At 75.8% G+C, this 57,175-nt stretch carries 49 protein-coding genes and 1 riboswitch (1 of these 50 cut by a window edge); of the genes, 20 read left to right on the top strand and 29 right to left on the bottom strand.

The genetic code is table 11. From position 1 onward, the window contains the following. Positions 1-63: 63 nt before the first annotated feature. Positions 64-1,380 carry an aminotransferase class V-fold PLP-dependent enzyme gene (locus SK069_RS11150; protein WP_406628287.1) on the bottom strand — a complete coding sequence of 439 codons (1,317 nt, stop codon included), beginning with the start codon at positions 1,378-1,380 and terminating at the stop codon, positions 64-66. Between the two features lie 264 nt (positions 1,381-1,644). Then, a riboswitch (SAM riboswitch) is annotated at positions 1,645-1,715 on the bottom strand. A gap of 222 nt (positions 1,716-1,937) precedes the next feature. Here SK069_RS11150 and SK069_RS11155 point away from each other — a divergent pair. From SK069_RS11155 to map, 3 genes are all read left to right on the top strand, one after another. After that, positions 1,938-2,453: a hypothetical protein gene (locus tag SK069_RS11155; protein ID WP_319954308.1), complete on the top strand. Its 516-nt coding sequence runs from the start codon at positions 1,938-1,940 to the stop codon at positions 2,451-2,453. A gap of 104 nt (positions 2,454-2,557) precedes the next feature. Further along, complete coding sequence (locus tag SK069_RS11160) at positions 2,558-3,349, top strand: hypothetical protein (protein WP_319954309.1); 792 nt, start codon at positions 2,558-2,560, stop codon at positions 3,347-3,349. Positions 3,350-3,442: 93 nt separating this feature from the next. Beyond that, a complete protein-coding gene (gene map / locus SK069_RS11165; protein WP_319954310.1) occupies positions 3,443-4,324 on the top strand; it encodes a type I methionyl aminopeptidase in 882 nt (293 codons plus the stop codon). A gap of 104 nt (positions 4,325-4,428) precedes the next feature. Here the strand turns inward: map and SK069_RS11170 are convergent, their stop codons facing one another. From SK069_RS11170 to SK069_RS11180, 3 genes are read right to left on the bottom strand one after another with little or no spacing between them, the layout of a single operon-like run. After that, complete coding sequence (locus SK069_RS11170; protein WP_319954311.1) at positions 4,429-5,637, bottom strand: MFS transporter; 1,209 nt, start codon at positions 5,635-5,637, stop codon at positions 4,429-4,431. Positions 5,638-5,682: 45 nt separating this feature from the next. After that, on the bottom strand, positions 5,683-7,230 hold the full coding sequence (locus SK069_RS11175; RefSeq protein ID WP_319954312.1) for a 4Fe-4S binding protein: 1,548 nt from the start codon (positions 7,228-7,230) through the stop codon (positions 5,683-5,685). Between the two features lie 42 nt (positions 7,231-7,272). Beyond that, a complete protein-coding gene (locus SK069_RS11180; RefSeq protein WP_319954313.1) occupies positions 7,273-8,289 on the bottom strand; it encodes an AurF N-oxygenase family protein in 1,017 nt (338 codons plus the stop codon). A 268-nt stretch (positions 8,290-8,557) separates the two neighbouring features. Here SK069_RS11180 and SK069_RS11185 point away from each other — a divergent pair, with 268 nt between their 5' ends. After that, positions 8,558-10,411: a hypothetical protein gene (locus SK069_RS11185; protein WP_319954314.1), complete on the top strand. Its 1,854-nt coding sequence runs from the start codon at positions 8,558-8,560 to the stop codon at positions 10,409-10,411. 236 nt (positions 10,412-10,647) lie between these two features. On the opposite strand, the gene SK069_RS11190 is transcribed toward SK069_RS11185, so the two are convergent. The 5 genes from SK069_RS11190 to urtA form a co-directional block, all read right to left on the bottom strand. Further along, positions 10,648-11,346: an ATP-binding cassette domain-containing protein gene (locus SK069_RS11190; RefSeq protein ID WP_319954315.1), complete on the bottom strand. Its 699-nt coding sequence runs from the start codon at positions 11,344-11,346 to the stop codon at positions 10,648-10,650. Continuing rightward, on the bottom strand, positions 11,343-12,191 hold the full coding sequence (gene urtD / locus SK069_RS11195; protein ID WP_319954316.1) for an urea ABC transporter ATP-binding protein UrtD: 849 nt from the start codon (positions 12,189-12,191) through the stop codon (positions 11,343-11,345). The genes SK069_RS11190 and urtD overlap by 4 nt, the downstream gene beginning before the upstream one ends. A 28-nt stretch (positions 12,192-12,219) precedes the next feature. Then, the gene (urtC, locus tag SK069_RS11200; RefSeq protein WP_319954317.1) at positions 12,220-13,389 is read right to left on the bottom strand and encodes an urea ABC transporter permease subunit UrtC; all 1,170 of its coding nucleotides are present in this window, start codon (positions 13,387-13,389) and stop codon (positions 12,220-12,222) included. After that, the gene (gene urtB / locus SK069_RS11205; RefSeq protein WP_319954318.1) at positions 13,386-14,276 is read right to left on the bottom strand and encodes an urea ABC transporter permease subunit UrtB; all 891 of its coding nucleotides are present in this window, start codon (positions 14,274-14,276) and stop codon (positions 13,386-13,388) included. The genes urtC and urtB overlap by 4 nt, the downstream gene beginning before the upstream one ends. A gap of 84 nt (positions 14,277-14,360) precedes the next feature. Continuing rightward, complete coding sequence (gene urtA / locus SK069_RS11210; protein ID WP_319954319.1) at positions 14,361-15,605, bottom strand: urea ABC transporter substrate-binding protein; 1,245 nt, start codon at positions 15,603-15,605, stop codon at positions 14,361-14,363. 469 nt (positions 15,606-16,074) lie between these two features. On the opposite strand from urtA, the gene SK069_RS11215 reads away from it, so the two are divergent. Further along, positions 16,075-17,547, top strand: a complete 1,473-nt coding sequence (locus SK069_RS11215; RefSeq protein WP_319954320.1) for an aminotransferase-like domain-containing protein — start codon at positions 16,075-16,077, stop codon at positions 17,545-17,547. 68 nt (positions 17,548-17,615) lie between these two features. Then, positions 17,616-18,764: a GAF domain-containing sensor histidine kinase gene (locus SK069_RS11220; RefSeq protein WP_319954321.1), complete on the top strand. Its 1,149-nt coding sequence runs from the start codon at positions 17,616-17,618 to the stop codon at positions 18,762-18,764. Between the two features lie 119 nt (positions 18,765-18,883). Here SK069_RS11220 and SK069_RS11225 read toward each other — a convergent pair whose 3' ends face one another. After that, the gene (locus SK069_RS11225) at positions 18,884-19,876 is read right to left on the bottom strand and encodes a lysyl oxidase family protein (protein ID WP_319954322.1); all 993 of its coding nucleotides are present in this window, start codon (positions 19,874-19,876) and stop codon (positions 18,884-18,886) included. Positions 19,877-20,016: 140 nt separating this feature from the next. Here SK069_RS11225 and SK069_RS11230 point away from each other — a divergent pair, with 140 nt between their 5' ends. Next, positions 20,017-20,439 carry a cupin domain-containing protein gene (locus SK069_RS11230; protein ID WP_319954323.1) on the top strand — a complete coding sequence of 141 codons (423 nt, stop codon included), beginning with the start codon at positions 20,017-20,019 and terminating at the stop codon, positions 20,437-20,439. A 17-nt stretch (positions 20,440-20,456) separates the two neighbouring features. On the opposite strand, the gene SK069_RS11235 is transcribed toward SK069_RS11230, so the two are convergent. Genes SK069_RS11235 through SK069_RS11245 form a run of 3 tightly spaced genes read right to left on the bottom strand, consistent with a single transcriptional unit; the run spans position 20,457 to position 26,148 of the window. After that, positions 20,457-23,402, bottom strand: a complete 2,946-nt coding sequence (locus SK069_RS11235) for an ATP-binding protein (protein ID WP_319954324.1) — start codon at positions 23,400-23,402, stop codon at positions 20,457-20,459. Beyond that, positions 23,399-23,782, bottom strand: coding sequence for a response regulator (locus tag SK069_RS11240; protein ID WP_319954325.1), 384 nt, complete (start codon positions 23,780-23,782; stop codon positions 23,399-23,401). The genes SK069_RS11235 and SK069_RS11240 overlap by 4 nt, the downstream gene beginning before the upstream one ends. Next, the gene (locus SK069_RS11245) at positions 23,779-26,148 is read right to left on the bottom strand and encodes a LuxR C-terminal-related transcriptional regulator (protein ID WP_319954326.1); all 2,370 of its coding nucleotides are present in this window, start codon (positions 26,146-26,148) and stop codon (positions 23,779-23,781) included. The genes SK069_RS11240 and SK069_RS11245 overlap by 4 nt, the downstream gene beginning before the upstream one ends. Positions 26,149-26,270: 122 nt before the next feature. On the opposite strand from SK069_RS11245, the gene SK069_RS11250 reads away from it, so the two are divergent. The 4 genes from SK069_RS11250 (at position 26,271) to SK069_RS11265 (ending at position 30,207) form a co-directional block, all read left to right on the top strand. Next, positions 26,271-26,573 carry an urease subunit gamma gene (locus SK069_RS11250; protein ID WP_319954327.1) on the top strand — a complete coding sequence of 101 codons (303 nt, stop codon included), beginning with the start codon at positions 26,271-26,273 and terminating at the stop codon, positions 26,571-26,573. A 179-nt stretch (positions 26,574-26,752) separates the two neighbouring features. Then, on the top strand, positions 26,753-27,880 hold the full coding sequence (locus SK069_RS11255) for a S1 family peptidase (RefSeq protein ID WP_319954328.1): 1,128 nt from the start codon (positions 26,753-26,755) through the stop codon (positions 27,878-27,880). A 210-nt stretch (positions 27,881-28,090) separates the two neighbouring features. Then, positions 28,091-28,477 (top strand): urease subunit beta, encoded by a 387-nt coding sequence (locus SK069_RS11260; RefSeq protein WP_319954329.1) that lies wholly within the window; start codon positions 28,091-28,093, stop codon positions 28,475-28,477. Positions 28,478-28,482: 5 nt separating this feature from the next. After that, entirely contained in the window at positions 28,483-30,207 is a 1,725-nt protein-coding gene (locus SK069_RS11265; protein ID WP_319954330.1) for an urease subunit alpha, read from the top strand. A 228-nt stretch (positions 30,208-30,435) separates the two neighbouring features. On the opposite strand, the gene SK069_RS11270 is transcribed toward SK069_RS11265, so the two are convergent. Next, positions 30,436-30,789 (bottom strand): type II toxin-antitoxin system PemK/MazF family toxin, encoded by a 354-nt coding sequence (locus tag SK069_RS11270; RefSeq protein ID WP_319954331.1) that lies wholly within the window; start codon positions 30,787-30,789, stop codon positions 30,436-30,438. Continuing rightward, positions 30,783-31,025, bottom strand: a complete 243-nt coding sequence (locus SK069_RS11275; RefSeq protein WP_319954332.1) for a ribbon-helix-helix protein, CopG family — start codon at positions 31,023-31,025, stop codon at positions 30,783-30,785. Before SK069_RS11275 ends, SK069_RS11270 begins: the two co-directional genes overlap by 7 nt. Positions 31,026-31,239: 214 nt before the next feature. Here SK069_RS11275 and SK069_RS11280 point away from each other — a divergent pair, with 214 nt between their 5' ends. Further along, positions 31,240-31,536: a putative quinol monooxygenase gene (locus SK069_RS11280; protein WP_319954333.1), complete on the top strand. Its 297-nt coding sequence runs from the start codon at positions 31,240-31,242 to the stop codon at positions 31,534-31,536. A 154-nt stretch (positions 31,537-31,690) separates the two neighbouring features. On the opposite strand, the gene SK069_RS11285 is transcribed toward SK069_RS11280, so the two are convergent. Together SK069_RS11285 and SK069_RS11290 are read right to left on the bottom strand one after the other, a co-directional pair. Continuing rightward, a complete protein-coding gene (locus SK069_RS11285; protein ID WP_319954334.1) occupies positions 31,691-31,831 on the bottom strand; it encodes a hypothetical protein in 141 nt (46 codons plus the stop codon). Between the two features lie 4 nt (positions 31,832-31,835). Further along, on the bottom strand, positions 31,836-32,534 hold the full coding sequence (locus SK069_RS11290) for a hypothetical protein (protein WP_319954335.1): 699 nt from the start codon (positions 32,532-32,534) through the stop codon (positions 31,836-31,838). A gap of 156 nt (positions 32,535-32,690) precedes the next feature. Between SK069_RS11290 and SK069_RS11295 the strand changes: the two genes are divergently transcribed. Genes SK069_RS11295 through SK069_RS11305 form a run of 3 tightly spaced genes read left to right on the top strand, consistent with a single transcriptional unit; the run spans position 32,691 to position 35,068 of the window. Further along, positions 32,691-33,395: an urease accessory protein UreF gene (locus SK069_RS11295; protein WP_319954336.1), complete on the top strand. Its 705-nt coding sequence runs from the start codon at positions 32,691-32,693 to the stop codon at positions 33,393-33,395. Between the two features lie 27 nt (positions 33,396-33,422). After that, positions 33,423-34,166 carry an urease accessory protein UreG gene (gene ureG, locus SK069_RS11300; RefSeq protein ID WP_319954337.1) on the top strand — a complete coding sequence of 248 codons (744 nt, stop codon included), beginning with the start codon at positions 33,423-33,425 and terminating at the stop codon, positions 34,164-34,166. Further along, positions 34,163-35,068, top strand: a complete 906-nt coding sequence (locus tag SK069_RS11305; RefSeq protein ID WP_319954338.1) for an urease accessory protein UreD — start codon at positions 34,163-34,165, stop codon at positions 35,066-35,068. Before ureG ends, SK069_RS11305 begins: the two co-directional genes overlap by 4 nt. 268 nt (positions 35,069-35,336) lie before the next feature. On the opposite strand, the gene SK069_RS11310 is transcribed toward SK069_RS11305, so the two are convergent. From SK069_RS11310 to SK069_RS11320, 3 genes are all read right to left on the bottom strand, one after another. Next, positions 35,337-37,442 (bottom strand): PKD domain-containing protein, encoded by a 2,106-nt coding sequence (locus SK069_RS11310; protein ID WP_319954339.1) that lies wholly within the window; start codon positions 37,440-37,442, stop codon positions 35,337-35,339. A 189-nt stretch (positions 37,443-37,631) separates the two neighbouring features. Further along, positions 37,632-39,032: an NAD(P)/FAD-dependent oxidoreductase gene (locus SK069_RS11315; RefSeq protein ID WP_319954340.1), complete on the bottom strand. Its 1,401-nt coding sequence runs from the start codon at positions 39,030-39,032 to the stop codon at positions 37,632-37,634. Continuing rightward, on the bottom strand, positions 39,029-40,825 hold the full coding sequence (locus tag SK069_RS11320) for a hydroxysqualene dehydroxylase (protein ID WP_319954341.1): 1,797 nt from the start codon (positions 40,823-40,825) through the stop codon (positions 39,029-39,031). The genes SK069_RS11315 and SK069_RS11320 overlap by 4 nt, the downstream gene beginning before the upstream one ends. Positions 40,826-41,063: 238 nt before the next feature. Here SK069_RS11320 and SK069_RS11325 point away from each other — a divergent pair, with 238 nt between their 5' ends. Beyond that, positions 41,064-41,741, top strand: a complete 678-nt coding sequence (locus tag SK069_RS11325; protein WP_319954342.1) for a TetR/AcrR family transcriptional regulator — start codon at positions 41,064-41,066, stop codon at positions 41,739-41,741. Between the two features lie 8 nt (positions 41,742-41,749). Here SK069_RS11325 and SK069_RS11330 read toward each other — a convergent pair whose 3' ends face one another. Continuing rightward, positions 41,750-42,139 (bottom strand): hypothetical protein, encoded by a 390-nt coding sequence (locus SK069_RS11330; protein WP_319954343.1) that lies wholly within the window; start codon positions 42,137-42,139, stop codon positions 41,750-41,752. Between the two features lie 281 nt (positions 42,140-42,420). Between SK069_RS11330 and SK069_RS11335 the strand changes: the two genes are divergently transcribed. The 3 genes from SK069_RS11335 (at position 42,421) to SK069_RS11345 (ending at position 47,011) form a co-directional block, all read left to right on the top strand. Then, positions 42,421-42,795: a hypothetical protein gene (locus SK069_RS11335; RefSeq protein ID WP_319954344.1), complete on the top strand. Its 375-nt coding sequence runs from the start codon at positions 42,421-42,423 to the stop codon at positions 42,793-42,795. 295 nt (positions 42,796-43,090) lie between these two features. Beyond that, positions 43,091-44,914 (top strand): alkaline phosphatase, encoded by a 1,824-nt coding sequence (locus SK069_RS11340; protein WP_319954345.1) that lies wholly within the window; start codon positions 43,091-43,093, stop codon positions 44,912-44,914. Positions 44,915-45,220: 306 nt separating this feature from the next. After that, positions 45,221-47,011, top strand: coding sequence for an MFS transporter (locus SK069_RS11345; protein WP_319954346.1), 1,791 nt, complete (start codon positions 45,221-45,223; stop codon positions 47,009-47,011). Positions 47,012-47,123: 112 nt separating this feature from the next. Here SK069_RS11345 and SK069_RS11350 read toward each other — a convergent pair whose 3' ends face one another. The 6 genes from SK069_RS11350 to SK069_RS11375 all read right to left on the bottom strand — a co-directional run bounded on the left by SK069_RS11350 (position 47,124) and on the right by SK069_RS11375 (position 55,028). Continuing rightward, complete coding sequence (locus SK069_RS11350; RefSeq protein WP_319954347.1) at positions 47,124-47,396, bottom strand: hypothetical protein; 273 nt, start codon at positions 47,394-47,396, stop codon at positions 47,124-47,126. A gap of 48 nt (positions 47,397-47,444) precedes the next feature. Then, a complete protein-coding gene (locus tag SK069_RS11355) occupies positions 47,445-48,158 on the bottom strand; it encodes a RelA/SpoT domain-containing protein (RefSeq protein ID WP_319954348.1) in 714 nt (237 codons plus the stop codon). Positions 48,159-48,180: 22 nt separating this feature from the next. Continuing rightward, positions 48,181-50,544 carry a phosphoribosylformylglycinamidine synthase subunit PurL gene (gene purL / locus SK069_RS11360; RefSeq protein ID WP_319954349.1) on the bottom strand — a complete coding sequence of 788 codons (2,364 nt, stop codon included), beginning with the start codon at positions 50,542-50,544 and terminating at the stop codon, positions 48,181-48,183. After that, positions 50,537-51,211: a phosphoribosylformylglycinamidine synthase subunit PurQ gene (gene purQ / locus SK069_RS11365; protein ID WP_406628284.1), complete on the bottom strand. Its 675-nt coding sequence runs from the start codon at positions 51,209-51,211 to the stop codon at positions 50,537-50,539. Before purQ ends, purL begins: the two co-directional genes overlap by 8 nt. Before the next feature lie 31 nt (positions 51,212-51,242). Next, complete coding sequence (purS, locus tag SK069_RS11370; RefSeq protein ID WP_319954351.1) at positions 51,243-51,470, bottom strand: phosphoribosylformylglycinamidine synthase subunit PurS; 228 nt, start codon at positions 51,468-51,470, stop codon at positions 51,243-51,245. A 201-nt stretch (positions 51,471-51,671) separates the two neighbouring features. Continuing rightward, the gene (locus tag SK069_RS11375) at positions 51,672-55,028 is read right to left on the bottom strand and encodes a hypothetical protein (protein ID WP_319954352.1); all 3,357 of its coding nucleotides are present in this window, start codon (positions 55,026-55,028) and stop codon (positions 51,672-51,674) included. A 368-nt stretch (positions 55,029-55,396) separates the two neighbouring features. Here SK069_RS11375 and SK069_RS11380 point away from each other — a divergent pair, with 368 nt between their 5' ends. Beyond that, positions 55,397-55,843 carry a hypothetical protein gene (locus tag SK069_RS11380; RefSeq protein WP_319954353.1) on the top strand — a complete coding sequence of 149 codons (447 nt, stop codon included), beginning with the start codon at positions 55,397-55,399 and terminating at the stop codon, positions 55,841-55,843. Positions 55,844-55,907: 64 nt separating this feature from the next. Here SK069_RS11380 and SK069_RS11385 read toward each other — a convergent pair whose 3' ends face one another. Continuing rightward, positions 55,908-56,810 carry a phosphoribosylaminoimidazolesuccinocarboxamide synthase gene (locus SK069_RS11385; RefSeq protein ID WP_319954354.1) on the bottom strand — a complete coding sequence of 301 codons (903 nt, stop codon included), beginning with the start codon at positions 56,808-56,810 and terminating at the stop codon, positions 55,908-55,910. Positions 56,811-56,886: 76 nt separating this feature from the next. After that, positions 56,887-57,175, bottom strand: partial view of a hypothetical protein gene (locus SK069_RS11390; protein ID WP_319954355.1) — the 3' portion only. Its footprint extends 56 nt past the window's final position; the window shows 289 of its 345 coding nt (coding positions 57-345); the start codon falls outside the window, past its right edge — the gene reads right to left on this strand; its stop codon occupies positions 56,887-56,889.

Here is a 57,175-nt window from a genome sequence, read left to right on the forward strand (position 1 = left end):
CGGCGCGTACCGGGCACGCGACGAACGCGGCGGGCCGTGCCGGGCGCGCGGTGCGTCGCGCGATCAGTCGCCGCAGGGCGCGGCCGCGCCGCCGGCCGCCCCGATGGTCAGCCCCGCGCGGGCGAGCCAGGCCGCCTCGTCGCGGTCGTCGTCCGCCGGCGCCCAGCCGGAGGCCGTCCGCGCGTAGACGTGGCGCGAGCCCTCCGTGACGAGCTGCCGGAGCGCCGCGACGAGCCGGTCGGCGTCCTCGGCGCGGCTGCCGAGGCCGAGGCTCGCCCGCAGCGCGCCGCTCGGCGTGCCGAGGCGCCGGAGCAGCGGGTGGGCGCAGAAGCGCCCGTCGCGCACCCCGATCCCGTGCTCGGCGGAGAGGTACGCGCCGACGAGGCCCGGCTCGTGGCCCTCGACGGTGAAGGCGACGACCCCGATCGCGTCGGGCGCGTCGGGCCAGATCGCCAGCGGGTCGACGCCGGGAACGCCGGCCAGGCCGTCGAGCAGGCGGCGGCGCAGCGCGCGCTCGTGCGCGTCGCGCGTGGCGGCCCCGCCGTCGGGCGCGTCGAGGTCCTCGAGCTCGTGCAGCGCCTCGGCGATCGCGACGGCGCCGAGGAGGTTCGGCGTGCCGGCCTCGTGGCGCGCCGGCCCGGACGCCCAGAGCGTGCCGTCGAGGGTCACGTCGCGGACCGCGCCGCCGCCGGCGAGGTACGGCGCGGCGGCCTCCAGCCAGTCGCGGCGGCCCGCCAGGACGCCGGCCCCGTAGGGCGCGTAGAGCTTGTGCCCCGAGAAGGCGACGTAGTCGACCCCGGTGGCGGCGAGGTCGATCGACCGGTGCGGCAGGAGCTGCGCGGCGTCGACGAGGACCCGCGCGCCGTGGGCGTGGGCGAGCGCGGCGATCCGGGCGATCGGCAGGACCTCGCCCGTGACGTTCGACGCGCCGGTGATCGCCACGAGCGCCGTGCGCCGCGCCCGTAGCGCCTGCTCCAGCCGCTCGATCGTGCCCGCGAGGGTCGGGGCGTGCGGCACGACGCGGTGGCCGGCCGGGCCGCGCCAGGCGAGGAGCGTCGCGTGGTGCTCGACGTCGAGCGTCACGACGTCGCCCGCGCCGGCGGGCACGCTGCGCGCGAGGAGGTTCGTCGCGTCGGTCGTGTTGCGGACGAGGACGACGACGTCCTCGTCGGGCCGGCCGCCGATCGACCGGTGGACCGCGTCGCGCGCGGCCTCGTACGCGGTGCTCGCCGCGCGCGACGGGATCCCCGCCCCGCGGTGGACGCTGCCGGTGAGCGGCAGCAGGCGCTCGACGCGCTCGGCGACGGCGCGCAGGGCGGGCGCGGTCGCGGCGTAGTCGAGGTTCGCGTAGCGCACGCAGCGCCCGCCGAGGAGCGGCACCTCGACGTCGGCGCCGACGACCGGCGCGAGCGGGCCGCCGACGAGCGTCGGCGCGCCGCCGTCCGCGTCGGTGGTCGTCGGCCGCGAGGGAGTCGCGTGGCGCGCGGGCGGCGTCGCGGGCGTGGTGGCCGGACGGTCGAGGGTGCTGGCGGTGCTCACGATGCGGGTCCTTGTCGTGCTTCCGGGACCCACCCCGCCGAGGAGACGGGTCCGCGCTTGCTGCGCGGGATCGCCCGCGCGCCTGGTCACCGGCCCGGAGGACCGTTCACCCGGGGCACCCCGCCGCGGTCGGAGGGTTGCCGGCCAGCGAGCCGGGGCTTGACGCTGGCGCTCTTGACCGCGTCGGAAAATACCACAACCCAGATCCACTTTCATCAGTCCGCCCGTCGACCCGTCGGCAGCAGCCGGACGCGACGGGTCCACGTCGCGAGGACCGGCGGTCGGCAGGCGCCCCCGCCTCCGTCGGGACGTGGTGCCCGACGGGCGGCTTGGATCCTGTCGGACCGCTCCGAACGGTCGGCGCCGGTGTTCCGGCCAGCATGCCGAGGCGTTCGTTCGTGCCCCCGCTGCCCCGCCCACCGCGGGCGACCGGGACCCGCACGGCGCTGCTGCTCGTTGCGACGACCTCCGCCGTCGCCCTCGGGGCGCCGACGTCGATCGCCGCGGTGGCCCCGGCCGCGCCCTGCGCCGGAGTCCGCGCGACCGTCCCGCTCTCCTACGGCGTGCTGGACGAGGACCGGACGGTCGAGAACCCGCGGCACCTACCCCAGGGCCGGGTCGGACGCGCCCTCGCGTCGTCCGACGGCACGGCGGGCGTGCGCACGGTCCCGGCGGGCCGGCGTCGCGTGCCGTATCTCTGCGTCGGGGACGAGCGGGTCGCCCGCCTCCCCGTGCTGCGGGCCCACGAGCGGGTCGTCGAGGCGACCGCGAACGGCACGATCCTCGCCTGGCGCACCGCCACCACGAACACCCACGGCGGTTGCACGTCGGGCGGATCGTCGGGCGGCGAGTACGCGCGGTGCGGTCGGTTCGCGTCCACGGCGACCTCCTGCGGTCCCGGGACGGACGCCTGACGGCGGCGCCGAACGGCGACGTCGCGTGGGCGCTCGTCACCCGGTCCGGACGACGGCTGCCCGCCAGGCTGTGGGCCTGGCCGCGCGGGGGGTCGGTCCAGCGGGTGGCGCTCCACGGCGACGAGCCGCTCTTCGTGGAGAGCCTCCTGCTGGCCGACGACCAGCACGTGCTCGTCGACGGCGCGGTCCGCACGGTCGCGCGACGGTTCGCGCCGCCGGTCCCCGGCCGCTGCCCGCGCCTGACGGTCGGCCGATGGTCGACCCTCGGCGAGCGGCAGGTCACCTTCGTCGGGGGCTTCGTCGTCGGCGACGACAGCGCCGAGGGGACCTCGTGGACCGTCGTCTGCGACCGGCCGTCCGGACGGCTGATGCACGTCGAGCCGGAGGCCTACGAGTACACCCACTACTGCTCGATCCGCCGGACGACGCCGCGGCTCGCCTCCGTCGGCCCCTGGCTGCTGCTCGAGCGCGAGGTCAGCGAGGGCGGCGGCGGCCTCTGCGAGCCCGCGTTCAGCCGCTTCTCGACCACGCTCGTCGACACGACGAGCGGCACGCGGTTCGGGGCCTCCGGCGGTCTCGTGGGACCGGGCGCACCGGCCCGTCCGTTCCCGGGCACCCTGCCGCTGCCACCCCCCGAGATCGCCGCCCACGCCGGGCAGTGGCCGGCGGCGGTCGTCCGCGACGGGGCGGTCGCGTGGGCCGCCGCCCTCACCGGTGGCGGGTACATGATCCACCTCTCCGACGCTGCCGGGACGCGCCCGGTCGGACGCGCGACCGACGCGCACCTGACGCTCGACGATGCCCTGCGCTGGACGGAGAACGGCGCGCCTCAGAGCGCCCCGGTCGCCCCCGACCGGTCCTGGGCCCCGGCGACGGCGGTGACGCTCCGTCGATAGGTGCCACGCGCGCGCCTGGCCCAAGCGGATCAAGGAACGGTCCTGCCGCGGAGGCGGGGCGGACGACGCGCGCGGCGCTACGCTGGATCGACCGTGTCCGCGCCGTCCTCGACCCGCCCGCCGATCGTCCCCGGCCGCCTCTCGCCCCGCCGCAAGGTGCCGAAGGAGATCGCGCGACCGCCCTACGCGCTGCTCGGCGAGCCGCCCGCCCCGGAGGCGCCGCGCGCCCGCACCCCGCAGGAGCTCGAGGGCATGCGGCGGGCGAGCGACATCGCCAGCGACGCGCTCGCCGCCGTCGCCGCCGCGATCCGGCCGGGCGTCACGACCGACGAGCTCGACGCGATCGCCCACGAGGCGATGATCGAGCGCGGCGCCTACCCCTCGACGCTGAACTACAGCCACTACCCGAAGTCGAGCTGCATCTCGATCAACGAGGTGATCTGCCACGGGATCCCCGCCCTGGACACCGAGCTCTTCGAGGGCGACATCGTCACCGTCGACGTGACCGCCTACATCGACGGGGTCCACGGCGACCTGAACCAGACCTTCGCCGTCGGCGAGATCGACCAGCGCTCGCGCGACCTGATGGAGACGACCCGCCGCGCGCTCGCCGCCGGCATCGCGGCCGTGAAGCCCGGCGGCCAGGTCCGCGACATCGGCCGGGCGATCGAGAAGGTCGTGCGCAACCGCTACGGGATCGTCACGCAGTTCGGCGGCCACGGGATCGGGACGGCGTTCCACGACGGCCTCCACGTCCCGCACCAGTACGACCGCCGCGCGACCGACCGGTTCTTCCCCGGCATGACCTTCACGATCGAGCCGATGCTGAACCTCGGCTCGCCCGAGGCGCGGATCTGGGAGGAGGACGGCTGGACGGCGGTAACCGTCGACGGCCAGCGCTCCGCCCAGGAGGAGCACACGATCCTCGTCACCGAGACGGGGACCGAGGTCCTCACCCGCCACGTCGACGACTGACCCCGGAGCCCGATCGTCGGCGCGGCCCGCCGCGGGACCGGCGCGCCGCCGGTCCGCCGGACGCTCCGTCGTCGCGGTCCTCCGGACCCGACGCGCAGCGGTGCTCAGGCCGGGCGCTCCACCGACCGGTCCCCCGCCGCGATCCAGCCCGCGACGGCCAGCGGCACGAGCAGCACGAGCAGCAGGACGAGCGGGACCGTCCAGCCACCCGAGGCGTCGTGCACCGCCCCCAGCCCGGTCGGCCCGGTCGCCGCGACGAGGTAGCCGACGGCCTGCGCCATGCCCGACAGCTCGCCGGCCGCGTGCGCGGAGCGGGTGCGCAGCGCGAAGAACGTGATCGCGAGGGTCAGCGCCGCGCCCATGCCGCCGCCGAGCAGCAGCACCCAGGCGACCGCCCCCGCGCCCGGCGCGACGACGAGCCCGCCGGTCCCGAGCGCGAGCAGCACGACGAGGACCGCGACGATCGGTCGCTGGTCCCGGCCGCGCGTGGCCACGAGCGGCACCACCACCGCGGCGACGGTCGCCGCGAGGCTCAGGAGCGAGAGCAGCAGGCCCGACGTCGCCGCGGAGACGCCGTCGTCCTGGAGGATCGTCGGCAGCCACGCCGCCATCGCGTAGAACGCCAGCGACTGCAGGCCCATGAACGTCGCCACGGCCCAGGCCAGCGACGAGCGCCACACGCGCACGCCCATGACGCCCCCGCCCGCCGGAGGGCGGCCGCGCCCGGCGCGCAGGAGCGGCAGCCACGCGACGGCCGCGACGATCGCCGGCACGAGCCAGATCGCCAGCGCCCCGCGCCACGACAGGTCGAGCGCGTGCTGGACCGGGACCGTCAGCCCGGCGGCGAGCGCCGCCCCGGCGTTCAGCGCCACCCCGTAGACCGCCATGAGCAGGCCGGTCCGATCGGCGAAGTCGCGCTTGATCACGGCCGGCAGCAGGACGTTGCCGATCGCGATCCCCGCCCCCGCGATCGCCGATCCGACGAAGAGGGCGGCGGTGGCGGGGACGAGGCGCGCGAGGACGCCGGCGACGATCAGCCCGACCGCGAGCAGCAGCGCGGGCTCGAGGCCGATGCGCCGGCCGAGCCGTGGCGCGCCGATCGAGAAGAGCCCGAAGCAGATCAGCGGCAGCGTCGTGAGCAGGCCCACGGCCGACGAGCTGAGGCCGGTGCCGTCGCGCAGCTCGTCGGCGACCGGCCCGACGGCCACGACCGCCGGGCGGAGGTTCAGGGCCACGAGCGCGATCGCCACGATCGCCACGACCACGGCGACCGTCGTGGCCGGCGACCGGCCGCCTGTGCCCGAGGAGCGCAAGCGGCCACCGTAGCGCCGGCGCGCTGCCGGCCCTGCCGCGGTGCCTCAGCGGCGTCCGACGAGCGCGCGCAGTCGCTCGCGTCGACGCGGCGCCGCGACGGCGGCGTCGGCCGGCGGACGGGCCGGCGACGGGAGCCGGCCGGCGTTCAGGTCCTCGACGAGGGTCGCGACGGTCTCCTGCGCGCAGGCCTTGTTCGTGCCGATGAAGCCGCTCGGGCCACGCTTGATCCAGCCGACGACGTACGTCCCGGGACGCGTCGCGCCGTCCTCCGGGCCCACGACGCGCCCGGCCTCGTTCGGCACGACGCCGCGAGCGGGCTCGTAGGGCAGGTCGCCGACGGGGAGCCCGCGGTAGCCGATCGACGTCACGACGAGGCCGGCGTCGAGGACCTCGGTCTCCCCCGTCGCCGCGAGCGCCCCGTCCGGCCCGACGGCCGTGCGCTGGAGCTCGATCCCGGCGACGCGCCCGTCCGGGCCCGCGAGCACCCGCACGGGCGCGCGGAGGAAGCGCAGGGCGATCCGCCGCCGCTCGTCCTCGGCGGCGACCGGCGGCAGCGCGCGGAGCAGATCGAGCTTCGTCCGGGCGGGGTCCGCCGCCGCGCCGGGTGCGGGCAGCTCGGAGGCCGGGACGTCGAGCGCGACGCCCGGGGTGGCGCGCAGGCCGACGAGCTCGGGCAGCGTGAACGCCGCGTGCTCCGCGCCGCGCCGGGCGACGACGACGACCTCCTCGATCCGGCTGTCGCGCAGGACGCGCAGCGCCGCCGGGTCGATCTCGCTGTCGGAGAGCGCGTCCGGGTCCTGGGCGAGGATCCGGGCGACGTCGAGCGCGACGTTGCCGTTGCCGACGATCACCGCGCGGCGCGCCGACAGGTCGACCGTGCGGTCGGCGTGATCGGGATGGCCGTTGTACCAGCCGACGAGCTCGGTGGCCGAGAGCACGCCCGGCAGCTCCGCGCCGGGGACCTCGAGCCGGCGGTCCGCCGCCGCGCCGACGCCGTAGATCACCGCGTGGTGCCCCGCGAGCAGCTCCTCGTGGGTCACGTCGCGGCCGACCTCCACGCCGAGGTGCAGGCGCAGGCCGGGATGCTCGCGGATCCGCTCGAGCTGCCGGCTGACGCGGCGGGTGCGGCGGTGGTCCGGCGCCACGCCGCTGCGCACGAGGCCGTCGGGGCGCGGCAGGCGCTCGTAGACGTCGACCCGCGCGTCGGGGATCGTCAGCAGCTCCTCCGCCGCGTACATCGCGGCCGGGCCCGAGCCGACGATCGCCACGCGCAGCGGCTCGCCGCGGTCGCGCACGACGAGCCGCGCGGGGACCGGCGCCATCCTCGGCCGGGCGCGCGGGACCTCGTGGTAGGCGGCGTTGATGAGCGCGAACTCCGTCTCCTCGGCGGTCAGCCGCGTGTGCGGCTTGATCGCGTCGACCGGGCAGGCCGTGACGCAGGCCCCGCAGTCCACGCAGGTCGCGGGGTCCACGTGCAGCATCTCGGCGAGCTCGAACGCCGGGTCGTCCGGCGTCGGCTGGATGCAGTTCACGGGACAGGCGTAGACGCAGGACCCGTCCCCCACGCAGGACTGCGTGACGACGTGCGGCATCGGAGGCTCCTCGCTCGGCTCGGTCGCTCGCCGGATCGGCCCTCAGCGGACGACGGTCGCCCGGCGGTCCGGCTCGCCGCGGTAGCGGGACGGCTCGCCGTCGATCCCCATCCACTTCCAGACGCGGCGGCTCACGCGGTTCATCAGCCCGATCTCGTCGGCCAGGCGCCGCATGTCGTTGAAGTACGAGGCCATGATCGCCTTCGACGTCGGGCTGCGCCAGAACGCCTCGCGGTACACGTCGTCCGGGATCTGGAAGCGCCGCTGGATCGACTTCGGCGACGTCATGATCTCGCCCGCGAGCCAACGCATCGTGATCGGGAAGACGACCGAGAGGATCGCCTGCTGACGGCGCTTCAGGCGCGGGACGCGCAGCCGGAGGAACGCGTCGGCGAAGGAGATGTGGCGCGCCTCCTCGGCGATGTGGATCTCCATCGTCCGCAGGACGGCGGGCGGCAGCTCGACGCCCTCCCGGAGGATCGACTTCTGGTAGTGGTCGATCGGCTCCTCGCCCGCGAGGATCCCGATCATGAGGATCACCGGCAGGTAGCCGCCGGCGAAGCCGATCGCCGGCGACGCGAGGCGGAACGCGGGCCGCATCCCCGGCACGTCGGTCCCGGAGCGGTTGACGAGCTCCTGGAACATCTGGATGTGGTTGCACTCCTCCGTCATCTCGTGGAGGCAGTAGCGGAACTCGGGCGAGCCGTTGGGCAGGCTCATCGCGTAGTGCATGAGCCCGCGGATGAGGAGGCTCTCGAACGCGCCGCCGACCTTCACGGCGTTCAGCACGCGCCAGCGGCCGATCTCGATCTGCCGCTCGCGCGGCTGGGCCCGGTACCAGGCGGTGGCCCCGAGCGGGTCGAGCGTCGGGGAGAGGATCCAGCGCGGGTCGGCCGGGTCCAGCTGCATCTCCGGCGCGTCCCAGTCGATGTCGTCGTAGGGATCGAAGTGGACGTGGACCGAGCCCTCGGAGAGGGTCTGCAGCATCGCCTCGTACTCGGGGTCCAGCCGCTGCGGGGACGCGATCTCGCCGGCGGGCGGGGCGGTGGTCGTGCTCATCTCCAGCTCCTTGTCGGAACGACGGTGAAGGCCGGGGCGCGAGCTCGCGCACCCTGGCTACGCATCCGTAGCGTAGCGCAGACTACGCCTCCGCAGGAAACCCGCTGGCCGCCGGCCATCGCAACGCCTCGAGGGCGGACGGGAGGATGGGCCAGCGCCGTACGCGGGCAGGGGGCCCGGCGGCCACCGGCCGGTCGCCCCTGCGGGCCCCCACCGGAGGCCACGCGGTCCGCCCTCCCGGCATATGTCCTTATCCTTATCGGCGATCATGGGATTCGCTCTCCGTCTCCTCCGACGAGCTCCGGCCCGATGCGCGCTCCTCCTCGCCGCGCTCGTCCTCGCGCTCGCCCCCGCCTCCGCGCCGGCGACGCTCGGGCCGCTGCAGCCACCCAACCCGCACACCGCGCCGACCGGCGCCGCGACGATGCACGGCGACAGCACCGCATCGGACACCACGCCGTTCCGCGGTCCGGACCCGGCGCCCGAGGGCGGGTTGCCCGTCCGCACGATCGGCCTGGCGTCCGCCTGCCCCGCGGTGCTCCTCGGGCGCGCCCCCCAGCCCCTCGCCCTCTGCACGCGCCAGCGCGACCGCGCGCCCGTCGTCCACCTGCTCGACGCCGACGGGCGCGGCTCGCTGGCCGAGCTCGCGCTGCCGACGGGCAACCTCTTCGGCGGCGTCTACACGTACCTCGACGAGCAGGACCGGATGGTCCTCGTGACCGGGACCGGGCGCCTGCTGCGGATCGCCCCGGCCCGGACGCCGACCGGCGGCTCGACCCTGCGGATCGCCGCCGACGTCGACCTCGGCCCGGGGCTGCGCGGCGCCTGCGACGGCGGCCTGTGCGGCGGCGTCGTCGGCATCACCCCGGACTGGGCCGGACGGGTCTGGATCGCCACCGCGAACGGCACCGCCGGCGTCGCGGACCCGGCGAGCGGCGCCCTGCGGACGGTGCGCCTGGGCAGCGGCGAGTCGGTCGCCAACAGCATCGCCAGCAGCCCGCACGGGACCGCGGTCGCCACGACCCACGCGCTCTACGAGCTCGACGTCGACGCCGCGGGCGCCCCGCGGATCCTCTGGCGCGCGCCCTACGCGCGCGGGCCGGGCCGCAAGCCGGGCCAGCTCTCGTGGGGCACCGGCTCGACGCCGACGTACTTCGGCCCTCGGTACGGGACGGAGTACCTCGCGATCGTCGACAACGCGCAGCCCCGCTCGCGGCTGCTCGTCTTCGACGCGCTCGCCTCGCGCCGCGCCCGGGCCCCGCGCCCCGTCTGCGAGATCCCGGTGCTGCCGGCGAGCGGCAGCGGCAGCGAGAACTCCCCGATCGGCAGCGGGCGCAGCGTCGTCGTGGCCAGCACGTACGGCTACCCGTACCCGGCGTACCCCGACGACGCCGGCCCGCTCGCGCCCGGCGCCCGCGAGGACGTCTTCCCCGGCGGGATGACCCGCGTGGACCTCGACGCCGACGGCTCCGGCTGCCACGAGGCGTGGACGAGCCAGGTCCGCTCGGCCGCGGTGCCGAAGCTCTCGCTGCCGGACGACCTGCTCTACACCGTCGTGCGGACCGGCGCGACCCCGCTCGCCGGCGCCGCCACGAGCCCGCTGGACGGCTACGCGTTCGTCGCGCTCGACGCCGGGTCGGGACGACAGCGCGGCGCGGGCTCGTACCTCGGCCAGACGCTGCTCTCCGACGCGCTGCAGCTCGCCGGCAACGCCGCGCCGACCGGTGGGGTCTGGTGGCAGGGCTCGATCAGCGGCCTCTGGCGGATCGGCGACGGGCGGCGACCCGCCGCGCCGCCGCCCGCTGTCGGGCCGCTCGAGCCCGACGTGCTCGCCGCGGCCACGTGTCCGGCGGAACGCGCGCCGCGCCGTGGCGTGCGCCTCGCGTCCGTCCGCCGCGACGGCGGGCGCGTCGTGGTCCGCGGTCGGGTCGGCCGGCGGACCGGGACGCGCGTGCGGCTCCAGCGCGCGACGACCTGCGGCTGGCGGACCATCGGGCGCGCCCGCACGACGGAGGGCGGACGGTTCGTCGTCCGCGGGCGGCTCGCCCGCGGCGCCCGCGCGCGGGTCGTCGCCGGGTCCGGGGCTCGGGCGAGCCGCAGCGGCTCGCTGAGCGGCCGCTGACGGCGGATCGCGGCGGCGCCGGGGCGCGACACGTCCCGCGCCGTCCGCCCGGCCGCGTACCGTCGAGCGCACGGACCGGCCATCGACGACGACCAGTCGTGCCACCGACGGACCCCGCGCCGGGGCGTGCTCTCGCGAGAGCGCGCCCCGGCAGCGGACGCCGCCCCCGACGGCCGGGCGCCCCGGCCCGCGTCGCCTCCCGGGCCGGCCTCCCGCCCGTCGCCCGAGCGGGCGCGTCAGATGGCGAGCAGCCGTCCCGCCGCCTCGTGGTCCATGTCGGCGGTCGCGCCGGCGGCCACGACGTGCCCGGCCTCCAGGACGACGTAGCGATCGCTCATCCGCAGCGCCATCTCGACGTACTGCTCGGCGATGAGCAGCCCGATGCCGTCGCGGTCGCGCAGGGCGAGGATCGCCTCCTCGATCTCCGCGACGATCGACGGCTGGATCCCCTCCGTCGGCTCGTCGAGCAGGAGCAGCCGCGGCTTCGTGAGCAGGGCGCGGGCGATCGCGAGCTGCTGGCGCTGCCCGCCCGAGAGGAACGCGACGGGCCGCTTGAGGAACGGCTTGAGCCGCGGGAAGAGGTCGAGCACCTCGTCGACGTCGGAGCGCTTCGCCCCGGGCCGGGCCTCGAGCACCACGCGGAGGTTCTCGAGCACCGACATCCCGCCGAAGCCCGTCCGCTCCTGCGGGGCGTAGCCGAGGCCCGCCCGGACCCGCTCCCACGGGGGCGTCCCGGCGAGCTCGCGGCCGTCGAGGGTCACCGATCCCGACCGCACGGGCAGGATCCCCATCACGGCGTTCATGAGCGAGGTCTTGCCCGCGCCGTTGCGGCCGAGCACGCAGGTGCTGGCGCCCTCCTCGAACGTCAGGGACACGTCGAACAGCACCTGGGTGCGCCCGTGGGCGACGTCCAGGCCCGTGGCCTCGAGCTTCATGCCTGCTCCTCCTCGTCGCCCGCCGCGCCCCGGGAGACCGAGTTGCGATCGTCCTTCGCGCGGCCGATGTAGACCTCCTGGACCACCGGGTCGGCCTGGACCTCGGCGACCGTGGCGTCCGCCTTCAGGACCTTCCCCTCGTGCAGGACCGTCACGCGGTCCGCGAAGCGCCGCATGAAGTCCATGTCGTGCTCGACGACGAGCACCGTGCAGTCCCGCGCGACGTAGCGGACGAGCTCGCCGGTCCTCGTGCGCTCGTCCGGGCTCATGCCGGCGACCGGCTCGTCGAGCAGCAGCAGCCGCGGCTTCTGCGTCAGCAGCATCCCGATCTCCAGCCACTGCTTCTGCCCGTGCGCGAGGGCGCCGGCCGGCCGGTCGGCGTACGGCGCCAGCCCGGTGACCTCGAGCGCCTCCGCGACCTCGGGCCGGGTGCCGCGCCGCTGCCGCAGCAGGCGGCGCAGCGGCAGCCGGAAGCTCGCGGCGATGTCGAGGTTCTCCTCGACGCTCAGCGCCTCGAACACCGTCGCGGCCTGGAACGAGCGGCCGACCCCGAGGTGGACGATCCGGTGCTCCTTGTGCCCGACGAGCTCGACGTCGTCGAAGAGGACGCTGCCGGTGGTCGGCCGCGTGAGGCCGGTGATGATGTCCACGAGGGTCGTCTTGCCGGCGCCGTTGGGGCCGATGAGGAAGTGCACCTCCCCCTTTCGCGCGTCGAAGTCGACGTCGGTCAGCGCCTGGAAGCCGCCGAAGCTCACGCCCAGGCCGCGGATCCGGAGGATCGGCCAGGGCGCCGTCGGATCCCGGCGCTCGTCGCCGACCTCCGGCGCGATCGTGTCGCTGCTCATCGCGGTCCTCCCGCGGTCGTCGTGGCCATCACGCGCCCTCCTCCGCCGTCGTCCGCTTCGCGGACGGTCGACGCTCCCGCAGGCGCTCGCGCTGCTCGCGCAGCCAGTCAAAGGCCCCGGCCAGCCCGCGCGGGGCGAACGCGACGACGAGGATGAAGAGCGCGCCCTGGAGGTAGAGCCAGCCCGTAGGCACGGCCTCGGAGAACTCGGTCTTCGCCCAGTTCACGAGCACCGCGCCGGCGATCGCGCCCACGAGCGAGAGCCGGCCCCCGACGGCGACCCAGATGAGCATCTCGATCGACGGCACGACCCCGAGCGAGGTCGGCGAGATGATCCCGACCACGGGCACGAAGAGCGCCCCGGCGATCCCCGCGAACCCGGCGGCGACGGAGAACGCGACGACCTTCACCGTCGTCGGGCTGTAGCCGAGGAACCGCACGCGGTCCTCGCCGTCGCGCACCGCGACGAGCAGCCGGCCGTAGCGGCTGCGCACGAGCTGGCGGGCGAGCAGGAAGACCGCCGCGAGGATCCCGACGATGACGAAGTACAGGGTGCGCTTGTCGCCCTCGTCGGCGAGGTCGAGGCCGAAGAACGTCATCACGGTGAGGCCGTTCGTGCCGCCCGTGTAGTTCTGCTGGCCCACGAGCAGGATCACGAACGCCGCCGCGAGGGCCTGCGTGAGGATCGCGAAGTACGGCCCGCGGACGCGACTGCGGAAGATCAGCAGGCCGAGCAGCGCCGCGACCGCCATCGGCAGCAGGACGACCATCCCGAGCGCGAACACCGGCGAGCGGAACGGCTCCCAGAGGCCGGGCAGGTCGGTCGCGCCGGTCAGCGACATGAACATCGGCTGCTGCCCGTCGGGCGTGTCGGCGAGCTGCAGGTGCATCGCCATCGCGTAGCCGCCGAGGCCGAAGAACAGCCCCTGGCCGAGGACGAGCATCCCGCCGCGCCCCCAGGCCAGCGCGATCCCGACCGCGACGATCGCGAACACGAGGTACTTCGCCAGCAGGTCGAGCCGGAACGCCGAGAGCGAGGCCGGCGCGACGACGATGAGCAGGAACGCCACGAGCACGAACGACACGCGCGCGGCGGCGTCGGACCGCTCGCCGACGAGCGGCCGCCGCAGCCGCTCCGCGGGCGTCGGGGCCGGGGCGCCCTCCGACGCCCCGGCCGCGGTGGTCGGGTCGGTGGTCATGCGAGCCCCCGGGTCTGCTGGGCGACGATCCCCTGCGGGCGGACCTGGAGGAACGCCACGATCAGGACGAAGACGATGACCTTGGCCAGGCTGGCCTCGGTCCAGTACTCGATCAGCGAGTTGCAGAGCCCGAGCACGACCGCGGCGATCACCGCGCCGCGGAGCTTGCCCAGGCCGCCCGCGATCACGACGAGGAACGCGTCGACGATGTAGCTCTGCCCGAGCGTCGGGCCGACCGAGCCGAGCTGCGTGATCGCGACGCCGGCGACGCCGGCGAGGCCGGAGCCGAGGAAGAACGTGCGCCGGTCGACCGACGTGGTGCCGATCCCGGACGCCGCCGCGAGCTGCCGGTTCTGCATGACCGCGCGCATCCGGCGGCCCTGCTTCATCCGCGAGACGACGTACCAGGCGCCGGCGGTGGTCACCACCGCGAGCCCCATGATGAAGAGCCGGTTGTAGGCGACGCCGACGCCGAGCAGCTCGGTCCCGCCGTTGAGCCAGGACGGGCTCTTCACCTCGACGTTCTGCGCGCCGAAGATGTCGCGCGCGGCCTGCTGGAGGACGAGCGCCACGCCCCAGGTCACGAGCAGCGTGTCGAGCGGGCGGTCGTAGAGGCGCCGGATCAGCAGCACCTCGAGGGCCAGCCCCATCGTGCCGGCGACGACGAGCGCGACGGGGAGGGACAGCAGGAAGGCGGTCGAGACGGCGCCGTCGCCGAGCGCCTGCTGGACGACGTAGGTCGTGTAGGCGCCGGCCATGATGAACTCGCCGTGGGCCATGTTGATGACCCCCATCTGGCCGAACGTGAACGTCAGGCCGAGCGCGACGAGCAGGAGGATCGAGCCGATGCTCAGCCCGACGAAGACTTGGGAGAGGAGCTGTTCCACGGTCGTGACTCCGGAGCGCGGGAGCGGACGCCGCGGCGGGAGCGCCCTGCAGGGCGCTCCCGCCGGCGTCGCGCGGTCGCGGTCCTACAGCCCCTTGGCCCAGGGGTAGGTCTTCAGGAACGGGTCCGGCTTGATCGGGCCCTTCGACTCCCAGACGGTGTCGATCAGGCCGTTGGGCTGGATGACGCCGATCCGGGCGGTCTTGTAGATGTGCTGGTTCTCGCCGTCGATCGTGACCTTGCCCTCAGGGGCCTCGAGGGTCAGGCCCTTCGACGCGGCCTTCACCTTCTCGACGTCGGTCGATCCGGCCTTCTCCGCCGCTGCGGCCCAGAGCTTCACGGCGATGTAGCCGGCCTCGATCGGGTCGTCGGTGACGCGCTTCTGGCCGTACTTCGCCTTGTACGCCTTGACGAACTCCTCGTTCACCTTGCCGGGGGTCGTCTGGTAGTAGTTCCACGCCACGATCTGGCCCTTCACCTTGTCGGCGCCGATGCCGCGGACCTCGTCCTCGGCGATCGAGACGGACACGACGGGGAGCTTGCTCGACGGCAGCCCGGCACCCTCGAGCTGCTTGAAGAACGCGACGTTCGAGTCGCCGTTGAGCGTGTTGAAGACGGCGTCCGGCTTCGCGGCCTTGACCTTGTTGACGATCGTCGAGAACTCGGTCGAGCCCAGCGGCGCGTACTCCTCGCCGAGGATCTTCACGCCGTTGGCCGCCGCCCAGGCCTTGATCTCCTTGTTCGCGGTGCGCGGGAAGACGTAGTCCGACCCCACGAGGTAGAGGCTCTTCGCCTGCTTCTCGGACTTCAGGTACTCGAGGCCCGGGATGATCTGCTGGTTCGTGGTGGCGCCGGTGTAGAAGATGTACGGCGACGCCTCGAGGCCCTCGTACTGGACGGGGTAGTACAGGAGCGCCTTGTTGCGCTCGAAGACCGGCAGCATCGCCTTGCGCGACGCCGAGGTCCAGCCGCCGAAGGTCGCGGCGACCTTGTCCTGGCTGATGAGCTTCTGCGCCTTCTCGGCGAAGGTCGGCCAGTCGGACGCGCCGTCCTCGACGACCGGCTCGAGCTTCTTGCCCAGGACGCCGCCGGCCGCGTTGATCTCCTCGATGGCGAGCAGCTCGGCGTCGCGCACCGAGACCTCGGAGATCGCCATCGTGCCCGACAGCGAGTGCAGGACGCCGACCTTGATCGTCCCCCCGCCCGAGCCGCTCGACGCCGTCGTCGAGCTGTCGTCGTCGCTGCCGCACGCGGTCACGCCGAGGGCGGCCACGGCCACCGCGCCGACGGTGAGCCACGTCCGGTACCGCTGTCGAAGTCGTGCGTGCACGACGGTCTCCTGTCTGCCGGGGCGCCGGCGGCGCCCGCCGTTGCGTGGATCGGCCGCTCCGCTCGCGAGGGGCGACCGCAGCCGGGGCCGCGATCCGCTCGCCGGGGCGGCAGCCGGCCCGGCGCCGCGAGCGACGTCGGGCCGGCCGTGCACCGGGTGAGGAGGAGTCACGAACCCGTCCTGCAGCCTGCTCGTCGACCGGCCCGCCGTCGGTGGCCCGTTGGAGCACGCTGGCGCGCCGCGGTGGCGGGTGGGGCGCGGGTGGCCTCACCCTCCCGGCTGCTAGGGGTGAGCGTCGGCGACCGGGCCGGCGCCGCTCACCCGGGGTGAGGGGACCGACGCGGCCCGACTCACCCGCGCAGGGAGCCGGCGACCTCGCCGAGCCGGCACCGAGAACGCGGGCGCCGGGGGCGGGTCGCGGGTGCGACCCGGTGCCGCACGAGGAGATCGGATGTCCTACGGTGGCCCGGTGGCAGCGTCCGAAAGCGGTCCAATTGGCCCGCAGGCGGCGACCGATGCCGTGCGCGACGGCGTCGCGCGGCGCCGCGCGGCCCACCCGGACGAGCCGCGCTACGCGTCGCTGGCCGCCGCCCTCGAGGACGCGATCTCGTCGGGCGTGCTCGCCGACGGGGCGAAGCTGCCGGCCGAGCGCGACCTCGTCGCCGCGCTGCGCCTGAGCCGGACGACCGTCAGCCGGGCGTACGCGCGGCTCGAGCAGGGCGGCTGGCTCGAGCGGCGGGTCGGCAGCGGGACCTTCGCGCGCCGGCCGGACCCGCAGGCGGGACGCGTGTGGCTGCGCGACGTCATCGACGGCGCGCCGCGGCGCCGCGGCGCGCGCCGCACGGGGATGATCAACCTCACGTCGTCGCGGCCGTTCGTCCTCGGCGCCGGCCTGCGCGACGCGCTCGGACGCAGCGCGGAGGCCGTGGAGGCGGTCGCCGAGCAGCTGCAGTACGCCACGCAGGGCCTGCCGGAGCTGCGCGAGACGGTCGCCGCCGCGTACACCGCGCGCGGCCTGCCGACGACCGCCGAGCAGGTGCTCATCACGAGCGGCGCCCAGCAGGCGCTCGGGCTCGTGCTGCAGCTCTACGTCCGTCCCGACGACCCGGTCGCCGTCGAGAGCCCGACGTACCACGGCGCGCTCGACGCGCTGCGGGTGCGCCAGGCCCGGCCGGTCGCCATCGACGCCGACCCGGCGACGGTCGCCGACCAGCTGGCGGCGGTCGCCGAGCACGTCCCCCTCCGCGCGGCGTACCTCATGACGACGTGCCACGCGGTCACCGGCCGCGTCGTCGGCGCCGCCCAGCGCCGGGCGCTCGCCGAGCTGTCGCTCGAGCGCCAGCTGCCGCTGATCGAGGACGACATCCTCGCCGGGCTGACGTTCGCCGAGGGCCCGGCGACCGCCGAGCCGCCGCCGGTCGCCGCCTACGCCGAGGACGCGCCGATCTTCACGATCGGCTCGACGAGCAAGCTCGTCTGGAACGGGCTGCGCGTCGGGTGGCTCCGCGCCCCGGAGGCCCTGCTCGTGCGCCTGGCGCGGCTCAAGGGCACCGCCGACCTCGGGACCTCGCTGGTGGCGCAGCTCGTGGCCGGGCAGCTGCTCGTCCACGCCGACGACCTCGCCCGTCGCCGGCGCGAGGAGAACGCCGCGGCGTTCGCGCACGCGGCGACGCTGCTGGAGCGGCACCTGCCGGCGTGGCGCTGGACGCCTCCGGAGGGCGGTCGGTCGCTGTGGGTCCGCCTGCCCGAGGACGGACCGGACGGCCCGGCCGTCGCCCAGGCGGCGGTGCGCCACGGGGTCTCCGTGATCGCGGGCCCGACGTTCGCCGCCGACGGCCGGCACCGCCACCGCCTGCGGCTCATGCCGGTGCGGCCGCCGGATCGCCTGGCCGAGGGCGTCGCGCGGCTCTCGGCCGCGTGGGACGAGCTGCAGGGCCCCTGATCCGGCGCGGCGCGACGGATCGCGGCGCGCCGTCCGCTCCTTCGCGCCCCGTATCGTGCACGGCGCGGATGCAGCCGGAGCAGGAGCGCAACGACGTCATCGCGCGCGCGATGGAGGCCGCCCGGGACCTCACCGGGCTCGAGATCGCCTACGTCTCGCGGTTCCACGACGGGGTGCAGGAGATCGAGCGCACGACGACGGCGCCGACCGCGGTCGGCATCACCGAGGGCATGGTCGTGCCGCTGGAGGACACGTACTGCCAGCGGATCGTCGACGGCCGGATGCCGTCGGTGATCCTCGACACCGCCGCGAACCCCGTGACCGCCGAGCTCGACGCGACCGCAGGCGCGAACATCGGCTCGTACCTCAGCGTGCCGATCCGCCTGCACGACGGACGGCTCTACGGCACGCTCTGCTGCGCGTCGTCGAAGGCGATCGACCCGCTGTCGGAGCGCGAGCTCGAGCTCGTCCGGATCCTCGCCCAGCTCGTGGCCCACCAGCTCGACGAGCACGAGCAGCAGGCCGCGGCCCTGCGCGCCCAGCAGGAGTTCCTCGCGTCGGTCAGCCACGACCTGCGCAGCCCGCTGAACGCGATCGGCCTGCTCGCCGACGAGCTGCGCGACCGCGTCCCCGACGTCGATCCCGCCGAGGCCGGGCGGATGATCCGCGAGGAGGCCCGCCGGGTGCTCGCCCAGGTCGACGACGTCCTGCTCGTGACGACCCAGCGCGCCGGGGCGCTGCGGCTGCGGATCGCCCCGACCGACCTGCGGGCGCTGGCCGCCGAGGTCGTCGAGACGGCGAGCTGGGCCGCGCAGGGCGCCGGCGTGGCGCTGCGGCTCGAGGCGCCCGCGCCGCTCGTGGCGGAGGTCGACGCGACGCGGCTGCGCCGGGCCCTCCAGAACCTCGTCGACAACGCCGTGAAGTACTCGCCCGACGGCGGCACGACGCGGGTGCGCGTCGACCGGGACGCCTCGACGGCGCTCGTGGTCGTCGCCGACGAGGGCATCGGCATCGACCCCGAGGAGGTCGCCCGCCTCGGGGAGCGGTTCTTCCGGGCGAGCTCGGCACACGAGGCGGGGATCGGCGGCACGGGCCTCGGCCTCGCGACGGTCCAGGCGGTCGCCGAGGCCCACGAGGGCCTGCTCGAGGTCGCCTCGACGCGCGGGGCCGGCTCGCGGTTCGCGCTGCGCGTGCCCCTCCGGCACCGCGCCGTCTGACCCGGCGCTCGTCGGCCGGCCGCGCCGCCCGCCGGCGGCCGCATCGACCGCCGGACCGGCCGCGGGGCGGACCGGGTGGCGCCGCCGCACGGCGCGGTCGCGCGCGGCTCCGGCCGCGATCAGCGCGTCGTGGCGTCCGGCGCCGCCGCGAGGTCCCCGGCGTCGCCGCCGGCCGCCGGCGTGGCCGCGTCGCCGGGCCGCGTCAGCGGGTCGTCGGGCGCGTAGGACCGCGAGCGCAGGCGCGGGGAGCGCGCGCCGAGGTCCTCGCCGGGGCAGCCGCGTCGGCGCGCGGCCGGCGAGAACGGCAGGCGCACGATCACCTGCGCGGCGTTGTTGTCCTCGTTGGACTCCGCGATCGCGTTGCCCGGGTCGGCGATGTGCCGGTAGGCGAAGCAGCCGCGCAGGCCGGTGACGTCGATCCACTGGGTGAGGTACGTCGGCGGGTAGATGTCCGACCACCCGGGCGAGGTGCCGAGCCGCACGCGCGTGCGCCGGCGACTCGTGCTGCACGCGGGGTAGACCTCGCGCCGCGGGGACCGCGCGAGGCTCGGGCGCGTGCGGCGGAGGTCCCGCAGGCAGTAGTCGACCTTCGGCCCGACCCGCTCGAGCTTCACGGGCTGGCCGGCCGCGTCGAGCCGCCAGAGCTCGAACCGCGCCGCGTCGTGGAACTTCCACCACCGGCGCTGCAGGTGGCCGTAGGCGAAGCGCAGCCGGGCGCCGCTGCGCACCGTCACGTGCCCGCCGCCCCGGCGCGGGATCCGCTGGACCGCGTCCATCCAGATGCCGCGGCGGTGGCGGCCGCGGAGCTCCGCGGCCGCCGCGCCGACGCTGTCGATCGAGTTGCCGGCCCGCAGCCAGACGCGGCCCCGGGGACTGCGCTCGCGCCGCAGGCCGAACGGCCGCGTCATGACGAGGTCGGGGCAGCGCAGCTGCGCCGCGCCCTCCCCCAGGCACGGGTTCGCGACCCCGGACCGCAGCGGCGCCGGCGTGGGGGCCTGTGAGCGAGCGTCGCCCGAGCGCAGCGCGACGGTCGTCAGCGCGGCCGCGACGAGCGCCGCCAGCACCAGCAGGACGCGCGTCGATCGGCGGGCGAGGGCGGCGGGACGACGCACCGGCGGCAGGTTAGGGCGTCGGGCGCCGGGGCGCGCAGCACGCCACGCCCGGACGGGTCAGGGCGTCCGTCCGCTCGGGCGTCGTGCGTCGACCGATGAGTTCCGGCTGCGGTCGGCGTCTCCACCACCGACCCCGCCCGATGGAGACCCTCGTGCTCATCACCGCCACCGCCGACCCGACCGCTCCCGGCTCCTCCGCACCAACCGCCGACGAGGAGCGCCCCGCCGGCGCGCTCGGCTCCTGGCTGCCGGAGCCGGGGACCCGCACGGGCCGGTTCGAGGGCGCGTCCTACGGCTCCGCCGTCTCGTGCTTCGTCGTCGACGCCCTCCCGGGCACGGGGCCCGGGCTGCACGAGCACCCGTACTCCGAGACGTTCGTCGTGCAGGCCGGGCGCGCGCGGTTCGAGGTCGACGGCCTGCGGATCGACGGCCTGCCGGGCGACGTCGTGGTCGTCGCGCCGGAGACGCCGCACCGCTTCACGGCGCTCGGCGCCGCGGCGCTGCAGATGGTCTGCATCCACGCCGCGGCGCGGATGGAGACGACGTGGCTCGACGGGTCCTGATCCCGGCTCCGGGCCGGTCAGGCGACCGTCGCCCCGCGGACCGCGTCGGTCGCCGCGCGCAGCGCCGCCAGCGCCGGTCCCGGGTCCTCGTCGCCGCCCGCGACGACGCGCTGGAGCGCCCCGGCCGCCTCGGCCACCGAGCTGGCGCCGACCGTCCGGCTCGCGCCGACCACCTGGTGCGCGACGCGGCGCAGCTGCTCGCGCTGCCCCTCCGCGTAGGCGGCCTCGGCCCGCGCGAGGTCCTCGTCCAGCGACGCGCAGTACGTCTCCAGCAGCCGCCGGGCGAGCACCGGGTCCCCGCCGGTGACCTCGTCGAGGATCTCGCGGTCCAGCTGCGGCGGCTCGGGACCGACCGGCGCCCCGCCGCCCGGGGGCGCCGGCGCCGGCTCCTCCCACGCGAGGTGGGGCAGCCAGCGGCGCAGCGTGCCGGCGAGCACCGCCATCGGCGCGGGCTTCGTGACGAGGTCGTCCATCCCCGCGGCGCGACACCGGTCCTCCTCCCCGAGGACGGCGCTGGCGGTCAGCGCCACGACCGGGACGCGCTGGCGGCCGGGGATCGCGCGCTCCTCGGCCCGCCACCGGCGGACGAGCTCGTAGCCGTCGATGTCGGGCAGCTGCACGTCGCTGAAGACGAGGGCGTAGCGCTCGCCGCGCAGGCGCTCGAGCGCCTCGGCGCCGTCGCCCGCGACGTCCGTGACGAAGCCGATCGTCTCGAGCTGGCGGCGCAGGACCTCGCGGTTCACCGGATGGTCCTCCACGAGCAGCACGAGGCTGCGGTCGTCGCGCGCCCGCTCCCGGTCGGGCCGCCGGCGCCGGGCCGTCAGCCCGGCGGGACGCCCGGGGCCGACGGCGGTCAGCTGCCGTCGCTCGGGCTCGTCGGAGACCGGCAGCGCCAGCGCGACGCGCATCGTCGTCCCCACGCCGACGGCGCTCTCCATCGTCAGCGTCCCGCCCATCGCCTCGGTCAGCTGCCGCGCGATCACGAGCCCGAGCCCGGTGCCGTCCGTGCGGGCCCGCGCCTGCGCGAACGGCGCGAAGAGGCGCTCCTGGTCCTCGGGCGCGACCCCGACGCCCGTGTCGCGGACGGTGAAGCGCAGCGCCTGGCGCCGCGCGTCGCCGGCGGCCGACGGTCCTGCGGCGACGAGGGCGATCGAGAGGTCGACCTCGCCGCCGGGCGTGTACTTGATCGCGTTGCTGACGAGGTTCCCGAGGACCTGGCGCAGGCGGTCCGGGTCGACGAGGTGCGCGGGCGCGAGCCGCGGCTCGTCGACGCCGACCGCGCGGAGCGTCACGCCCTTGGCGGCGGCCGCGTGCCGGTACTGCTCGGCGAGCTCGGCCACGAGCCGCCCGACCGCGACCGGGCGCGCCGCGAGGTCGAGGTGGCCGGACTCGATCTTCGAGAAGTCCAGCACGTCGCCGATCACCGCCAGGAGCGTCGAGGCCGAGCGCAGCGCGACGTCGACGAGCTCGCGCTGCCGCGGCTCGAGGTCGTCCAGCCCGAGGACCTCGAGGGTCCCGGTCACCGCGACGAGCGGCGTGCGCAGCTCGTGACTGACCATGGCGAGGAACGCCGATTTCGCCCGGTCGGCGGACTCGGCGGCCTCGCGGGCCCGCAGGAGGTCGGCCTGCAGCGCCTTCTGGTCGGTGACGTCGCCGACGTAGCCGTAGAGGTCGCCCGAGCCGTCGGCGTGCGGTCGCGCGACGGCCTGGGCGCGCATCCACGCCACCGTCCCGTCGGAGCGGCGGATCCGGTACTCGTGCTGCCAGGCGCCCCCGCGGCGGACGGCCGCGACCATCGAGTCCAGCCACGCGCCGCGGTCGGCCGGCAGCACGGCCTGCGAGACGGCGACGAACTCCGCGCTCTCCTCGGCGCCGGCGCCGTGGATCGACGCGTCGCGACTGGCGAACCGGACCGACAGCGCCCCGTGCTCGTCGACGTGGAACTGGAAGACCGACCCCGGGACCCGGTCGGCGATGGTGCGCAGCCGCCGCTGCGCGTCGGTCGCGTCGCGCTCGGCGGCGATGCGGCGCGCGAGGTCCCGCTGCACCGCGTCGGCCATCTCGTTGAAGTCCCCGGCGAGCTGGCGCAGCTCGCGCACCCCGTCGGGCGACGCCCGCTGCGACCACTCGCCCCGCGTGATCGCCCGCGTGGCGGCCGTCAGGCGCTGGAGCGGCCGGACGATCGTGCGGGCGGACACCGCCAGGGCGACGCCGACGAGGAGCACGAAGAGCGCGAGCACCGTGGACTGGGCGAGCAGCAGCCGGTCGGTGCGGGCCTGCAGCGCGTCGGCACGCGTCGCGGTGCGCTGGTCGACGAGGCCGATGAAGCGCTCGATCGCCCCCATGATCGACGCCTTCTGGCGGTGGTAGGCGTCGTCGAGGAGCCGCTCGTACTGCGTCGCCGTGTCCTGCCGGTAGGCGGCGTCGACCCCCCGAGCGATCCGCGGGGCGACCCGGCGCATGACGTCGAGCTCGGTCCGCGCCAGCGCGTTGGAGAAGCCGAGCGACCGGTTCAGCGCGTCGAACTCCGCCCGCGCGAAGTGCGCGCGGGCCATGAGCGCCGTGAGCGACGCGGGCGGCCCGAAGCGCACGCCGGTGAGGCCGTGGGCGAGCACGCGGTCCCAGAAGGAGCTGTCGTAGCGCCGCGGTCGGGGCGCGCGTCCGGCGCGGATCTCGAGGATGTCGTTGTAGTAGCGGCGGTAGCGCTCCTCGCCGGTGGCGACGTAGAGCCGCACCATCCGCGTGAGGTCGTTCGAGGTCTGCCGCATCTGGTCGGCGAGCTGGAACGACGTCATCCGCTGCTGCTCCGCCGCGGTGCGCTCGTTGGCCGTGCGCTGCTGCAGCACGGTGACGACTGCGAGGACCGCGGCCAGGACGACGACGGCGACGAGCAGGAGGCCGAGGCTCTGCCGGATCGACGGGGCGCGCCCGCGGCCCCTCGGAGCGCGATCCGCGCCGCTCACTCGAGCACCGAGAGCAGCCGTCGCGCGGTCAGGGGCTTCGAGATCGTGCCCCGCAGGCGGACCCCGGCGGCGCGGGCCTGCTCCTCGGCCGCGGCCAGGCGCGCCCCGTCGAGGCCGGAGACGATCACGACCTCGGCGTCGATGCCCCGGCCCGCGAGCTCGCGCAGGAACGCGACGCCGTCGATCCCGGGCATGTCGAGGTCGCAGAGCACGACGTCCGGCGCCTCGCCGGAGCCGTCGTCCAGGCGCGCGAGGGCGCCCGCCCCGTCGGCGGCCTCCAGCAGCCGGTCGGCGCCGAGGTTCGCGAGGATCTGCAGCATCGTCTGCCGCTGGAAGTCGTGGTCCTCGACCACGAGCACGGTCCGGTCGCGCAGGCTCACGGCTGCTCCTCCCTCGGTCTCGTCCCCCCGAGCAACCCGAGCTCGCGGCCCCGGCGCACGGCCTCCTGCCGGGACGCCACGCCGAGCTTCCCGTAGAGGACGCGCGCGTGGGTCTTCACCGTGTTGTGGGACAGGAAGAGCCCGTCGGCGATCTCGCGCATGCTCCCGGTGCCGGCGAGCGCCCGGAGCACCTCCGCCTCCCGCCCGCTCAGCGCGTCGGGGGCCTCGTGCGGGGAGCGCCGTCGCCCGGGCCCGGCCAGGCGCTCGGCGGCCTCGGGCAGGCGGCCGGCGTCGGCCGCACCCGCCAGGCGCCCGTGGACCGCGGCCAGCGCGTCGAGGGCGGCGGGATCGTCGCCCGCCGCGCGGGCGGCGCGGGCGAGCTCCAGCAGCGCCGCCGGCACCATGAGCGACGAGTCGCGCCAGCCCTCCGCGCGCTCGAGCGCGGCGCGGCAGCCGTCCACCGCCCGCCCGGGTCGCCCGGCGACGACGTCGAGCCGGGCCCGCGCGCAGACGAGCGGCAGGGCGTGCGGCGCGCGGCGCAGCGCGCCGTGCGCGGCGGCCTCCTCCGCTTCCTCCACGAGCGTCCGCGCCTCGTCGATCGCGCCCCGGTCGAGCGCCACGAGCGCGAGCACCGCCCGGGCCAGCGAGCCGACGAGGGGCAGGCCGGCGCCGGGGACGAGCTCCTGGCCGGCGAGCGCGGTCGCGGCGCGGTCGCCGGCGAGCGCCCGGTCGCCCGCCAGCAGCGCGTGCCAGCCGCTCATCGCCGCGACGGCGGCCCGTCCGGGCGCGGCGCGCGGCAGCTCCTCGAGCACCCGGTCGGCCGCGCGCAGCGCCGCGCCGACGTCGTCGAAGCAGACCATCGCGCGCAGGGCGTCGGCGGCGACGTCGTAGGACTTCGTCCCGTCCGGCATCGGCCCGTCCCAGTCCTGCTCGGCGCCCGTCCCGAGCCAGGCGTCGCACGCCGCGCGATCGCCCTCCACCGCCGCCACGAGCGCGCTGGCGTACGCGAGTCGCGCGTCGCCGGCCACGACCTCGGGCGGGAAGCGCGCGAGCCACCGCCGCGCCCGCTCGCCGAGCACGCCGAAGCCGACGAGCCGCAGCCCCTGGCGCGCGAGGAGCTCGGCGGCCCGTTCCCAGGCGCGCGCGGCGAGGTAGTGCTCGACGGCCTCGTGGAGCTCGCTCTCGTCGCCCTCGCTCTCCAGCCAGGCGCCGGCCCGGACGTGCAGCGTCCGGGCCCGGTCGGGCTGCTCCTCCTCGAGGCGACGGCGCAGGACGTCCCGCAGCAGGTGGTGGCAGCGGAACCAGGTCCGGGTGCGGTCCAGCGGGATGAGCAGGAGCGAGGTCCGCGTGAGCTCGCGGAACGCGGCGAGCACCGCCTCGGCGTCCCCGTCGCCCGGGTCGTCGCCGGCGAGCGTGCGGACGCAGAGGTCGGCCGTGAACCGGTCGAGGATCGCCGTCTCGCGCACGAAGCGCCGGTGCTCGGCCGGCCACGAGCGCAGGACCTCGTCGGTGAGCGCGCCGAACAGCGGCGCGTCGGCGGCGCCGAGGCCGTCGAGGACGTCGTCGATCGGCTCGCCGCGGCGCAGGCGCAGGGCGGCGAGGTAGATCGCCGCCGGCCAGCCCTCCACGCGCTCCTGCAGCCGGGCCACCGCGCCGGCGTCGAGGCCGAGGCCGAGACGCCCGTTGAGGAACCCCTCCGCCTCGTCGGCGGCGAAGCGCAGGTGGTCGGTGCCGACGTCGAGGAGCTCGCCGTGGATCCGCAGCCGGTCGAGCGCGGGCAGCGCGGGGGGCCGCCGGGCGCCGAGCGCGACGACGTGCGGCGCGGGCAGGCGGGCCAGCAGCCAGTCGAGCTCCGCCCGGGTCGCCGGGTCGTCGGCGACGAGGTGGACGTCGTCGAGCACGAGCGCGATCGGCTCCGCCGTGCCGGCCAGCAGGTCGACGAGCGCCACGAGGACGTCGTCCCGCAGGTGCGCGTCCGGAGCGATCGCCGCCGCCAGCGCCGCGTCGGACGCCGGGCCGAGCAGGGGCTGCAGCGCGGTGAGGACCGCGGCCCAGAGCCGCGGACCGCGGTCGTCGGCGTCGAGCGAGACCCACACCGCGCGGTCCAGCGGCGCCGCCCACTGGGCCAGCAGCGTGCTCTTGCCGTACCCGGGCGGCGCGCTCACGTGGAGGACCCGGACCGCGCCGGACCCGAGCGGCGTCCCGCCCGCGCCGGCGATCGAGCGCAGGAGGGCGTCGCGCTCGACGTGCTCCGCGCGCGCGGGTGGTCGGTGGAACTTCGTCCGCGGGAACGCGCCGCCGGTCGCCGATCGCGCGCGGCCGGACGCGGCGGCGTCGGCCGGGCGGTCGGGGACGGCGGCCTGCATCGCCGCAATCCCACCGCACCGCGCCCTCCCGCGGAGACCCCGGCGGGCCAAGCCGCGCGCGCGTCGGCTGTACGCGGTGGCGGGTCGGCGGCCCCGGGGGGCGACTAGGCTCGGTCCCGCCCATGCGCCTGAGCCCCCGCGAGCAGGAGAAGCTGCTGATCCACGTCGCCGCGGACGTCGCCCGGCGACGCCGCGACCGCGGCCTGCGGCTGAACCATCCCGAGGCCGTCGCCCTCATCACCGCCGAGCTGCTGGAGGGCGCGCGCGACGGGCGGACCGTCAGCGAGCTCATGACCGCGGGCAAGCAGGTGCTGCGCGCCGAGGACGTCATGGACGGCGTGCCCGAGATGATCCGCGAGGTCCAGGTCGAGGCGACCTTCCCGGACGGCACGAAGCTCGTGACCGTCCACGACCCCGTGACGTGAGCGCCGCGGGCGGGCCGGTGCCACGGCACCAGATCGCGCTCGCAGCCACGCGCGCACGTGGATCGTCGGTCCCGCCGTGCCCGAGGCCGCGGCCGCTCGGGCCGAGCGCCGCTGGGACCTTCCTGGGAACGGGTTCCACTGCGACCTCGGACCCCGTGCAGGCCGTAGGCTGGGCCCACATGCGCCGCCTGGTCGCCCTGCCCCTCGCCCTGCTCGCGTGCGCCGTCGCCGCGGGCCCGGCGGCCGCCGCGGAGAACCGCGCGACGCCGCGGATCGTCAACGGCACGACGATCGCCTCGACCGAGGCGCCGTGGACGGTGGCGATCCAGATCGAGCAGGGCTCCGGCGTGGGCAGCTGCAGCGGCACGATCCTCGACGCGACCCACGTCCTGACCGCCGCGCACTGCGTCGTCGACGGCTCCTCCGTCGCCCCGGCCAGCGGCATCCTCCTGGCGGCCGGCACCCCGGACATCACGACGAAGGCGGCGCAGGCGCAGGGCCGGGTCGTCGGCGTGAAGACCGTTCGCGTGCACCCGGGCTACCGCTCGAGCGAGATCCCCGACGACGTCGCCGTGCTGACGCTCGAGGCCCCGCTGGACTTCTCCGGCCCCACGATCCAGCCGCTGCCGATGGTCCCGACCGGGACGTACGTCTTCTCCGGGACGACCACGCGCGTGTTCGGCTTCGGCATCACGGCGACGAACCGCGACGACTTCGGGATCCTCCGCCGCCTGAGCACCGAGACCGTCCCCGCGTCGCTCTGCGGCACGGACGCGCCCGGCGCCCTGCTCTGCACCTTCCGCCGCGGACGCGCCGCGTGCTCCGGCGACAGCGGCGGCACCGCCACCGCCGTGGTGAAGGGCCAGCGCGTCCTCATCGGCGTCACCGACATCGCCGCGTCGGAGTGCTCGGCCGGCCTGAACCTCTACGCGAACGTCGCCGCTCCCGAGATCCGCGGCTTCATCGACGCCGCGGTCCAGGAGCAGAACGTCTCCGCCGACCAGCTGCCGGTCTCGCCGCGCGGCGGCACGCGGGTCCGGATCAACACGACCCGGCCCCGCGTCGGGCGGACCGTCACCTGCATGCGCGGCAGCTGGTCGGGCAGCGGCTCGCTGAGCTACCGCTTCCAGTTCCAGTTCACGAAGTCGGGCCGCTCGACGCGGGCGACGTCGCTGTCGCGGAAGAAGACGTACCGCCTGAAGTCGCGCGACCGCGGCTGGAAGGTCGGCTGCGTCGTGCGCGCGACGAACGTCGGCGGGTCCGGCGCGGGCGTCTCGGCGACGTTCCGCACGGTGCGCTCGCGCTGATCCGCAGCCGCCGCAGGCCGGGGCGACCGCGAGCGGCGCGCGGCCGCCCCATCTGCGTGCGCAGCACCGCGCGCTCCTGCGGTTGCTCGACGCCGCCGGAGCCTGCGGTCGGGCGAGGGGACGTCGCTCGCCCTCCGGGCGCATGCGGGGGGACCGAGCTTGGATCCCGGGAGCCCTCGGGGCCCCCGCGCGCGGGATAGCGTCGGCGCCGTGAGCGACCAGGCCGCGATGATCCCCGGTGAGCTGCTGCCCGCAGAGGGGGAGATCGCGCTGCGGCCCGACGCGCCGCGGACGACGCTGCGGATCACGAGCGTCGCCGACCGCCCGATCCAGGTCGGCAGCCACTTCCACCTCTTCGAGGTCAACCGGGCGCTGCGGTTCGACCGCGCCGCCGCCTACGGGCTGCGGCTCGCGATCCCCGCCGGGACGGCGGTGCGCTTCGAGCCCGGCGAGATCCGCGAGGTGACCGCGATCCCGCTCGGCGGGGCGCGGATCGTCCGGGGATTCCAGGGGCTCGTCGACGGCGCGCTCGACGATCCGGCGGTGCGCGAGCGCGCCCTCGCCGCCGCCGCCGACCGCGGCTTCCTCGAGGCCTGAGCGCGATGTCCGAGCTCTCCCGCCACCGCTACGGGCGGATGTACGGCCCGACGACCGGCGACCGCCTGCGCCTGGCCGACACCGCGCTGACCGTGCGGGTCGAGCGCGATCTCACCGTCCCCGGGGAGGAGGCCGTCTTCGGCGGCGGCAAGACGCTGCGCGAGGGCATGGGCCAGGGCACGGCGACGAACGCGCAGGGCGCCGTCGACACGGTGATCACGAACGCGCTGATCGTCGACCACTGGGGGATCGTCAAGGCGGACGTCGGGATCGTCGGCGGGCGGATCGCCGGGATCGGCAAGGCCGGCAACCCGGACACGATGGACGGCGTCACGATCGTCGTCGGCCCGGGCACCGAGGTGATCGCCGGCGAGGGCCGGATCCTCACCGCCGGCGGGATCGACAGCCACGTGCACTGGATCTGCCCCCAGCAGGCGACCGACGCGATCGCCTCGGGGATCACGACGATGCTCGGCGGCGGCACCGGCCCGGCGTCGGGCACGAAGGCCACGACCTGCACCCCCGGCCCGTGGCACCTCGCGCGGATGCTGCGCGCGGTCGAGGGCCTGCCGGTGAACGTCGGCCTGCTCGGCAAGGGCAACAGCGCCGCGCACGAGCCGCTGCGCGAGCAGGTCCGCGCCGGCGCTTGCGGCCTGAAGCTCCACGAGGACTGGGGCTCGACGCCGGCGGCGATCTCGACCTGCCTCGACGTCGCCGACGAGCTCGACGTCCAGGTCGCGATCCACACCGACACCCTGAACGAGGCGGGGTTCCTGGAGGACACCGTCGCGGCGATCGCCGGGCGCGCGATCCACACGTTCCACACCGAGGGCGCCGGCGGCGGCCACGCACCGGACATCGTCGCGATCGCGGGCCACTCGAACGTCCTGCCGTCCTCGACGAACCCGACGCGGCCGTACACGCGCAACACGCTCGAGGAGCACCTCGACATGCTCATGGTCTGCCACCACCTGAGCCGCGAGATCGCCGAGGACGTCGCGTTCGCCGAGTCGCGGATCCGGGGCGAGACGATCGGGGCCGAGGACGTGCTGCACGACCTCGGGGTGCTGTCGATGATGTCGTCGGACTCGCAGGCGATGGGCCGCGTCGGCGAGGTCTGGACCCGGACCTGGCAGACGGCGCACAAGATGCGGGTCCAGCGCGGCCCGCTCGACGGCGACGGCCCCGACGACGCGGGACGGGAGCGCGGCGACAACGAGCGCGTGAAGCGCTACGTCGCGAAGGTCACGGTGAACCCCGCGATCACCCACGGGATCGCGCACGAGGTCGGATCGGTGCAGGTCGGCAAGCTCGCCGACCTCGTCCTCTGGGAGCCGGCGTTCTTCGGCGTCGTGCCCGAGCTCGTCCTGAAGGCCGGCATGATCTCGTTCGCCCAGATGGGCGACCCGAACGCGTCGATCCCGACGCCGGAGCCGGTCCTCCTGCGGCCGATGTTCGGCGCCCTCGGCGGTGCGCTGGCCGACACCGCGGTGACGTTCGTCTCGCAGGCCGCCGTCGACGACGGCCTGCCCGAGCGGATCGGCCTCACCCGCCGCTGCGTCGCGGTGACCGGCACCCGCGCCGTCGGCAAGACCGACATGGTCCGCAACGACCTGACGCCCGACATCCGCGTCGACCCGGAGACCTACGTCGTCACCGTCGACGGCGAGCGCGCCTACGCCGAGCCGGTCGACGTCCTGCCGATGGCCCAGCGCTACTCGCTCTTCTGAACCGGCCGCTCGCTGGTTCAGCGGGCCTCCCTGTCCGTCCCTTCGAGCACCGCACGCTGCCCGAGAAGCCGGCCGATCGGGCCCGTTTCGACCGCCTGCACGAGTCCGTCGAACGCCTGGGCCGCTCCGCCGGCTGCTCCCCTGCTCGTCACGAGATCCGCGTCGTCGCTCGTCTTGGCGATGCGCCGCGCGCCCCGGATCCGGAACGACCCGCAGGATCGCGGCGCCTCAGCCGCGCACCGCGAGCCCCAGCACGCCGGCCAGCCCGGCGTCGACTTGGGCCAACGTCCAGGCCGGGAGATCGCCGATCGGGTCCTCGAGTTCCCTGCGGTCGATCGTCATCAGTTGGGTCACGTTCACGACCGATGCGCGGTCCAGGCCCGACGCCTCGGGTGGGAGGAGCACGTTGCCCGGCATCGCCGCGAGGCGGACGTTGGAGGTGATCACCGCGACGACCACCGTGCCAAGGCGCGAGGCGTTGAAGTCGTCCGAGCTCACGACGAGGACGGGACGGCGGAGGCCCGGGCCCGAGCCCCTGGGCACACCCAGATCAGCCCACCAGAGCCCGCCCCGGTTCACCACGAGCTGCGAGCGGCGGTCCGTCGTGCCGCTTCGGCGACGAAGGCGTCGTCCGCCCCGTCGTCGCCCGCGTCCGCCAGGACCGCGTCGATTCGCGCGGTGACGCTCGCGCGCTCGAGCTCCGCCAACCAGCGCTCCGCCGCACGCGCGTAGAACTCGCTGCGCGACACGCCGAGGCGCGCAGCGGCGTCGTCGACGCGGGCGAACGTCTGGTCGGGGACGGAGATCGCCGTCTTCATCCAGCGAGTATAACTCGGTATCACCGCCGCCCGGCGGCGCGACCGGCGGCGCTCAGGATCGGCATCGCCGGCTCCAGGTCCGCCGATCCGTGAACACGGATCCAGGGCGATCGCGGGGTTCCCGTCGCGACCGGGACTACGGCGCCCAGCGCTGGGGTAGGTTTGGGTCCCTGAGCGGCCGGGCCATCGGCCGCTCGAACCCCAGGAGGACCTCATGTCCCAGAACGTCGGAATCCTCGCGCTGCTGCACGCCAAGGCCGGAAAGGGCGAGGAGCTGCGGTCGTTCCTCGAGGCCGGTCGTGCCCTCGCGGTGAAGGAGGAGGGCACCGTGAACTGGTACGCCTTCCAGGTCGACGAGCTCACGTTCGGCATCTTCGACACCTTCGCCGACGACAGCGGCCGCGATGCCCACCTGAACGGCGAGATCGCCAAGGGCCTCGGCACGATCACGCCGGAGCTGCTCGACGGCGATCCCGACCTCCGGAAGGTCGACCTCGTCGCCGTGAAGTAGCCGGATCGGGCCCCGGTCCCGGGACGCGATGCGCCCGGGACCGCGCCTGGGCGCGGAGGCGCAGCGGGGCCGCTGCTCCCTGGTCCGACGGCGACCGCAGGCGCCCGCCCGCGGTGCCGCGCGAGGCTCGGCCGCCCCGCGCGACCCCGTGAGGTCAGGCGCCGCCCGCGAGGGCGACGATCGCGGCGGTCACCAGCACGACCGCCAGCGCGACGTAGGCGATCCTCCCGAAGAGGAGGCGCTCGACGAGCGCGACCCGGCGTCCCAGCCGGCTGCGTTCTTCGTCGTCGCCCACCGGGTCAGACCGCCGCGACGTACCAGACGCCGAACAGGAGGGCGAAGGTGCTCGCCGCGACGGCGAAGAGGTCGCCGACCAGGCGCGAGCGGGAGATCCGGGTGGCGAGCCAGCCCCAGGCCGCGGAGCAGGCGGCCATCGACACGACGCTCATCGGGGCGAAGACCGCCAGCGCGAGGTACGCCGTGGCGGTCGACGGGAGCGTCGCCAGCACGAGCAGGACGACCGCACCGGTGCCGGCGAGGCCGTGCAGCACGCCGATGCCGAAGGCCGCCGCGGGGGTGCGGTCGGCGAGCGGCGCCGGGGCCGTGGCGCCCGCGGCCCGCAGCGGCCGACCGCGCCACCAGCGGATCGCCGCGCGCAGCGCCAGGGCGACGATCAGCACGCCGACGAGGCGCTCCGACCACGCCTGCACCGGTCCGGGCAGGGCGTCGTCGAGCGCGATCAGCGGGACCCCGACGACGAGGAGCGTCGCGGCGTGGCCGACCCCCCACCAGGCGCCGAGCCGCGCCGCGCCGCGCACGCGCGAGCCCTCGGTGCCCTGGAGCGTGACGATCGCCATCACGTGGTCGGGATCGGTCGCGTGGCGCAGGCCGAGGAGCGCCGCGAGCAGCAGCGCCACCCAGATCGGGGCTCCGGTGGCCCACTCCTCCAGGTGCCCGTCGATCCACTCCACGGGGGAGAACAGCCAGTCGAAGCCCACGCGGGGCAACCTATCGGCGGGCGGGACGCCCCGGAGACCGTCGGGGCGCGAATCCGCGCGGCGCGATTGGACCGCTGGACAGCGCCGCGCCCCCGCGCCCCCGGCGAAGATGGAGCCCCGGCGGCGCGCCCCGCGCCGGCCGCCGGGATCGCGCCCATGAGCACGCTCCTGCGCCTGCTGCACCTCGCCGACACCGCGTTCCCGACCGGGGCGTTCGCGCACTCGCTCGGCCTCGAGGGCGCGCACGCCGCCGGCGCGCTGCGCGACGAGGAGGACCTGCACCGCGCGCTGCGCCGCCAGCTCGACGGGCTGGCCACGAGCGACCTGGTGACCTGCCGGGCGGCGCACGCCCGCGCGCGCCGCGCCGGCGACGAGCGCGCGGCGGACGCGGCGATCGCGGACCTCGCCGCGCTCGATCGCGAGCTCGACGCCACCCGCCCGACGCGCGAGACGCGCGAGGCCGCCCGCGCCACCGGCGAGCGGTTCCTGCTCGCGGCGACAGTCGTCGTCGACGACCCGCTGCTGCACGCGCTGCGCGACGCCGTCGCCCGCCGCGCGCTGCCCGGGACCCTGCCCGTCGCCTGGGGCGTGGCCGGCGCGGCGATCGGCGCCGACGCGGAGGCGACCGGCCAGGCGCTCGCGTTCTCGTCGCTCGCCGCGCTGGCGGCCGCCGGCCAGCGACTGATCCCGCTCGGCGGCGTCGCCACGCAGGCGGTGCTCGGGCGCGCGGCCGACGCGATCCCGGCCGCGCTGGAGCGCGCCGCCGCGATCGATCCGCTCGAGCCCTGCTCGTTCGTCCCCGAGCTCGACGTCCGCTCCGCGCAGCACGAGCGCCAGCGGGTCCGGCTCTTCATCTCCTGACCCCTCCCGCCGACCGAAGGAGCACCCGTGCACGACCCGAACGCGACCTACGCCCCGCCGTATCCGGTGCGCCGCAACGGCACGACGATCCGGATCGGCGTCGGCGGTCCCGTCGGCTCCGGCAAGACGGCGCTCGTCGCCGCGCTCTGCCGGCGGCTCGCCGACCGCTTCCCGATCGCGGTCGTGACGAACGACATCTACACCCGCGAGGACGCCGAGGCGCTGCTGCGGGCCGGGGTCCTGCCCGACGAGCGGATCGTCGGCGTGGAGACCGGCGGCTGCCCGCACACCGCGATCCGCGACGACATCTCGATGAACGCCCGGGCGATCGAGGACCTGGAGGACCGCTTCCCCGAGTTGCGGCTCGTGCTCGTGGAGAGCGGCGGCGACAACCTCGCGGCGAACTTCAGCCCCGAGCTCGTCGACTGCGCGATCTACGTCATCGACGTGGCGGGCGGCGACGACGTCCCGCGCAAGGGCGGCCCGGGCATGACGCGCTCCGAGTTGCTCGTCATCAACAAGGTCGACCTCGCTCCGCTCGTCGGCAGCGACGTGGCGATGATGGTTCGCGACGCCGACGCCCTGCGCGCCGGCGCGCCGACGCTCGCGGTGTCCGTGATGCACGGCGACGGGTTCGACGGGGTCGTCGACTGGGTGTCGACCGCGGTGCTCGAGCGCCGCTGGACCCCGGCGACGTCGACGGCCCGGCCCGACCACCACCACCGCCACGACCCGGACCACGAGCACCGGCACGGCCACCAGCACGCGTGAGCACGGTCGCCGCGGACCACGCGCGCCGCGCGGTCCCGCCTCCCGCGCCGGCGCCTGGCGCGATCCCGGACGGGCCGACCGCGCGGGCCCACCGCCACGGGCGGCTCGTCGCGACGATCGAGCGTCGCCGCGGGCGGGGCGCGCTGACGGCGCAGGAGATCGCGTTCCCCGCGGGCACGGTGCGTCTCACCGAGCCCGACGGCGACGGGGTCGTCGAGCTCCAGCAGACGGCGCCCTCCGGCGGCCTCCTCGGCGGCGACCGGCTGGAGGTCGCGGTGCGGGTCGGCGCGGACGTCGACGTCTCGCTCGTGACCCAGGGGGCGACGCGGGTGTACCGCCCGGCGGACGGACGCAGCCCGACGCAGCTGCGCACCGCGCTCGCGGTCGCCGACGGCGCCCGCGTCGAGTGGGTCCCGCACCACCTGCTCCTCTACCGCGGCGCGCACGTCCACCAGCGGACGGCGATCGACGTCGATCCCGGCGGCGGCCTGCTGGCGTGGGAGGCGCTGTCGGCCGGGCGGACCGCCCGCGGCGAGCGCTTCGCCTGGGCCGGCCTCGACACCCGGCTGCGCGTCACCCGCGGCGGGGGCCCGCTCGTGACCGACGGCGCGGTGCTCGACGGAGGCGGCGAGCCGTTCGACGGCGCGGACCTCTGCGTCGCGGTCGTGGCGGTGCTGCCGCGTCCGAGCGCCGCCGCGGCCGCCGGGCTGGCGGACGAGCTGCACGACGTCCTGACCGCGGCGCCCGGCGTGCTCGGCTCCGCGTCGGTCCCCGCGCCGGGGTGCGTCGTGGCGCGCGTGCTGGGGCGGGACGCGCCGTCGACCTACCGCGCCCTGCACGGCGCGCGCGAGGCCGTCCGCGCCGCATTGGGCCTCCCGCGCCCAGCCCGCCCGATCGCCTGAGCCGGGCGGAGCCGCCGACGCCGCGGACGCCGCCTCCTCGCTCGGATGAAGCCGGTCACGCCCGACGGGACGGCCCGTCCGACGGCCTCCGCCGGCGCGCGCCACGCGGGCGGGCCCGGTGCGCGGACGCTTGGCCCGCGGGACAGCCCCGGGGCACGGGGCGGGCGCGAGGATGGACGCTCCGGCGGCGCGTCTCGGCGCGCCGCCGGAGACCGTCTCGGACGGCCGGGTCCGGCCGGGTGGGGCACCCGGCCGGCCCGCGCCGCCCTCACCGCAGGCGCAGGGTGCGGCTCAGGAGCTTCGACGCGACCTTCCCGTCGGTCCCGATCGCCCGGACCCGGACGCGGTAGGTGCCCTTCGCGAGCCGCGGGAGCCGGAGGGTCCAGCGGCCGTTGCGCAGGGACGCGCGGACCCAGGTGCGCCGCGACGCGGCGAGCGTCCCGCTCCGGAAGCGCTTGCCGCGCAGCAGGACGACGCGGTTGCGGCGCTTCGTCGTGCGCGCCACGCCGACCTCGACGCGCGTGGCGCTCGTCGCCGTGCCGCGCAGGGTCCGCCAGGCGCTCGTGCGCTTGCGCAGCGCCCGGCACCGCTTCGCGCTCAGGCGGCGGCCGCACGCCGGCTGCGTGAGGGCGACCTTCGGCCGGACGACGCGGGGCTGCTCGCGCGGCGGGTCATGGACGACGGTCGTCGCGTCGACCTGGACCGTCGCGGTCCGGACCGCCTCGTTGCCCTGCGCGTCGCGGACGCGGACGGTCACCTCCTTCGGGCCGGGCGTCGTCCACGCGTGCTGGACCGTCGCCCCGATGAGGCGCGTCCCGTCGCCGAGGTCCCAGACCGGCGTGTCGCCGTGCAACGCCGACCACTGGTCGGTCGCGTCGGCGCGGAGGACCTGCCGCAGGCCGGCCGGCACCCGGGCCGGGACGTCGAGGCCGCCGATCACCGGCGCGCCCTCGTCGCGGACGAGCAGGTGGTGCCGCGGTCCGTCCCCGAGGTCGCCCGTGACCGCGGCGACGAGCGTGCCGCGTCCGTCGCCGACCGCCTCGACCTCGGCGTACGGCGTCGGCCGCGGCGGCAGCAGGTCGCTCGCCGGGCCGGTCGGCGACATCGCGCCCGGGCCCCACGTCAGGCCCCGCAGCACCTCGTCGCCGCCGACCTTCCCCGCGAGCAGCGCCACGAGCCGGCCGTCGGGGGTCGCGCGCAGCGCGCCCTCGCGGACCGTCAGCGTCCCGGGGACCGGGGCGAGCGCGGTCCACGCGCCGCCCGCGGGCCGGCGGACGAGGCCGACGCCGTCCTCCGCGACGTTGTTCGTCGTGCGCTCGTAGAGCAGCGCGGCGGAGCCGTCCGAGAGGATCACGGGGTCCAGCACGCGCGTGCGGTCGTTCGCCGCCTGCCCGTGCTCCTCCGGCGCCTCCCACCCGGACCCGGACGAGGAGCGCATCGCCGACCACGCGTGGAGCACGTTGCCGACGGCCCACTTCCACGTGACGATCGCGCGTCCGCCGGGGCCGGTCGCGATCTTCGGCGTCGTCCCGCTCCGGCCGGCGTCGGCCGGCCCGGTGAGCGACGACGTCGCCCCGATCGCCCCGCCGGCCGGGCGCGTCGCGGTCCGGATCGACCAGCGATCGTCGGCCTCCGGGACGGTGGTCCCGCCCGCGTGGCGCTCCGCCCACGCCAGGACCGTCGCGCCCTGGTCGTCGACGGCCACCGCGGGCTCGTCGGCGTCGCGGACGCCGTTGCTCAGCGCGTGGATCGCCGACCACGCGCCGTCCGGTCCGTGGTCGGCGAACTCGATGATCCGCCGCCGGTCCACCGCGGTCGGCACGGTGGTGGCCTGCCGGCCCCAGACGACCGCCCCGCGACCACCGTCGGCGGCGGCCGCGACGCACCGCGCGACGTCCGGGTGGGCCTCGGTCGTCGTGCTCAGCAGCTGCGGGGCGCTCCACGTGCGCGCGCCGGGCGCGCGACGGGTGACGAGCAGCCCGCGCGGGCCGTTGCCGGGATCGGCGCCCTCGACGGTCGTGATGCACGCCGTCGCCGACCCGTCCGGCGCGACGTCGACGTCCGCGCGCAGCGGCAGTCGCCCGCCGCCGGCGTCGACGACGAGCTCGTCGCGCCATGGGCCGCCGTCGTCGCGCACCCGCAGCCGAGCGCGGGTCACCGGCGGCATGACCTGCAGGACGCTGACCTCGGCGCTCGTGAGGCGCCCGTCGCGGTCCATGCCGAGGGACCGGCCCTCGGTGATCGGATCCGCGAACGGGAACGGCCCGAGGTGGGCCCAGTCGGCGGCGTCCGCCGCCGGTGCGCTCACCGCGGCGCCGACGACCACGGTCAGGAGGACGAGCCGCGCGCGTCGGCGGCGGTGGGTGATGGACATGCCACCACCCTGCTGCGGTCCCCCGACCCCGCCATCGGGGCGCACCCTGAACCGGGACCCCGATCCCGGGGGCGTCCCACCCCGCGGCGGCGTGCTCCCGCCTCGGCGGTCGCACCGTCCCACGCCACGACGTGCTCGCGCCTCAGCGGTCGCGCGCGCCCGACGCCACGACATGCGCCTCGCCCGGCGTCAGCCTCGCCGCGCGCCGACGCGCTCGAGCGCGTCGCCGCACGCCGTGGCCACGTCCCGGCCCAGCGACGTCACCGCGGCCCGCCGGTCCCCGCGGCGCAGGAGCGACCGCGCCGCCAGGCCGGCCGCTCGGTGCGGGGGCAGCACGCGCGAGGGACGGCGCCGGCGCGCGAACACCTCGAGCATCGCCGCGGCGATCGACGGGTCGCCGGCGGCCGCGCGGTAGACCTCGGCCTCCAGCGGCGTCAGCGCGGTGCCGCGGGCGAGCGCGTTCGTCCACTGGTAGACCTCGAGGCACTCCCGCTCGCGCTCGCGCTCCCAGCGAGCCGTCGCCGCGTCGAGCGCCACCGGGTCGTCGAGCACGGGCGCGACCGCCACGCCCAGCCGCCGCCCGTAGTGCAGCGCGTCGCGGATCCCCTGGGCGGTCACCGGGTCCTTGAAGTGGCCGGCGTCCCCGGCGAGCGCCCAGCCCGGCCCGGCGCTGCGCCGGAAGTAGCTCGCCAGCCGCGTCGCGGAGCGGACCTTCCCGACGAGCTCGGCCCCGACGAGCCGCCGCTCGAGCGCCGGCAGGCGCGCGATGGTCGCGCGGTAGGCGCCCTCGCGGTCGGCGGTGAAGGCGTCCCGGCGAGCCACGGGCGGCTGCAGCAGGACGAGCACGAGCCCGCCGTCGCAGGGGAACGCCGTGCCGAGCTCGCCGTCGGCGCGCCACTGGGCCGCGATCGAGCGCCACGCCGGGTCGGCGGGCGCGTCGCGCCAGTAGCCGAAGAAGCAGTCCCGGCCGCTGCGGCGCTCCCGCTGGGGCTCCAGCGCTCCGACCTCCTGCGCGACGCGGCTGCGACGGCCGTCGGCGCCGATCACCAGCGGCGCGCGCAGCGTCGTCTCGTGGCCGTCGCGATCGCGCACGCGCACCCCGGCGACGCGGTCGCCGTCGCGCAGGAGCCCGGTGACCGTGCTGCGCTCGCGGACCTCCGCCCCGGCCCGGCGGGCCGCGTCGACGAGCGCGGCGTCGAGGGCCGGCCGGCGCACGCAGAGGCCGTGGTCGATCCCGTCCACGACCGGCTGGTCGACCTCGATCTCCATCCCGGCCGCCCCGGCCAGGGCGCGGGTCAGCGACGGGGCGCCCGACGCGCGCACGGCCTCAAGCGCCCCGAGCCGCCGCAGCTCCGCCACGCCGGCGGGCCACAGGAGGTGCGTCGAGAGCGTGTCCGACGGGAACGCCGCGCGGTCCAGGACGACCACTCGCCGGCCGGCGCGCGCGAGCTCGATCGCGACCGCCGATCCGGCGCAGCGCCCGCCGACGACGAGCACGTCGGCGTCCGTCGCGGCGTCCGCGTGGCGCGCCACGGCCGCCGGCGCGGGCGCCGCGACGGGACCGCCCGCGCGGTCCGCCGGGCCCCTCATCCGAGGTCGAGGAGGTTCGGCTGGCCGGCCTTGAAGCGGGCGGCGTCGATCTGCTTCAGCGGCTCGAGCGCCGGCAGCTCGTAGAGCGACCAGAACCGCGGCGGCGCCTTCGGCGAGTCGGCCGCCTCGAGGATCGCCATCGCCGCCGCCCGGCCGGACGTGTTGGCGCCCTCCATCGTCGCGAGGTCGACGTTCGTCTGGATGTGGTCGCCGCCGAGGAACAGGTTCGGGATCCGCGTGCGGGCCGTCGGGCGCTTCTCCCAGGTTCCGACGGTGTTCACGAGCAGCGGCGTGACGTTGCGATTCTGCCCGGTCCGGCCGTTCCAGACGATCCCCGGGTCGAGCATCCAGCTGTGGATCGCGCCGCGGTCGAGCTTCCGCCCGGCCGTCTCGTGGCGGCGGATCTGCTCCCAGACCTCGACGGCGACCTCGGTCGGGGAGCACTGCTTGGCCGGCTTGCCGAACACGACCCCCGGCGCGTCCCAGTTGGAGATGTCGACGGAGAGCACGTCGACGACGCGACCGTCGCCGTAGTCGCGCGCCATCCGGCGCTCCTTCCAGAACTGCGCCTGGGTCAGCGCCGTGAGCGCCCACGGTGCGTCGAGGAAGGAGATGTGACCGCGGACGAGCCCGGGGCTCTTCGTGAGGAAGTACTGGATGCCGACCATCCAGTCGGTCTTCAGGGCGTTCATGCCCTCCAGCGACGGGTCGGCGCGCAGGACGTCGGCGTTCATCAGCGGCCGCGTGCGCTCGACGGGCGCCGCGATGACGTACCAGTCCGCGGTCACCGTCCGTCGCCGCCTGCGGGCGTTGCGCACCCGCACCGACGCCACGCGGCCGTCGCGGATCTCGACGTGCTCGGCCGCCCAGCCGACCTGGAACCGCACGCCGAGCGACTCGAGGTGGTGGACCCAGGGATCGATCCAGGCCTCGTTCGTCGGCAGGTCGAGGACGCGGTCCAGCTCGCCGTCGTTGCCCAGGCCCATGATGTTGAAGACGAACGCCTCCCCCATGTTCCCGATCGTGCGGGTGGAGGCGATCGTCTCCTTCGCCGCGACGAGGTTGCGCGTCAGCCCGGCCGCGAGGACGCGCTGGTACTCCTTGGACCGGCTGCCCGCGCCGACGAAGTCCCACCAGCTGCGCTTCTCCCATTGGCCGAAGCGGCGTGCGTCGGACGACGTGAGGAACACGAGCAGGCGCTCTACGAAGTACGCGAGCTCGTGCGGCGGGACGCCGGTCCCGCCGAGCATGTCGGTGAGCGTCTTGCGCAGCCCGTCGACGGTGAGGAGGCCGACCGGGTCGGGGCCGATCCCGAGCGGGCCGGCGTCCGCCTTGCCGTCCGCGCGCAGGAACTGGCCCTCGCTCGCGGCCACGAGGTGGTCGCCGACCGTCTTGCCGCGGAGGTGCGGGATCCGGCGCATCGTGTTCGGGACGTGGTGGTAGAAGCCCGGGAAGAACCGGAACCCGTGCTCGCCCGGCAGGTCCTTGCGCCCGCCGGTGCCGGAGCCCGCCAGCGGGATGCTCCGGGCCTTGCCGCCGAGGGCGTTGCGCTCGTAGACGGTGACCTGGAAGCCGCGCTCGGCGAGCTCGTGGGCGGCGGTGAGGCCCGCCATGCCGCCCCCGAAGACCGCGACGCTGCGGCCGCGGGTGACCTGACGGCGGGCGCCCTGGGCCCAGGCGGGCGTCGCGAGCGCGGCGCCGGCCGCCGCGGCGCCGACGGCGCCCTGCTGCACGAAGCGCCGGCGGGAGAGGCCCTCCCCCGCGGTCGCCGTCGGATCCGTCTGCCCAGCCATCGCTCCACCCGTTCCTTCCGTGCTGCCGACCGCGATCCCGGAGGACGCGACGAGCGGCGATCGCCCCCCGACGATCGCCGTCGTCCGTCCCGTCCCACCGGGCGTTCCGACGGCGCACCCGTGCCGCCGTCGCGACCGTAACCGACACCTCTGTCGGTTGTCAACGGATCGAGAAACGGCGCGTTCCCCTCGTGCGCCAAGGGCAGAGTCGGCGATCTGGCGCTGCTAGCCTGCGCGCATGTCGGTTCCCTCGGCACCGTCGAAACGCGCGGCGCCGGACGACCGCAGGCCAGCCGCGACGCCCCGCCGCCGGCTCTCCGGCGCGGCCCGCCGTGGGGCGATCCTCCGGGGCGCGCTCGGGGTCTTCGCCGCGCGCGGCTACGACGGGGCGAGCATGGCCGAGCTCGGCACCGCCGCCGGCGTGACGCGGACGGTCCTCTACGACCACTTCCGCTCGAAGCAGGAGCTCTACGTCGCGCTCGTCGAGCAGCAGAATGCGCTCTTCCTCGGCCACGTCGGGGCGCGGATCACCGGCGAGGGCTCCACGAGCGAGCGGATGCGGGCGACGATCGACGCCGTCTTCCACTTCGCCCAGGCCCACCCAGCGGCGTGGGCGCTGCTGTTCGGCGCGATGACGGGTGGCGACGACGCCGTCGCCGACACGCGGCGCGCGCTGCGCGCCGGCCAGGTCGAGGCCGTGGCCGCGCTGCTCGCGCGCGACGCGCACGAAGCGGGCCTCGACCGCGATCCGGCGCAGATGGCCGTCATCGTCGAGATGCTCATCGGCGCGCTGACCGGCGCGGTCGCGTGGTGGCGCCGCGAGCCGTCGGCGACGCGCGACGCGGTCGTCGACGCGGCGATGGAGCTGCTCTGGACGGGGCTCGGCCGCCCGGCCGCCGAGCGCGAGCGCCGCTGACGACGGGTTCAGGCCCTGCCCACCACGAGCGCCTCGTGGAGCGCCGCCACCTGGGCGGCGACCTCGGGGAGCTGCTCGAGCAGCGCGGTGCGGTCGCGCAGGTCCGCGAGCAGGGCCTGGACCTCGGCGAGCGTGCCTTGCGTCTCGGTCAGCGCGCCGGAGACGGTGACCAGCGTGCCCTCGACCGTCGTGAGCGTACCTTCGACCGTGGAGAGCGTCGCGCTGACGGTGCCGAGCGTCCCGTCGACGTTGCCGAGCGTGCCGGAGACCTCCGAGAGCGTCGAACCGACCTCGCTGAGCGTGCCGTCGACCCGCCCGAGGACGACGTCGACGTTCGCGATCGTGCGGTCGGCACGGCCGAGGAGCTCGGCCGGGTTCTTCGGGATCAGGCGGGCCATGCGGTCCTTCCGGTTCGCGCCCCGCCCGGCGTCGCGGACGCGCCACGGAGCCCCTGGGACGATTTGCTACTCACGGTCGGAAGTCTCGCGGCTCGACCGCCCGCCCGTCAACCCTGTCCGGCACGCCGACACTGGGACTCGAGGGCGCGTGCCCGCCGGCCGCAGGCGCGCCGGTCCGCTCGCGTTCGCGCACCACGCCGGCTGGGGCCGCAACAGGTCGTTCACCGGCTGGTAGCGCGGCGTTCACCCGACGACCCCGTCCCGGTGTGAAGGTGCCGATCGTGCGGCCCCCCGCCCACCACCCAGGTGCACTCGCCCGGACGGCGCGGCTCCTCCTGCTCACGCTGCTGGCGAGCGCCGTGGTGGGCGTCCTGGCGGACGTCGCGCTCGACGCGCTGGGCGCGCACCACGAGCACGACGGCGCCGGCGTGCTGACGCACGTCGGGCTGTCCACCGTGGCCGCCGCCGCGATCGCAGCGCTCGGCGCGCTGCTCGCACTCGCCGCCCTGCGCCTCGGCGACGGGGCCGCCGGGCCGGCCCTGCCGATCGTCCCGGGCGCGGCACCCACCGCGGCGCGCCACGCGGGCCGGAGCGCCCGCCCCGCCCCGCCGTCGGCCCGGCCACCCGGTCGCGCCCCACCGCTCCGCGCGGGCTGACGCCCGCCCATCGACGCACGGCCCCGGCGCCCGGTCGCCGCCCGTCGCGGCGCCGCCAGCGCCCCGCGTCCGTCCGCCGCGACCGGTCGCGCGCCCCTCCCCGGCCCGCGATCGGCGCCCGCGGCGCCGCACGACCCCGGCGGCCGTGGCGGCCGCCCCGCCGTCCGCGACGCCCCCGCACGCGGTCGACGACCGCTCGTCCTCCCGCCCGCTCGGCGCCCCGTCGCCCGGCCACGTCGCGCCGTTCCGGCCCGGCGCCCCCACCTCCCCACCCCACCACCCCCGAAGGAGCACCATGTCCCCGCACGTCCCGCGGCGCCGTCGCGCGCTGCTCGCGGCCGCCGCCGCGGCCGTCACCCTCGGCGCGGCCGCCACCGCCGTCGCGGTCGTCCCCTCCGGCGACGGCGATCACTCGGCCACGCTCGCCGGCCAGATCGATCCGCAGAAGCCGAAGAACGTCATCCTGCTCATCGGCGACGGCACCGACGAGGCGATCATCACGGCCGCCCGGAACTACGAGAAGGGCGCGGCCGGCGCGTTCGACGGACTCGACAGCCTGCCGTTCGTCGGCGACATGACGACGTACGGCCTGAAGGTCGGCAAGAAGGCCAACGGGCAGTACCCGATCGCCTACGTGTCGGACTCGGCGCCCACCGCCTCGGGCTGGTCGACCGGCAAGAAGACCGTCGACAGCCGCCTGTCGCAGGGCCCGTCCGAGGCCGACACGACGCCGGGCGAGGACTACGAGACCGTCCTGGAGCGGTTCAAGGCCGACGGCAAGCGCGTCGGCAACGTGTCGACCGCGGCGCTCACGGACGCCACGCCGGCGGCCGCGGGCGCGCACATCAACCTGCGCGAGTGCCAGGGTCCGGAGAACATGGCCCGCTGTGCCACGGCGAGGAAGAGCGCCGGCGGCAAGGGCTCGGTGGCCGAGCAGCTCGTCGACAACGAGATCGACGTGCTGCTCGGCGGCGGACTGAACCGCTTCCTCCAGGCGACGGACGATGGCCCCACGGTCCTCGACGACGCCAAGGACGAGCACGGGTACCGTGAGCTGCGCACAAAGGCCGACCTCGACGCCGTGACGTCGCTGAAGGACGGTCCCGTCCTCGGGCTCTTCGCCGGGAGCACCAACCCCGCGTCTACCACCGGCGAGAACATGCTGCCCCTCTACAAGCCGCTGGTGGCGGCGGCCGGTGGGAACGGTACCCCCGCGGCACCGAAGACCTGCGAGGTCGAGGACCGGGGCACCCAGCCACGCCTGGGCGATATGACCCAGAAGGCCATCGACCTGCTCAAGCAGGAGAACGACAAGGGCTTCTTCCTGCAGGTCGAGTCGGCGATGGTCGACAAGCAGGAGCACGCGGCCGACGCGTGCGGCGCGATCGGCGATCTCGCCGAGCTCGACCGCGCGACGCAGATCGCACTCGCGTTCCAGCAGGAGGATCCGAACACGCTGATCATCGTCACCGGCGATCACTCGCACTCGACGCAGATCGTCGGCGGCACGTCGGGCGGCAAGGCGACGGCCACGGTCAAGACGGTCGACGGCGACCCGATGACCATCGGCTACAGCACGGCCGAGCCGCCCATCAACGGCAGCACGTCGCAAGGCCACACCGGCTCGCAGATCCGGGTCGCGGCGAAGGGCCCGCAGGCGGCGAACGTCAACGGCTTCATCGACCAGACCGACCTCTACCGGATCATGCTCGGCCAGACCCCCAGCACCCTCCCCGAGGGGCCGACCCGCACGGTGACCACGCCGGGCGCGACGGTCACCGTCCCGGGCGCGACGGTCACCGTCCCCGGCCCGACCACGACGGTCACCCAGCCCGCCCCGGCGGCCCGCCCGAGCGTCTCGCTCGCGCCGCTCTCCGCGGTCGGCCGCACCGCGCTGCGCCGCTCCGGCCTGCGCGTGAGCGTCGCCGCCACGGGCGCGAAGGGCGTCACGGTCGAGCTGCGCCGCGGCAGCACGACGCTGACCCGCAAGGCGCTCGGCGCCTCGGGCGGCGCCACGACCCTCAAGGCGTCGACGTCGCGCGGCACGCTCCGGGTCGTCGTGACCGCCAAGGGCGCGGGCGGCACCGCCACCGCCAGCCGCAGCGTGCGCGTGCGCTAGGCCGCTCGCTCCCGGGGCGTCCCGCCGCGCGGCGGGCCCCGGACCCGGCTCCCGGCCGGCGCCTCCCCGAGCGGGCGGCGCCGGCCGTCGTCGTTCTCGGCCCCGGCCGCACCGGCAGCCCGCCCGCCCCGCCGGCGCCTCGTCGAACGCCGTCGCGCCCGACCACCGGCGCTGCGCCAGATCGCTTCGCTCGAGAAAGTTCGCTTGCTACGTTCGACCGGCGTCGGCCCTCGTGCGCGGTCGACCGCGCCTCGCCCTCGTCGCGGCGGACGCCCCGTTCGTCGCGGCCTCCCCCCTTGCTCTGCGATGTCCCTCGCCGCCACCGCCTCGCCCGCCGTCGCCGAGCCCGGCGATCGCTACCGCTGGATCGCGCTGTCGAACACGACGCTCGGGATCCTCATCGTCACCCTCAACCAGTCGATCCTCATGATCGCCCTGCCGGACATCTTCCGGGGGATCGACCTCGACCCGCTCGCGCCGGGCAACACGAACTACCTGCTGTGGATGATCCTCGGCTTCATGGTCGTGACGGCGGTGCTCGTCGTCAGCCTCGGCCGGCTCGGCGACATGTACGGGCGGGTCCGGATGTACAACCTCGGCTTCGCCGTGTTCACGGTCGGGTCGATCCTCTGCTCGGTCGTCTGGCTCGACGGCAGCGCCGGCGCGCTGTGGATCATCGGCATGCGGGTGATCCAGGGGGTCGGCGGCGCGCTGCTGATGGCGAACGCCTCGGCGATCCTCACCGACGCCTTCCCCGCCCACCAACGCGGCATGGCGCTCGGGATCAACGGCGTCGCCGCGATCGCCGGGTCGTTCCTCGGCCTCATCGTCGGCGGCGTCCTGGCGCCGGTGTCGTGGCGGCTCGTGTTCCTCGTCTCGGTCCCGTTCGGGCTCTTCGGCACCTGGTGGGCGTATCGCAAGCTCGTCGACCAGGGCCAGCGGCGCCGCGCGCGCATCGACTGGTGGGGCAACGCGACGTTCGCGATCGGGCTGATCGCGGTGATGGTCGGGATCACCTACGGCATCCAGCCCTACGGCGACCACGACATGGGCTGGACGAGCCCGAGGGTCCTCGCGCTCGTCGGCGGCGGGCTGCTCGTGCTCGCGCTCTTCGTCACGATCGAGCTGCGCTCGGAGGAGCCGATGTTCCGGCTCTCGCTGTTCCGGATCGGCGACTTCACGGCCGGCAACCTCGCGAGCCTCCTCGCGTCGATCGGTCGCGGCGGCCTGCAGTTCGTCCTCATCATCTGGCTGCAGGGGATCTGGCTGCCGCAGCACGGCTACGACTTCCACGACACGCCGCTCTGGGCCGGCATCTACATGCTGCCCACGATCGCCGGGTTCCTCCTGGCCGGACCGGTCTCGGGGATCCTCTCGGACCGCTACGGCGCGCGGCCGTTCGCGGTCGTCGGCATGCTCGGCACCGCCGCGAGCTTCGCGCTGCTCATCGCCCTGCCGGTCGACTTCGCCTACCCCTGGTTCGCGCTCGTCCTGCTGCTCAACGGCCTGTCGATGGGGCTCTTCGCGTCGCCGAACCGGATGGCGATCATGAACAGCCTGCCCGTCGACCAGCGCGGCGCCGGCGCCGGGATGACGGCGACGTTCCAGAACTCCGCGATGGTCCTGTCGATGGGCGTGTTCTTCTCGCTCATGATCGTCGGCCTGGCGTCGAGCCTCGGGCCGGCGATGCACGACGGCCTCGTCGCCCACGGCGTCCCGAACGCCGACGCGACCCGGATCGCCGACCAGCCGCCGGTCGTCGTCCTCTTCGCGTCCTTCCTCGGCTACAACCCCGTCGGCACGCTGCTCGGCCCCGAGGTGCTGCACGCGCTGCCCGCCGCCCAGGCGCACGAGCTGACCGGCCGCGAGTTCTTCCCGCACCTCATCTCCGGCCCGTTCGGCGACGCCCTGACGGCGGCGTTCAGCTTCGCGCTCGTCGCGTGCCTCGTCGCCGCCGCGGCCTCGCTCTTCGCGCGCGGCAAGGCCGAGCACGTCCTCGGCGAGACCCGCGGCGAGCGCGCGCTGGCCGGCGAGGCCGTCGACCCCGGTCTCGACGGCGCCGCCGCGGCGCTGCTGCCCTCCGGCCGCGGCGAGTAGCCCGGACGCCGGCCGGCCGCGTGGCGGGTTCGCCTCACCCCTCGAGGCGCATCCGCCACGCCCTGCCGTTGAGCGCTCGCGGACGGTCAGCCCGCGAGCGGCGACGAATCGCCTAGCCCTGCCGGGCGATCACGTCGCGGAGGTAGGTGACGAACGGGTGGTCGTCCTCCGGAGACATGAAGTAGCTGGAGTGCGTCTTGCGGATCGTCTCCAGCGAGTCGGCACCGAGCAGCACGACCTCGATCTGCGGGTCGTGCCGGTAGCGCTCCTCGATCTCGTCGTAGGCCGCCAACGCGGCGTCGTAGTCCTCGCCGTACTCGTCGACGTGCGCGACCTCGCGACCGATGTCGTACGTGATGAGGAAGTGGCGGATGGGGTCACCCACGCCACTCATTGAACCACGGGTTCCGTCGTGGCTCGCGAGAGAAACGGCTCAGAAACGACGCAGGACGCGGAGAAACGCCTCGAGCTCGTTGCGAGCGATCTCACCACGCTCGTCGGCCGCCATCAGCTCGGACATCAACCGATACGCCTCGAGCGCCTCCCCGTCGCCCTCGCCGAACTTGAGCCCGACCCCGATGCGTCGGCCATCGCGCTCGACGGTGTTGGCCCAGAGATCCTGTAGCACGGTGCGGATCTGGACCTCGACGAAACGCTCTCGCTTCACGACGACGAGGTGGCGTGCGCGGTACCCATCAATCTTGGGCTCCACGACGTAATCCCGGTACCGCCGGATGGTCCAGTTCTTGCGGAGACGTCGAGCAACGGCGACGGCGTCCGCCTCGTTCGGGACGACGATACGGCAACCGCCGATGTCCTCCATACGGCTGAGCCGCATGCCCTCGAACCGCACGAGCTTGTCGATGATCGTTCCGAACTTCTTCAGGCGCTGGCTCACGCGTGCCCCGGCAATCGGAGCGGCATAGTGACGGAGATTCGCGCCGACGAGGCGAAGTGGCTCCGCATGCGCGGAGCGCCAGTGCCGAACGACGTTCGCCTTGGCCACGAAATCTGCGTAGCCATCGAAGGCGGATCGATCGAACTCGATCTCCGGCGCCCGAGCCGGATCAGGCGTGAGCAGCGCGGCCACCAACGCGCCCGCCGCAGCGTCGACCGACCGCTTCGAAGGCAGGGTCTCGTCAGCCATCTGACGAGACCCTACGTCTCGATCAGGCGAAGAAGCGCGCGAGCGCCCCGTGGGCCTCGCGCAGCTCGTCGAGCGAGAGGCTGATCGTCGTCGGGCCCGCCGTGAGCTCGAGGCGGTCGCCGCCGACGGTGCCGAAGACGTCCAGCGGCACCTGCTCGCCGAGGCGATCCAGCGCCTCGCGAGAGCCGGAGACGATGAAGCCCGCCGGCCACTCGCCGAAGAGGATCGCGTCGCTCAGGCCGTCGCCGGCGTGCTCCGCGTCGACCTCGTGGCGCCAGCCGCGGCCGCCGGCGATGCAGCACTCGGCGATCGCGGTGAGGAACCCGCCCTCGGCGACGTCGTGCGCCGAGGAGAGCTCGCCGGCCCGGACCGCGTCGCGCACGGCGGCGATCACGCGCTGCGCGTGGTCGAGGTCGACCTCCGGCAGGCCGTCGGGCAGCTCCTGCCCGCGGAGCTTCGCGAGCTCGGACGCCTCCAGCGTCGGCAGGACGTTCCAGCCGACGAGGGCGACCGCGTCGCCGTCGCGCTGGAACCCCAGCGGCGCGGCCGCGCGGACGTCCGGGACCTTGCCGACCATGCCGACGACCGGCGTCGGGTAGATCGGCCCCGTCGTGCCCTCGTTGTAGAGCGAGACGTTGCCGCCGACGACCGGCGCGCCGGTCACGCGACAGGCGTCGCCGAGCCCGCGGACGGCCTCGGTGAGCTGCCACGCGATGTGCGGCTTCTCCGGGTTGCCGAAGTTCAGGTTGTTCGTCAGCCCGAGCGGCTCGGCCCCGACGCACGCGAGGTTCGCGGCGCACTCCAGGACGTTCCACGCCGTGCCGGTGTACGGGTCCGCCGCGACCCGGCGACCGGAGCCGTCGATCGAGACGCCGACGCCGGGAACGGGCGCGTCGAGGGCGGGCCGGCGGTCGGCCGGCAGCGGGCCGTTCGGGCCGGCCGGGCCGGGCACCATGAGGACGGCGGCGTCGGCCTCACCCGGGCGCTTCACCGTCCGGGACTGGACGACGCAGTCGTACTGCTCGAACAGCGGCCGGCGGGACGCGACGTTCGGGCTGGCGAGCAGCGCGAGCAGCGTCTCCTGCGGCGTCGTGTCCGGGGCGAGCCTCGCGGGCGGCGCCGGATAGAGCGCCGCGGGACCGCCGGCGGGCCTCTCGGGATGGATCGCGTAGACCGGGCAGTCGTCGACGAGCGCCGGGACCGGCATGTCGCCGACGAGCTCGTCGCCGTCGAACACGCGGAAGCGCCGCGAGTCGGTGACGACGCCGATCGCCGTCCCGTGGACGTCCCACTTGTCGGTGATCGCGACGACCTCGTCGACCTTGTCCGGCGTCACGACGCAGAGCATCCGCTCCTGCGACTCCGAGACCATGACCTCGAAGGGCTCCAGCCCCTCCTGGCGCCGGGGGACGAGCGACACGTCGAGGTCGAGGCCGACCTCGCCCTTCGACGCCATCTCCGACGCCGACGACGTCAGGCCGGCGGCGCCGAGGTCCTGCAGCGAGACGAGCAGGCCCTTGTCGAGCAGCTCGAGGCAGCACTCGACGAGCTTCGACTCCTCGAACGGGTCGCCGACCTGCACCGTCGGGCGCATCGACTCGGCCCCATCGTCCCCACCGACGAGCTCCGCCGAGGCGAGCACGGACGCGCCGCCGATGCCGTCGGCACCGGTCGAGGCGCCGAACAGGACGACGACGTTGCCCACGCCGGTGGCGGCCGAGAGCGTCAGCCGCTCGCGCTCGACGAGCCCGAGCGCCATCGCGTTCACGAGGCAGTTCGTCTCGTACGGACCCTCGAAGTACACGTCGCCGCCGATGTTCGGCACGCCGATCGAGTTGCCGTAGTGACCGATGCCGCGGACGGCGCCGTCGAGGAGGAAGCGGGAGCGGATCGCGCCCGCGGTCGGCTCGCCGTCCTCGTCCACGTCGTCCACGTCACCGAAGCGCAGGGCGTCGAGCACCGCGATCGGCCGGGCGCCGAGCGCGAAGATGTCCCGCAGGATCCCGCCGACGCCGGTCGCCGCGCCCTGGAACGGCTCGACGGCCGAGGGGTGGTTGTGCGACTCGACCTTGAAGGTGATGAGCCAGCCGTCGCCGACGTCGACCGCGCCGGCGTTCTCGCCCGGGCCGAGGACGAGCGCGGGGCCCTCGGTGGGCAGCGTGCGCAGCAGCGGCTTGGAGTGCTTGTAGGAGCAGTGCTCGCTCCACATGAGCGAGAACATCGCGAGCTCGACCTGGACCGGCTCGCGACCGAGCTTCTCCGTGACGAGCGCGTACTCGTCGGCGGTGAGGCCCAGCGCGATCGCCTGCTCGACGCCGGGCGGGGTCCCGACCGGGGTCGCGTCGGCGGCGACCTCGCGGGCCGTGGGCAGCGGGGCGTCAGACACGAGCGGCCTCCGCGGGGGACCGGAAGAGCAGGAGCCCGTCGACCGAGCCGGTCAGCGGGTCGGTCGCGTGCTCGGGGTGGGGCATGAGGCCGACGACGTTGCGCTGCGCGTTGCAGACGCCGGCGACGTTCGCCGACGAGCCGTTCGGCCGGTCGTCGGCGGCGTACGTGAAGACGACCTGGTCGTTGCCGCGGACCTCGTCCAGGAGGTCGTCGGGCGCGTACCAGCGACCGGTCTGGTGCTTCGCCGGGATGACGAGCTCCTGCCCGGCGCTCGTGGCCGCGGTCCAGGCGGTGTCGGCCGCCTCGACGCGCAGCGTCACGTCGCGGAAGGTGAAGCGCCGCGAGAGGTTCATGAGCATCGTGCCCGGCAGGAGGCCCGCCTCGCAGAGGACTTGGAAGCCGTTGCAGATGCCGAGCACCGGCCCACCGGCGCGGGCGAACTCGGCCACGGCGCCCATCGCGGGGCTCAGCGCCGCGATCGAGCCGGCGCGCAGGTAGTCGCCGTAGGAGAAGCCGCCCGGGACGACGACCGCATCGACGCCCTTGAGGTCGCGGTCGCGGTGCCAGAGGAGCTCGGCGTTGCCGACCCCGACCGCCCGCTCCGCGGCCAGCACGGCGTCGATCTCGTCGCACGTGCCCGGAAACTGAACCACGCCGACCTTCATCGAGCGCCTCCCGGCGCGAGAACGCGGAGCATCACGCGTCGACCTGGATCTCGTAGTCCTCGATCAGCGGGTTCGCCAGGAGCTTCTGGCAGATCGCGTCGAGCTCCCCCGCGTCGGCGACGTCGAGCTCGACGAGCCGGCCGATCCGGACGTTCTCCGCCGGCTGGAACCCGAGCTGCGGCAGCGCCTGCTCGACGGCCGTGCCTTGCGGATCGAGGATCCCGGCCTTCGGCCGGATGAGGATGCGGGCGTGGGGCATCGCGAGGGTCCTGGGGTCGCCGGGCGAGGAGGGCGGACGCGGCACGACGAGAGCGGCAGCATCGCGCGGTCCGGACGCCGGATCCTACCGACGCGCCCCGCCGGACCCGCGCCCGTCTCCCCGGAGCCTCCGGCGGACCACGTGGTCCGCCGACGGGCCGGGCCGGGGCGCCGCGGCGCCCCGGCCCGCCGGATCAGCCCCTCACCGCACGACCACGATCTGCGGCAGCGAGAACGAGCGGGAGCGGGACGGCCCGTTCTTGCGCGACGGCACCCGCGTCCGCACGCGGTAGAGGTACGCGCGCCCCTTGATCCCGGTGAACGAGAACGTGTACCGCCCGTTGCGCCGCACGGTGGTCGTCGCCACGTCGTCGTAGCGCTTGCAGTCCACGCGCCGCTGGACCGAGATCTGCAGTCCGACCCGGGGGTACGGCTTCGTGATCCGGCCGGTGATCGTCACGCGACCGTTGCGGACCGACGTCTTCGACACGAGCGTCCGGCGCACGAGCCGCAGCGTCCGGCTGGCCCGGCCGTCGACGACGACCCGGTAGCGGGTCGCGCGCGGCGGGTTGCGCGGCGCCGCGGCGAGGGCGCTGAACTGGCCGTCCCGACCGACCGTCGTGCGCGCGACCGTCCGTCGCGCGCGGCCCGGCTGGAAGAGCTGGACCTGCACGGTCTTCCCGGCCAGCCGCTCCAGCGCCACGCCCGACACCCGGGCGCGTGTCCCGGACTGGCGGACGTTGATCAGCGCGGACGTCCCGCCGGCGCAGGCGAGGAAGTCCTGGGCGACCTCGCCGCTGGTGGTCGGGGGTGGCGTGCCCTGGCGGTCGGCCCCGGGCTGGACGACGGTGATGCGACTCGTCCTCGTCGCCTCGTCGCCGTTGCTGTCGCGCACCGTGATGACCGCGTCGTAGTCCCCGGACGGGACCTTCTCCGGCGGCAGCAGCCACGCGCAGCCCTTCGCCGCCGCGTCGTAGTACCCGGCGACCGTCACCGGCGCGCCGCCCCCGGCCGGGGTGACCGTGATCGAGCAGGACGTCACCGCGCCGCCGGACCCGGGGGTGGCCGGGACCGCGACGACCGGTCCGACGACGACGGGCTCACCGACGGTCGGCCCGGCGAGGACGATCTCCCCCGTGCTGACGACCTCGCGGCCGTTGCCCTGCACGAGCGTCACGCGGGCGTCGTAGGTGCCGGGCGGGAACTGGGCGCGGGGCAGGGTCGCGCGGCAGACGCCGTCGGCGAACGTGCCCGGCAGCGTCACGGGGTCGCCGCCGGCCTTCGGCGTGATCTGCACCGAGCAGCGCTCGACCGGCGAGTCGCCCGGCGTCAGGACCCGCACCTGCACCTCGCGGTCCACGAGCGTCGGCGGCCCGACCGTCGCGTCGACCGGCACGCCGCCCGGCACCTTCGCGGTGCTGCTCGCCGTCGACCGGAAGCCCGCGCTGTCGGTCGCGGTGACCGTCACGTCGTACTCGCCGTCGGGGACGGAGGACTCGGGCAGCGTCGCCGAGCAGGTCGTGCCGCTGACGGTGCCCTCGATCGTCGTGGTCGCCCCGCCGCCGCGCGGCGTCAGCGCGAAGGTGCACGCGTCGCCGGCGATCGTGCGCCCGTCGGCCGGGACGATCGTCGCCGAGGCGTCCCGTCCGTCGACCCCGATGCTCGTGATCGCGGGACCGCCGTCGAGGTGGACGCGCTCGGTCCTCGTCGCGACGCCTCCGTCGGAGTCGGTGACGGTCGTCGTCACGTCGTAGTCGCCCGAGGCGAGGTCGGCCGGCAGCTCGCCGACGCACCGCCGCTGCGCGGCGTCGTAGGTCACCGGTCCGAGCGGCACCGGTCCGCCACCGACGGCGGTCACCGCGACCGCGCACCCGGAGGCGGCGTCGATCGTCGCGTCCGTGCCCGGCACGACGTCCCCGACGACGAGGCTCCGGCCGTCCTGGGCGACGTCCCCGATCGCGGGACCGGCGATCGTGCCGGAGCCCTGACCCTGGGCGCTGCCGCCGTCGGAGTCGACCCCGATCCCCACGACGTCGTAGGTCCCGGGCGGGAACTGCGCGGCCGGCAGCGGCGCGGAGCAGCCGGCGCCGTCGACGTCGACCGTCCCGGCCACCGCCTTCGTGGGCCCGTCGGGCCGCAGCGTCAGCTCGAAGCGGCAGCTCTCGATCGTCGTGCCCGAGGCCGGCGAGAAGTCGGCCCGCGCGGTGCGGCCGTCGAGGCGGACGTTGGAGACCTCGGGACCGCCGATGGCGACCGGCCCGGAGCCGGACGCCTCGTCGCCGAGCGAGTCGGTGACCCTGACCGCCACGACGTACTCGCCGGGCGGGAACGTCGCCTCCGGCAGCCGGGCGACGCAGCGCTGCGTCCCGGACACGGCGTCCGTCTCGACCGTCGCCGGCACGCTCGCGGGCGCGCCGCCGGCGGGCGTGACCGTCAGGGTGCAGGCGTCGCCCGCGATCGTCGCGCCGGCGCCGGGGACCACGACGCTCGCGACGTCGCGGCCGTTGAGGGTCGGTGCCTCGACGCGCGGCGGCGCGAGCCGGAACGACCCCTCGGGGCTCGTGGCGCTGCGCGAGGTGCTGTCGACGACGGTGACCGTCGCGCGGTACTCGCCGTCACCGGGCGGGAACTGCTGGCGCGGGAGCTGCGCGCGGCAGCGCCCGTCCGCGAACGCGCCCTCGACCGTGACGGAGGGGCCGCCGCCGGGCGGGGCGACGGAGAACGAGCAGCGCTGCACGGTCGCCCCCTCGGCCGGCGCGACCTCGGCGGAGATCGTGCGTCCCTCGACCTCGGGCGCCGCGGCGCTCGCGGTGGCGCAGGCGCCCGCGCCGGCGTCGACGCGCGAGACCGCGACGGAGACGTCCAGCAGCCGGACGCCGAGCTCGAGGACCTCGACCCGCAGGCCGGTGCGCTGCGTGCCCGCCGCGGTCTCGCGCAGGTCGCCCGGCGTGAGGCGCACGATCGGACCGAGCGGCCCGAGCGCCCCGCTGAGCTGCACGACCTCGTCCGTGAGGTTCACGCGCTGCCCGAAGACCGTCACGTCCGCGACGTCGAACGACGAGGTCGCGGTCGCCGTCCCGTCGACGCACCGCGCCCGCACCCGCGACTCGACCGCGGCGACCTTCACCAGCGACGTCACGCCCGCGAGGGAGACGTCGAGTCCCGCCACCCGCGCGTAGGCCTCCGGCTCGCGCGCCGACACGGGGCGCGCGACGTCGGTCGTCGTCGACGTCGTGAGCAGCCCGACGTCGATGCCGAGCGGGCGCAGCACGTTCAGCACCTGCTGCAGCCCGCCCCCGAGCGGCGAGTTCGTGCTCGTGCGGCAGGCCGTGTCGTCGCTGCCCGTCGCGAGGAGGTCCTCGATCGGATCGAGGACGCCGGCGCCGACCAAGCGGAGGTCGAGCGTCTCGGCACGACAGCTCCACTCGTCCTGCGGCGCGGCCGCGGAGGCCGCCGGCGCGAGCGTCACGGCGGCGAGGGTCGCCGCCACGAGGACCGACAGGAGCCCGGCGAGGCCCCGCGCCGGGCGGTCGGTCGGATGCAGTGAGCGTCTGCGCATGAGGACGGCTCCTCGTCTTCGGGGACGCCGGGCGAGAGCCCGGCGGGGGATGGCCCAGCATCCCCCAATCGACGGGGCAAGCGTCAAGGACGGATGGTCCTCATATCGCCTCGTCCATCGGTCCAGACCCGGTCCCGCGGACGTCCGAGCGGCCCCCAGCGCGCGACGCGACCCCCCGATCGGGGCATCCGCCGGCCGCGGCGCGCATGCGAGACGCTCGCCACCCGCCGTCGGACGCGGTCTCTCACGGCCCTCTCACGATCGGTGAGACCCCCGTGAGAGGGGCGCCCCGCGACGACCGGGCGACCGTACGGTGCTCCCGAGCCGCGTCCCCCCCCCGCGGCCGTCCCCCCAAGGAGCGCATCGCCATGTCCCCCATCACGCCCGCCCTCCGTCGCCGGGCCGCCCTGCCCCTCGCCGCGTTCGCCCTCGCCGGGGCGGGCGCCGGCGCCCTCGCCCTGACCGGCCCGGACGACGCGTCGGCCCGGTGCGTCGACGAGATCGGCGGCAAGCTCGTCCCCTGCCCGACGCCGATCACGTACCCCACGAAGGTCGCGCACGTCGGGACGGTCGCCGTCCGCCGCGGCGCGACGCTCGGCGTCCGCGCGACCCCCCGGCAGAACGCCCACCAGTACCGGCAGCTCAAGCCGGGCGCGAAGGTCCTCATCGTCTGCCAGACCCGCGGCAGCAAGGTCAAGGGCACGTACGGACCGACCCGGATCTGGAACCGCCTGAAGCACGGCGGCTGGGTCAGCGACGCGTACGTCTACACCGGCAGCAACGGGCGCGTCGCGCCGAACTGCCCGACGCGCTGAGCGACCCCGCGCCCGACGCGGCGCCGGCCGCGCACCGGCGTCCGTCGCTCGCGGCCGCCGCGGGTCAGGCGCGCGTGCGCTCGAGCCAGGCCGAGAGCGGCTCGCCCGTGATCCGCTCGTACGCCTCGGCGTAGCGCTCCTGCGTCCCCTTGACGACCTCGGCCGGGATCTCCGGCGCCGGCGGCGTCTTGTCCCAGCCCGACGAGGTCGCCCAGTCGCGGACGTACTGCTTGTCGAAGCTCGGCGGCGTCGTGCCGACCTCGAACCCGTCCGCGGGCCAGTATCGCGAGCTGTCGGGCGTCAGCGCCTCGTCGCCGAGCACGAGCTCGCCCGTCTCCGGGTCGAGCCCGAACTCGAACTTCGTGTCGGCGAGGATCACCCCGCGCGAGCGGGCGTGCTCGTGGCCCAGGCGATAGAGCGCGATCGACGCCTCGCGCACGCGCGTCGCCAGCGCGTCCCCGTCCCCGTCCGGCGCGACCGGCGCCAGCAGCTCGGCGGCACGGGCGAAGTCGATCGCCTCGTCGTGCGTGCCGAGCTCCGCCTTCGTCGAGGGCGTGAAGATCGGGACCGGCAGCTCCTGGCTCTCCTGCAGCCCGGCGGGCAGCTCGATGCCGGAGACCGTGCCGGACGCCTGGTAGTCGCGCCAGCCCGAGCCGGTGATGTGCCCCCGCACGACGGCCTCGATCGGCAGCATCTCGAGCTTGCGCACGACGACGCCGCGGCCGCGGGCCTCCTCGGGGATCCCGTCGGTGTAGGAGACGACGTGGTTGGCGATGACGTGGCTCGTGCGGTCGAACCAGAACGCCGAGATGCCGGTGAGCACGGCGCCCTTGCCCGGGATCGTGTTCGGGTGCACGACGTCGTACGTCGACACGCGGTCGCTGGCCACGAGCAGCAGGCGGTCCCCGAGCTCGTAGATGTCGCGGACCTTGCCGCTGGCCAGGAGGGGGAGGCGGTCGAGCGTCACGCCGGGCAGGCTACCCGCCGACGGCGCCCGACCCCCGGCGCGGCGCGCGTCCGCCCCGTCGGACGCGCGCCGGGCCTCAGCGCCCGCGACGCAGCGCGACCCGCCACCACGTCGCGGCCTCGACGCGCGCGACGCGTCGCAGCGCCTCGACCGCCCCGGCGGTCGGCCACGCGGGGTCGGCGATGACCGCGCCGTCCTCCACCGCGAGCGCGGCGAGCGGCGCTCCCGCCGCCTCGGCGAGCAGGACCGGCCCGGTCGGCACCGCCGCGTCCGCGGCCGCGGCGAGCCGCTCGAGCGCCTCGGCGTCGGCGGCGGTCGCCCGGCGGACCTCGAACGTCGCCGGCACCCGGACGCGCACGGCGCGC

It is taken from the genome of Patulibacter brassicae (genome assembly GCF_033949425.1).
GTDB classification, from domain to species: domain Bacteria; phylum Actinomycetota; class Thermoleophilia; order Solirubrobacterales; family Solirubrobacteraceae; genus Patulibacter; species Patulibacter brassicae.

What these genes read in the sequence shown, in the direction of transcription:
- SK069_RS11175 (WP_319954312.1), bottom strand. Translation starts at nt 7,230, where the DNA reads ATGCCGCACGTCGTCACGCAGTCCTGCGTGGGGGACGGGTCCTGCGTC.
- SK069_RS11180 (WP_319954313.1), bottom strand. Translation starts at nt 8,289, where the DNA reads ATGAGCACGACCACCGCCCCGCCCGCCGGCGAGATCGCGTCCCCGCAG.
- SK069_RS11185 (WP_319954314.1), top strand. Translation starts at nt 8,558, where the DNA reads ATGGGATTCGCTCTCCGTCTCCTCCGACGAGCTCCGGCCCGATGCGCG.
- SK069_RS11190 (WP_319954315.1), bottom strand. Translation starts at nt 11,346, where the DNA reads ATGAAGCTCGAGGCCACGGGCCTGGACGTCGCCCACGGGCGCACCCAG.
- urtD (WP_319954316.1), bottom strand. Translation starts at nt 12,191, where the DNA reads ATGAGCAGCGACACGATCGCGCCGGAGGTCGGCGACGAGCGCCGGGAT.
- urtC (WP_319954317.1), bottom strand. Translation starts at nt 13,389, where the DNA reads ATGACCACCGACCCGACCACCGCGGCCGGGGCGTCGGAGGGCGCCCCG.
- SK069_RS11220 (WP_319954321.1), top strand. Translation starts at nt 17,616, where the DNA reads ATGCAGCCGGAGCAGGAGCGCAACGACGTCATCGCGCGCGCGATGGAG.
- SK069_RS11230 (WP_319954323.1), top strand. Translation starts at nt 20,017, where the DNA reads ATGGAGACCCTCGTGCTCATCACCGCCACCGCCGACCCGACCGCTCCC.
- SK069_RS11245 (WP_319954326.1), bottom strand. Translation starts at nt 26,148, where the DNA reads ATGCAGGCCGCCGTCCCCGACCGCCCGGCCGACGCCGCCGCGTCCGGC.
- SK069_RS11250 (WP_319954327.1), top strand. Translation starts at nt 26,271, where the DNA reads ATGCGCCTGAGCCCCCGCGAGCAGGAGAAGCTGCTGATCCACGTCGCC.
- SK069_RS11255 (WP_319954328.1), top strand. Translation starts at nt 26,753, where the DNA reads ATGCGCCGCCTGGTCGCCCTGCCCCTCGCCCTGCTCGCGTGCGCCGTC.
- SK069_RS11265 (WP_319954330.1), top strand. Translation starts at nt 28,483, where the DNA reads ATGTCCGAGCTCTCCCGCCACCGCTACGGGCGGATGTACGGCCCGACG.
- SK069_RS11275 (WP_319954332.1), bottom strand. Translation starts at nt 31,025, where the DNA reads ATGAAGACGGCGATCTCCGTCCCCGACCAGACGTTCGCCCGCGTCGAC.
- SK069_RS11280 (WP_319954333.1), top strand. Translation starts at nt 31,240, where the DNA reads ATGTCCCAGAACGTCGGAATCCTCGCGCTGCTGCACGCCAAGGCCGGA.
- SK069_RS11295 (WP_319954336.1), top strand. Translation starts at nt 32,691, where the DNA reads ATGAGCACGCTCCTGCGCCTGCTGCACCTCGCCGACACCGCGTTCCCG.
- SK069_RS11310 (WP_319954339.1), bottom strand. Translation starts at nt 37,442, where the DNA reads ATGTCCATCACCCACCGCCGCCGACGCGCGCGGCTCGTCCTCCTGACC.
- SK069_RS11315 (WP_319954340.1), bottom strand. Translation starts at nt 39,032, where the DNA reads ATGAGGGGCCCGGCGGACCGCGCGGGCGGTCCCGTCGCGGCGCCCGCG.
- SK069_RS11320 (WP_319954341.1), bottom strand. Translation starts at nt 40,825, where the DNA reads ATGGCTGGGCAGACGGATCCGACGGCGACCGCGGGGGAGGGCCTCTCC.
- SK069_RS11325 (WP_319954342.1), top strand. Translation starts at nt 41,064, where the DNA reads ATGTCGGTTCCCTCGGCACCGTCGAAACGCGCGGCGCCGGACGACCGC.
- SK069_RS11330 (WP_319954343.1), bottom strand. Translation starts at nt 42,139, where the DNA reads ATGGCCCGCCTGATCCCGAAGAACCCGGCCGAGCTCCTCGGCCGTGCC.
- SK069_RS11340 (WP_319954345.1), top strand. Translation starts at nt 43,091, where the DNA reads ATGTCCCCGCACGTCCCGCGGCGCCGTCGCGCGCTGCTCGCGGCCGCC.
- SK069_RS11345 (WP_319954346.1), top strand. Translation starts at nt 45,221, where the DNA reads ATGTCCCTCGCCGCCACCGCCTCGCCCGCCGTCGCCGAGCCCGGCGAT.
- SK069_RS11355 (WP_319954348.1), bottom strand. Translation starts at nt 48,158, where the DNA reads ATGGCTGACGAGACCCTGCCTTCGAAGCGGTCGGTCGACGCTGCGGCG.
- purQ (WP_406628284.1), bottom strand. Translation starts at nt 51,211, where the DNA reads ATGAAGGTCGGCGTGGTTCAGTTTCCGGGCACGTGCGACGAGATCGAC.
- purS (WP_319954351.1), bottom strand. Translation starts at nt 51,470, where the DNA reads ATGCCCCACGCCCGCATCCTCATCCGGCCGAAGGCCGGGATCCTCGAT.
- SK069_RS11375 (WP_319954352.1), bottom strand. Translation starts at nt 55,028, where the DNA reads ATGCGCAGACGCTCACTGCATCCGACCGACCGCCCGGCGCGGGGCCTC.
- SK069_RS11380 (WP_319954353.1), top strand. Translation starts at nt 55,397, where the DNA reads ATGTCCCCCATCACGCCCGCCCTCCGTCGCCGGGCCGCCCTGCCCCTC.